59 protein-coding genes (1 of these 59 only partly in view) are annotated in these 55,395 nt (G+C 70.2%); 22 read left to right on the forward strand and 37 right to left on the reverse strand.

Annotated features, from left to right (window positions below; genetic code table 11):
• Window positions 1–199: 199 nt before the first annotated feature.
• The 8 genes from ACFSVL_RS40210 to ACFSVL_RS40245 all read right to left on the reverse strand — a co-directional run bounded on the left by ACFSVL_RS40210 (window position 200) and on the right by ACFSVL_RS40245 (window position 7,840).
• Window positions 200–805, reverse strand: a complete 606-nt coding sequence (locus tag ACFSVL_RS40210; RefSeq protein WP_378312351.1) for a response regulator — start codon at window positions 803–805, stop codon at window positions 200–202.
• The gene (locus ACFSVL_RS40215; protein ID WP_378312353.1) at window positions 802–2,022 is read right to left on the reverse strand and encodes a sensor histidine kinase; all 1,221 of its coding nucleotides are present in this window, start codon (window positions 2,020–2,022) and stop codon (window positions 802–804) included. The genes ACFSVL_RS40210 and ACFSVL_RS40215 overlap by 4 nt, the downstream gene beginning before the upstream one ends.
• Window positions 2,023–2,045: 23 nt before the next feature.
• On the reverse strand, window positions 2,046–2,786 hold the full coding sequence (locus tag ACFSVL_RS40220) for an ABC transporter permease (RefSeq protein ID WP_378312355.1): 741 nt from the start codon (window positions 2,784–2,786) through the stop codon (window positions 2,046–2,048).
• Window positions 2,783–3,712: an ABC transporter ATP-binding protein gene (locus ACFSVL_RS40225; RefSeq protein ID WP_378312356.1), complete on the reverse strand. Its 930-nt coding sequence runs from the start codon at window positions 3,710–3,712 to the stop codon at window positions 2,783–2,785. Before ACFSVL_RS40225 ends, ACFSVL_RS40220 begins: the two co-directional genes overlap by 4 nt.
• Before the next feature lie 152 nt (window positions 3,713–3,864).
• Window positions 3,865–5,253 carry a glycine--tRNA ligase gene (locus ACFSVL_RS40230; protein ID WP_378312453.1) on the reverse strand — a complete coding sequence of 463 codons (1,389 nt, stop codon included), beginning with the start codon at window positions 5,251–5,253 and terminating at the stop codon, window positions 3,865–3,867.
• A gap of 90 nt (window positions 5,254–5,343) precedes the next feature.
• Window positions 5,344–5,997, reverse strand: a complete 654-nt coding sequence (locus ACFSVL_RS40235; protein WP_378312358.1) for a class F sortase — start codon at window positions 5,995–5,997, stop codon at window positions 5,344–5,346.
• A gap of 95 nt (window positions 5,998–6,092) precedes the next feature.
• Window positions 6,093–6,731, reverse strand: a complete 639-nt coding sequence (locus tag ACFSVL_RS40240; RefSeq protein WP_378312360.1) for a class F sortase — start codon at window positions 6,729–6,731, stop codon at window positions 6,093–6,095.
• The gene (locus tag ACFSVL_RS40245) at window positions 6,731–7,840 is read right to left on the reverse strand and encodes a hypothetical protein (protein WP_378312362.1); all 1,110 of its coding nucleotides are present in this window, start codon (window positions 7,838–7,840) and stop codon (window positions 6,731–6,733) included. The genes ACFSVL_RS40240 and ACFSVL_RS40245 overlap by 1 nt, the downstream gene beginning before the upstream one ends.
• Window positions 7,841–8,670: 830 nt before the next feature.
• Between ACFSVL_RS40245 and ACFSVL_RS40250 the strand changes: the two genes are divergently transcribed.
• Window positions 8,671–9,033 (forward strand): ArsR/SmtB family transcription factor, encoded by a 363-nt coding sequence (locus ACFSVL_RS40250; protein ID WP_378312455.1) that lies wholly within the window; start codon window positions 8,671–8,673, stop codon window positions 9,031–9,033.
• A gap of 2 nt (window positions 9,034–9,035) precedes the next feature.
• On the forward strand, window positions 9,036–9,449 hold the full coding sequence (locus tag ACFSVL_RS40255; RefSeq protein ID WP_378312363.1) for a Fur family transcriptional regulator: 414 nt from the start codon (window positions 9,036–9,038) through the stop codon (window positions 9,447–9,449).
• Between the two features lie 718 nt (window positions 9,450–10,167).
• Here the strand turns inward: ACFSVL_RS40255 and ACFSVL_RS40260 are convergent.
• From ACFSVL_RS40260 to hrcA, 17 genes are all read right to left on the reverse strand, one after another.
• On the reverse strand, window positions 10,168–10,914 hold the full coding sequence (locus ACFSVL_RS40260; RefSeq protein WP_378312365.1) for a TIGR03943 family putative permease subunit: 747 nt from the start codon (window positions 10,912–10,914) through the stop codon (window positions 10,168–10,170).
• A complete protein-coding gene (locus ACFSVL_RS40265; RefSeq protein ID WP_378312367.1) occupies window positions 10,911–11,930 on the reverse strand; it encodes a permease in 1,020 nt (339 codons plus the stop codon). Before ACFSVL_RS40265 ends, ACFSVL_RS40260 begins: the two co-directional genes overlap by 4 nt.
• A gap of 650 nt (window positions 11,931–12,580) precedes the next feature.
• The gene (locus ACFSVL_RS40270; protein ID WP_378312368.1) at window positions 12,581–13,000 is read right to left on the reverse strand and encodes a YbjN domain-containing protein; all 420 of its coding nucleotides are present in this window, start codon (window positions 12,998–13,000) and stop codon (window positions 12,581–12,583) included.
• Window positions 12,997–13,815 (reverse strand): isoprenyl transferase, encoded by an 819-nt coding sequence (locus ACFSVL_RS40275; protein ID WP_378312370.1) that lies wholly within the window; start codon window positions 13,813–13,815, stop codon window positions 12,997–12,999. The genes ACFSVL_RS40270 and ACFSVL_RS40275 overlap by 4 nt, the downstream gene beginning before the upstream one ends.
• A gap of 26 nt (window positions 13,816–13,841) precedes the next feature.
• On the reverse strand, window positions 13,842–14,618 hold the full coding sequence (gene recO, locus ACFSVL_RS40280; RefSeq protein ID WP_043837421.1) for a DNA repair protein RecO: 777 nt from the start codon (window positions 14,616–14,618) through the stop codon (window positions 13,842–13,844).
• A gap of 49 nt (window positions 14,619–14,667) precedes the next feature.
• The gene (locus tag ACFSVL_RS40285; protein WP_378312372.1) at window positions 14,668–15,135 is read right to left on the reverse strand and encodes a CD225/dispanin family protein; all 468 of its coding nucleotides are present in this window, start codon (window positions 15,133–15,135) and stop codon (window positions 14,668–14,670) included.
• 309 nt (window positions 15,136–15,444) lie between these two features.
• Entirely contained in the window at window positions 15,445–15,900 is a 456-nt protein-coding gene (locus ACFSVL_RS40290) for a DUF2752 domain-containing protein (protein WP_378312374.1), read from the reverse strand.
• Window positions 15,891–16,220 carry a CD225/dispanin family protein gene (locus tag ACFSVL_RS40295; RefSeq protein WP_378312376.1) on the reverse strand — a complete coding sequence of 110 codons (330 nt, stop codon included), beginning with the start codon at window positions 16,218–16,220 and terminating at the stop codon, window positions 15,891–15,893. The genes ACFSVL_RS40290 and ACFSVL_RS40295 overlap by 10 nt, the downstream gene beginning before the upstream one ends.
• Window positions 16,221–16,296: 76 nt before the next feature.
• Window positions 16,297–17,196, reverse strand: coding sequence for a GTPase Era (gene era, locus ACFSVL_RS40300; protein WP_378312378.1), 900 nt, complete (start codon window positions 17,194–17,196; stop codon window positions 16,297–16,299).
• Window positions 17,193–17,531, reverse strand: a complete 339-nt coding sequence (locus tag ACFSVL_RS40305; RefSeq protein ID WP_378312379.1) for a cytidine deaminase — start codon at window positions 17,529–17,531, stop codon at window positions 17,193–17,195. Before ACFSVL_RS40305 ends, era begins: the two co-directional genes overlap by 4 nt.
• Window positions 17,524–18,849, reverse strand: coding sequence for a hemolysin family protein (locus ACFSVL_RS40310; RefSeq protein WP_378312381.1), 1,326 nt, complete (start codon window positions 18,847–18,849; stop codon window positions 17,524–17,526). Before ACFSVL_RS40310 ends, ACFSVL_RS40305 begins: the two co-directional genes overlap by 8 nt.
• Window positions 18,850–18,858: 9 nt before the next feature.
• Window positions 18,859–19,410, reverse strand: a complete 552-nt coding sequence (ybeY, locus tag ACFSVL_RS40315; RefSeq protein WP_378312383.1) for an rRNA maturation RNase YbeY — start codon at window positions 19,408–19,410, stop codon at window positions 18,859–18,861.
• Window positions 19,407–20,453 carry a PhoH family protein gene (locus ACFSVL_RS40320; protein WP_378312385.1) on the reverse strand — a complete coding sequence of 349 codons (1,047 nt, stop codon included), beginning with the start codon at window positions 20,451–20,453 and terminating at the stop codon, window positions 19,407–19,409. Before ACFSVL_RS40320 ends, ybeY begins: the two co-directional genes overlap by 4 nt.
• Window positions 20,454–20,546: 93 nt before the next feature.
• A complete protein-coding gene (locus tag ACFSVL_RS40325) occupies window positions 20,547–20,918 on the reverse strand; it encodes a histidine triad nucleotide-binding protein (protein WP_378312386.1) in 372 nt (123 codons plus the stop codon).
• A gap of 392 nt (window positions 20,919–21,310) precedes the next feature.
• Window positions 21,311–22,063, reverse strand: coding sequence for a 16S rRNA (uracil(1498)-N(3))-methyltransferase (locus tag ACFSVL_RS40330; RefSeq protein ID WP_378312387.1), 753 nt, complete (start codon window positions 22,061–22,063; stop codon window positions 21,311–21,313).
• Window positions 22,064–22,065: 2 nt separating this feature from the next.
• A complete protein-coding gene (dnaJ, locus tag ACFSVL_RS40335; RefSeq protein WP_378312389.1) occupies window positions 22,066–23,229 on the reverse strand; it encodes a molecular chaperone DnaJ in 1,164 nt (387 codons plus the stop codon).
• Between the two features lie 52 nt (window positions 23,230–23,281).
• Window positions 23,282–24,307, reverse strand: a complete 1,026-nt coding sequence (gene hrcA / locus ACFSVL_RS40340) for a heat-inducible transcriptional repressor HrcA (protein ID WP_378312390.1) — start codon at window positions 24,305–24,307, stop codon at window positions 23,282–23,284.
• Window positions 24,308–24,528: 221 nt separating this feature from the next.
• Here hrcA and ACFSVL_RS40345 point away from each other — a divergent pair, with 221 nt between their 5' ends.
• Genes ACFSVL_RS40345 through ACFSVL_RS40365 form a run of 5 tightly spaced genes read left to right on the forward strand, consistent with a single transcriptional unit; the run spans window position 24,529 to window position 27,608 of the window.
• Window positions 24,529–25,014 carry a YbaB/EbfC family nucleoid-associated protein gene (locus ACFSVL_RS40345; protein ID WP_378312392.1) on the forward strand — a complete coding sequence of 162 codons (486 nt, stop codon included), beginning with the start codon at window positions 24,529–24,531 and terminating at the stop codon, window positions 25,012–25,014.
• Window positions 25,014–25,337 carry a type VII secretion target gene (locus tag ACFSVL_RS40350; protein ID WP_378312394.1) on the forward strand — a complete coding sequence of 108 codons (324 nt, stop codon included), beginning with the start codon at window positions 25,014–25,016 and terminating at the stop codon, window positions 25,335–25,337. The genes ACFSVL_RS40345 and ACFSVL_RS40350 overlap by 1 nt, the downstream gene beginning before the upstream one ends.
• Window positions 25,334–26,539 (forward strand): PPE domain-containing protein, encoded by a 1,206-nt coding sequence (locus ACFSVL_RS40355; protein ID WP_378312395.1) that lies wholly within the window; start codon window positions 25,334–25,336, stop codon window positions 26,537–26,539. The genes ACFSVL_RS40350 and ACFSVL_RS40355 overlap by 4 nt, the downstream gene beginning before the upstream one ends.
• Window positions 26,536–27,114: a hypothetical protein gene (locus ACFSVL_RS40360; protein WP_378312397.1), complete on the forward strand. Its 579-nt coding sequence runs from the start codon at window positions 26,536–26,538 to the stop codon at window positions 27,112–27,114. The genes ACFSVL_RS40355 and ACFSVL_RS40360 overlap by 4 nt, the downstream gene beginning before the upstream one ends.
• Window positions 27,111–27,608, forward strand: coding sequence for a hypothetical protein (locus tag ACFSVL_RS40365; RefSeq protein WP_378312399.1), 498 nt, complete (start codon window positions 27,111–27,113; stop codon window positions 27,606–27,608). Before ACFSVL_RS40360 ends, ACFSVL_RS40365 begins: the two co-directional genes overlap by 4 nt.
• Window positions 27,609–27,614: 6 nt before the next feature.
• On the opposite strand, the gene ACFSVL_RS40370 is transcribed toward ACFSVL_RS40365, so the two are convergent.
• Window positions 27,615–29,108, reverse strand: coding sequence for a CoA-acylating methylmalonate-semialdehyde dehydrogenase (locus tag ACFSVL_RS40370; protein WP_378312401.1), 1,494 nt, complete (start codon window positions 29,106–29,108; stop codon window positions 27,615–27,617).
• A 130-nt stretch (window positions 29,109–29,238) separates the two neighbouring features.
• Between ACFSVL_RS40370 and ACFSVL_RS40375 the strand changes: the two genes are divergently transcribed.
• Together ACFSVL_RS40375 and ACFSVL_RS40380 are read left to right on the forward strand one after the other, a co-directional pair.
• Window positions 29,239–30,885, forward strand: a complete 1,647-nt coding sequence (locus ACFSVL_RS40375) for a PucR family transcriptional regulator (RefSeq protein WP_378312402.1) — start codon at window positions 29,239–29,241, stop codon at window positions 30,883–30,885.
• Between the two features lie 28 nt (window positions 30,886–30,913).
• On the forward strand, window positions 30,914–31,285 hold the full coding sequence (locus tag ACFSVL_RS40380; RefSeq protein WP_378312404.1) for an SSI family serine proteinase inhibitor: 372 nt from the start codon (window positions 30,914–30,916) through the stop codon (window positions 31,283–31,285).
• 4 nt (window positions 31,286–31,289) lie between these two features.
• Here the strand turns inward: ACFSVL_RS40380 and ACFSVL_RS40385 are convergent, their stop codons facing one another.
• The 3 genes from ACFSVL_RS40385 to ACFSVL_RS40395 form a co-directional block, all read right to left on the reverse strand.
• Window positions 31,290–32,756 (reverse strand): DUF4153 domain-containing protein, encoded by a 1,467-nt coding sequence (locus tag ACFSVL_RS40385; RefSeq protein ID WP_378312406.1) that lies wholly within the window; start codon window positions 32,754–32,756, stop codon window positions 31,290–31,292.
• A gap of 275 nt (window positions 32,757–33,031) precedes the next feature.
• The gene (locus ACFSVL_RS40390; protein WP_378312408.1) at window positions 33,032–34,087 is read right to left on the reverse strand and encodes a HAMP domain-containing sensor histidine kinase; all 1,056 of its coding nucleotides are present in this window, start codon (window positions 34,085–34,087) and stop codon (window positions 33,032–33,034) included.
• A complete protein-coding gene (locus tag ACFSVL_RS40395) occupies window positions 34,084–34,755 on the reverse strand; it encodes a response regulator (protein WP_378312457.1) in 672 nt (223 codons plus the stop codon). The genes ACFSVL_RS40390 and ACFSVL_RS40395 overlap by 4 nt, the downstream gene beginning before the upstream one ends.
• Window positions 34,756–34,995: 240 nt before the next feature.
• Here ACFSVL_RS40395 and ACFSVL_RS40400 point away from each other — a divergent pair, with 240 nt between their 5' ends.
• From ACFSVL_RS40400 to ACFSVL_RS40415, 4 genes are read left to right on the forward strand one after another with little or no spacing between them, the layout of a single operon-like run.
• Complete coding sequence (locus tag ACFSVL_RS40400; protein WP_378312409.1) at window positions 34,996–36,501, forward strand: NCS1 family nucleobase:cation symporter-1; 1,506 nt, start codon at window positions 34,996–34,998, stop codon at window positions 36,499–36,501.
• Window positions 36,494–37,336 (forward strand): nitrilase-related carbon-nitrogen hydrolase, encoded by an 843-nt coding sequence (locus tag ACFSVL_RS40405; protein ID WP_354736858.1) that lies wholly within the window; start codon window positions 36,494–36,496, stop codon window positions 37,334–37,336. Before ACFSVL_RS40400 ends, ACFSVL_RS40405 begins: the two co-directional genes overlap by 8 nt.
• The gene (gene hydA, locus ACFSVL_RS40410; RefSeq protein ID WP_378312411.1) at window positions 37,336–38,718 is read left to right on the forward strand and encodes a dihydropyrimidinase; all 1,383 of its coding nucleotides are present in this window, start codon (window positions 37,336–37,338) and stop codon (window positions 38,716–38,718) included. Before ACFSVL_RS40405 ends, hydA begins: the two co-directional genes overlap by 1 nt.
• A 10-nt stretch (window positions 38,719–38,728) precedes the next feature.
• Window positions 38,729–39,727 (forward strand): TIGR03842 family LLM class F420-dependent oxidoreductase, encoded by a 999-nt coding sequence (locus ACFSVL_RS40415; RefSeq protein ID WP_378312413.1) that lies wholly within the window; start codon window positions 38,729–38,731, stop codon window positions 39,725–39,727.
• 79 nt (window positions 39,728–39,806) lie between these two features.
• Here the strand turns inward: ACFSVL_RS40415 and ACFSVL_RS40420 are convergent, their stop codons facing one another.
• From ACFSVL_RS40420 to ACFSVL_RS40430, 3 genes are all read right to left on the reverse strand, one after another.
• Window positions 39,807–41,039: a serine hydrolase domain-containing protein gene (locus ACFSVL_RS40420; protein WP_378312414.1), complete on the reverse strand. Its 1,233-nt coding sequence runs from the start codon at window positions 41,037–41,039 to the stop codon at window positions 39,807–39,809.
• A gap of 10 nt (window positions 41,040–41,049) precedes the next feature.
• Entirely contained in the window at window positions 41,050–41,868 is an 819-nt protein-coding gene (locus tag ACFSVL_RS40425; protein ID WP_378312416.1) for a siderophore-interacting protein, read from the reverse strand.
• A gap of 141 nt (window positions 41,869–42,009) precedes the next feature.
• Window positions 42,010–42,417, reverse strand: coding sequence for an SgcJ/EcaC family oxidoreductase (locus tag ACFSVL_RS40430; RefSeq protein ID WP_378312418.1), 408 nt, complete (start codon window positions 42,415–42,417; stop codon window positions 42,010–42,012).
• Between the two features lie 95 nt (window positions 42,418–42,512).
• Between ACFSVL_RS40430 and ACFSVL_RS40435 the strand changes: the two genes are divergently transcribed.
• The gene (locus tag ACFSVL_RS40435; RefSeq protein ID WP_378312419.1) at window positions 42,513–43,220 is read left to right on the forward strand and encodes a TetR/AcrR family transcriptional regulator; all 708 of its coding nucleotides are present in this window, start codon (window positions 42,513–42,515) and stop codon (window positions 43,218–43,220) included.
• Here the strand turns inward: ACFSVL_RS40435 and ACFSVL_RS40440 are convergent.
• Window positions 43,210–44,130, reverse strand: coding sequence for an NADP-dependent oxidoreductase (locus ACFSVL_RS40440; RefSeq protein WP_378312420.1), 921 nt, complete (start codon window positions 44,128–44,130; stop codon window positions 43,210–43,212). The genes ACFSVL_RS40435 and ACFSVL_RS40440 overlap by 11 nt on opposite strands.
• Before the next feature lie 70 nt (window positions 44,131–44,200).
• Window positions 44,201–45,409: a radical SAM family heme chaperone HemW gene (gene hemW, locus ACFSVL_RS40445; RefSeq protein WP_378312422.1), complete on the reverse strand. Its 1,209-nt coding sequence runs from the start codon at window positions 45,407–45,409 to the stop codon at window positions 44,201–44,203.
• Between the two features lie 475 nt (window positions 45,410–45,884).
• Here hemW and ACFSVL_RS40450 point away from each other — a divergent pair, with 475 nt between their 5' ends.
• The 6 genes from ACFSVL_RS40450 (at window position 45,885) to ACFSVL_RS40475 (ending at window position 51,408) form a co-directional block, all read left to right on the forward strand.
• Window positions 45,885–45,971, forward strand: coding sequence for a putative leader peptide (locus ACFSVL_RS40450; RefSeq protein ID WP_350540000.1), 87 nt, complete (start codon window positions 45,885–45,887; stop codon window positions 45,969–45,971).
• A 117-nt stretch (window positions 45,972–46,088) separates the two neighbouring features.
• Complete coding sequence (locus tag ACFSVL_RS40455; protein ID WP_378312424.1) at window positions 46,089–47,789, forward strand: nitrite/sulfite reductase; 1,701 nt, start codon at window positions 46,089–46,091, stop codon at window positions 47,787–47,789.
• Window positions 47,786–48,481, forward strand: coding sequence for a phosphoadenylyl-sulfate reductase (locus tag ACFSVL_RS40460; protein WP_378312426.1), 696 nt, complete (start codon window positions 47,786–47,788; stop codon window positions 48,479–48,481). The genes ACFSVL_RS40455 and ACFSVL_RS40460 overlap by 4 nt, the downstream gene beginning before the upstream one ends.
• Window positions 48,482–48,491: 10 nt before the next feature.
• Window positions 48,492–49,412 carry a sulfate adenylyltransferase subunit CysD gene (cysD, locus tag ACFSVL_RS40465; RefSeq protein ID WP_378312428.1) on the forward strand — a complete coding sequence of 307 codons (921 nt, stop codon included), beginning with the start codon at window positions 48,492–48,494 and terminating at the stop codon, window positions 49,410–49,412.
• Window positions 49,412–50,674, forward strand: a complete 1,263-nt coding sequence (locus tag ACFSVL_RS40470; RefSeq protein WP_378312430.1) for a sulfate adenylyltransferase subunit 1 — start codon at window positions 49,412–49,414, stop codon at window positions 50,672–50,674. The genes cysD and ACFSVL_RS40470 overlap by 1 nt, the downstream gene beginning before the upstream one ends.
• Window positions 50,671–51,408 carry a sirohydrochlorin chelatase gene (locus ACFSVL_RS40475; RefSeq protein ID WP_378312432.1) on the forward strand — a complete coding sequence of 246 codons (738 nt, stop codon included), beginning with the start codon at window positions 50,671–50,673 and terminating at the stop codon, window positions 51,406–51,408. Before ACFSVL_RS40470 ends, ACFSVL_RS40475 begins: the two co-directional genes overlap by 4 nt.
• A gap of 3 nt (window positions 51,409–51,411) precedes the next feature.
• On the opposite strand, the gene ACFSVL_RS40480 is transcribed toward ACFSVL_RS40475, so the two are convergent.
• Complete coding sequence (locus ACFSVL_RS40480; protein ID WP_378312433.1) at window positions 51,412–52,269, reverse strand: oxidoreductase; 858 nt, start codon at window positions 52,267–52,269, stop codon at window positions 51,412–51,414.
• A 47-nt stretch (window positions 52,270–52,316) separates the two neighbouring features.
• Between ACFSVL_RS40480 and ACFSVL_RS40485 the strand changes: the two genes are divergently transcribed.
• Both ACFSVL_RS40485 and ACFSVL_RS40490 read left to right on the forward strand, forming a co-directional pair.
• A complete protein-coding gene (locus tag ACFSVL_RS40485) occupies window positions 52,317–52,865 on the forward strand; it encodes a TetR/AcrR family transcriptional regulator (RefSeq protein WP_378312435.1) in 549 nt (182 codons plus the stop codon).
• A gap of 180 nt (window positions 52,866–53,045) precedes the next feature.
• Window positions 53,046–53,675, forward strand: coding sequence for a cyclase (locus tag ACFSVL_RS40490; RefSeq protein WP_378312437.1), 630 nt, complete (start codon window positions 53,046–53,048; stop codon window positions 53,673–53,675).
• Window positions 53,676–53,719: 44 nt separating this feature from the next.
• Here the strand turns inward: ACFSVL_RS40490 and ACFSVL_RS40495 are convergent, their stop codons facing one another.
• A complete protein-coding gene (locus tag ACFSVL_RS40495; protein ID WP_378312439.1) occupies window positions 53,720–55,042 on the reverse strand; it encodes an alpha/beta hydrolase family protein in 1,323 nt (440 codons plus the stop codon).
• Between the two features lie 90 nt (window positions 55,043–55,132).
• Window positions 55,133–55,395 carry the end of an ArsR/SmtB family transcription factor gene (locus ACFSVL_RS40500; protein WP_378312440.1) on the reverse strand. Its footprint extends 313 nt past the window's final position, so 263 of the gene's 576 nt are visible here — the last part of the coding sequence; its start codon lies off the right edge, out of view; its stop codon occupies window positions 55,133–55,135.

Below are 55,395 nucleotides of genomic sequence, written 5' to 3' on the forward strand. Positions count from 1 at the left end.
CCCTCAGGGCGGCCCTCACAGACGGCAAACCCGGCCCTGACGGGAGCCGCGCTGACCTCGTCGGCCCAGGCCACCACGCCTCGGCCGTGCCCAGGAAACCGCGTTAGGTCCCCAGGCAGGGGTCCCTCAAAGACCCTTCACTGACCTCTGCCGGAGCGAGGCCAGCATCCGGCTGGTGCTCCGCACCGCGCTGGCGAGGCTAGAGCCAGCCGCGTTCCTCGGACAGCCGCACCGCCTCCGCGCGGGTGCGCGCGCCGGTTTTGCCGATCGCCGACGACAGGTGGTTGCGCACCGTCCCGTCGGACAAGAACAGCGACCGCGCGATGTCCGCGACCGTGCTGCCGTCCTTGGCCGCGCTCAACACGTCGCGTTCCCGGGCGGTGAGCGGGCTGGCGCCGGTGGCCAGCGATTCCGCGGCCAGCGCCGGGTCGACCACGCGCAGTCCACTGTGGACTCGGCGGACCGCCTCGACGAGCTGTTCCGGCGGCGCGTCCTTCACCACGAACCCGGCCGCCCCCGCGGCCATCGCCCGGGCGAGGTAGCCGGGGCGGCCGAAGGTGGTGCAGATGATCACCCGGCACGCCGGCAGCGCGGTCTTCAGCCCGGCCGCCGCGGTGAGCCCGTCCATGCCGGGCATCTGTACGTCGAGCAGGGCGACGTCGGGCGCCGACTCCTTCGCCGCGGCCACCACCTCGTCGCCCGTGCCGACCTGGGCCACCACCTCGATGTCGGCCTCCAGGCCGAGCACGGTGGCCAGCGCGCCGCGCACCATCGCCTGGTCGTCGGCCAGCAGCACCCGGATCACGCCAGTCCTCCAGCGGGTTCGGCCCGCACCGCGACGGCGGATCCGTCCGGGCGCGGCTCCGGGACCTCCGCCCGGACCACCCATCCTCCCCCGGGCCGCGGCCGCGTCGCCAAGGTGCCCCCGACCGCGGCCAGGCGTTCGGACAATCCGCGCAAGCCGTTGCCCCGCGCCACATCCCCCGCGCCGCGGCCGTTGTCTTCGACCTCCAGCCAGTCCCGACCCAGCCGCACCTTCACCGCCTTCGCGCCGGAATGCCGCAGCACGTTGGTGATCGCCTCGCGCAGCACGTAGCCGAACGTGCTCTGCAGTTCCCCGCGCACGTTGTCCACCGCGTGCGGCAGGTCCGCGTCGATCTCCGCCGCGCGCAACGCCGCCCGCGCCCCCGCGATCTCCGCGGACAGCGACACCTCCCGGTACTCCGACACCGTCGCCCGCACATCCGACAGCGCCGAGCGCGTGAGCCCCTCGACCTCGCGGATCTCCCGCACTGCCTGGTCGATGTCGCCGGAGCTTTCCAGCACCCGCCGCGCCAGCCCGGACTTGACCGTGATCGTGGTGAGGCTGTGCCCGAGCAGATCGTGCAGATCGCGGGCGACCCGCTCGCGCTCGCCGGCCACCGCCAGCGTCGCGATCTCCTGGTTCGCCAGCTCCAGCCTGCGGATCACCCGGACCAGATTGGCCATGAAGAACATCGCCGACGTGACCGAGGCGACCGTGATCAGGTCGCCGATGCGCTCCGTCAGATCCCCGCGCAGGTGCAGGACCAGCACCAGCAGGCCGAGCGCCGCCACGTTGAAGATCACCGCCCACGCCGCCGGGAGCAGGAAAGCGAGCGTCGCGGTCGCGTAGAGCACGACGTACGGGCTGGCGCCGGTCGTCAGCGCGGACAACAGGCCCAGCACCAGCATGCCCCCGCCGAACCAGAGCTTCACCTGCCGGGGCTTGCCGAAGACCAGCGGGAAGACGGCGTAGCAGGCGCAGTACGCGTAGACCAGCACGCCGAGCAGGATCCGGATCCACAGCGGCCCGGGGTCCTCGATCAGGCCCCGGGTCGCCGGGATCACGAGCGGCAGCAGGAACGCCACCGAGACGATCGGCCAGCCGGCCTTCTTCGGGCCGCTGCCGGGGCGCGCCGGCGGATCGTCCCACCAGGACGCCCGGTCGTTGAGCCCGAACCGGTGCTCGCCGGTCGCCGCCCGATGGCCTTGTGGCCGCACGTCGTTCTTCCCTCCCCGCCCGGTCAAACCCGGGCGCTGTCCTTACGGTAACGCCTGACCACGACAATCCCGAGAATCAGCGTCCACGCCCCGAGCACCCCGATCGCGGCGGGCAAGCTCACCAGCAGCTGGTTCGTCACGGCCGGGCGGACCAGCCCGATGACCCAGTAGGTGGGCATGATCTGCGCGACGTCGTGCATCCAGGACGGCATGCCCTCCAGCGGAATCCAGAGCCCGCCGAGGAAACCCATGCCGAGCGTGACGATCATGCTGATCGGCTGCATCGACTCCGGCGTGCCGAACTGGCCCAGCAGCAGTCCGAGCAGCACGAGCGGGATGGTGCCGAGGAAAACGCCGAGGAAGACGCGCAGCCAGCCCGCAGGGTCGAGGTGCACGCCCTGGGAGAAGGCCGCGATGACCGGGACCAGGATCAGCGCGGGCAGCCCGGCGAGCATCCCGGACAGCGCTTTGCCGCCGAGGTAGCCCGCGCCGGACAGCGGGGTCAGCCGCAGCTGCCGCTGCCAGCCGCCCGCTCGCTCGATCGCGAGCCGGGCGCCGTTCGTGGTGGCCGCGGCGAAGGTGCCGAACGTCATCATGTTGACCATCAGCACGGCTGAGACCGCGACGTGGTCCGGCGCGGATTTGTCGGTGAACACGGTGGCCTGCAACAGGAACATGACCACCGGGAAGGCCACGACGAAGACCAGGAACCGCGGCGAGCGGAACAGCCTGCGGGTTTCGACGAGCAGATAGGCGGGATTCATCGGACTGCTTCTTCCGTTTCGTCGGAGGTCAGGGAAAGGAACGCGCCTTCGAGGCCGACCGCGCCGATCTCGATGTCGCGCACGGCCGGGACCGCGGCGAGCAGCGCGCGCAGGGTGGTGTCGGAGTCCGAACTGGACAGTGCGACGCGTTCGCCGCGCAGTTCGCAGGAAGTGACCGCGGGCAGCGCCGAGACCAGCCGGTCGCTGACCCCGGCGGGCAGTACCGCGCGGATAGTACGGCCGCCCGCCAGCGCGCGGACCTGCGCGACGGACCCGTCGGCGACGATCTCCCCGGCCCGCATCAGCACGACCCGGTCGGCGAATTCCTCGGCCTCTTCGAGGTAGTGGGTCGCGAACAGCACGGTGCGGCCGGTGTCGGTGAACGAGTACATCGACTTCCAGAACTCCCGCCTGCTGCCGACGTCCATCGCCGCGGTCGGCTCGTCCAGCACGAGCAGATCGGGGTCGGACACCAGCGCGACCGCGAACCGCACGCGCTGCTTCTGCCCGCCGGAAAGCTTGTTGGCGCGCCGGTCGGCGATGTCCTCGACGCCGGCGCTGCGCAGCGCGTCCCGCACCGGCATCGGACGGCGGTGCAGCTTCGCGACGAGACCGACGGTCTCGCGCACGGTCAGGTCGTCCAGCAGCGTGCCGCCCTGCAGCATCGCGCCGATCATCCCGGCGCGGACCGCGTCGGCGGGCGTCCGGCCGAACACCGAAACGGTGCCCTCGTCCGGCGTGGTGAGCCCCAGAATCATGTCGACGGTGGTCGATTTGCCCGCCCCGTTGGGCCCGAGCAGCGCCACCACTTCCCCCGGCGCGATGGTCAGGTCGACCTGCTTGACCGCCCGCACGTCCCCGTACCGCTTGGCGATCCCGCCCAGCCGGATCGCCGCCCCCGCCGCGATTTCCTGTGTGTTGTCCATGCGGTGAAGCCTGCCGCGCCGAGGCGGCCGGTACGCAGGCCGAGCGTCACGACCCGGCCGTGACAGGTGTCAGGGGTGCGCGGAGGCGGAAACGCCGGACGGCCCTCCCCCGCAGTGCGGGAAAGGGCCGTCCGGAAAGGGTTTCGCGCCGGTCAGCAGCCGATCAGGCGGCCGGCCAGGTACGACTCGACCTGGTCGATCGAGATGCGCTCCTGCTTCATGCTGTCGCGCTCGCGGATGGTCACGGCGTTGTCCTCGAGGGTGTCGAAGTCGACCGTGACGCAGTACGGCGTGCCGATCTCGTCCTGGCGGCGGTAGCGGCGGCCGATCGCCTGGGCGTCGTCGAAGTCGACGTTCCAGTGCTTGCGCAGCCGCGCGGCCAGGTCGCGCGCCTTCGGCGACAGGTCGGCGTTGCGCGACAGCGGCAGCACCGCGGCCTTGAACGGCGCGAGCCGCGGGTCGAGGTGCAGCACGGTGCGCTTGTCGGTGCCGCCCTTGGCGTTCGGCACCTCTTCCTCGTCGTACGCGTCGACCAGGAACGCCATCATCGACCGGCCGACGCCCGCGGCCGGCTCGATCACGAACGGCCGGTAGCGCTGGCCCGAGGCCTGGTCGAAGAACGACAGGTCCACGCCCGAGTGGTTCGAGTGCGTGGTCAGGTCGAAGTCGGTGCGGTTGGCGATGCCTTCCAGCTCGCCCCACTCCTGGCCGGCGTTGAACGCGAACCGGTACTCGATGTCGACGGTGCGCTTCGCGTAGTGCGAGAGCTTTTCCTTCGGGTGCTCGAAGTGGCGCAGGTTCTCGGCCTTGATGCCGAGGTCCTTGTACCACTCGGTGCGCGCGTCGATCCAGTACTGGTGCCACTGCTCGTCGTCGCCCGGCTCGACGAAGAACTCCATCTCCATCTGCTCGAACTCGCGCGTGCGGAAGATGAAGTTGCCCGGCGTGATCTCGTTGCGGAAGGACTTGCCGATCTGGCCGATGCCGAACGGCGGCTTCTTGCGCGAGGCCTTCTGCACGTTGAGGAAGTTCACGAAGATGCCCTGCGCGGTCTCCGGACGGAGGTAGGCCAGGCCTTCCTCCGTCTCGACCGGGCCGAGGTGCGTCTTCAGCATCATGTTGAAGTCGCGCGGCTCGGTGTACTTGCCGCGGGTGCCGCAGTTCGGGCACGGCACCTCGGACAGGTCGTCCTCGGTGGTCGCCTTGCCGGTGCGGGCCTCGAAGTCCTCGGCGAGCTGGTCGGCGCGGAACCGCTTGTGGCACGACAGGCACTCGATCAGCGGGTCGGTGAACACGTTCACGTGGCCCGAGGCGACCCAGACCTGGCGCGGCAGGATCACCGACGAGTCGATGCCGACCACGTCCTCGCGGCTCTGCACGACGGTCTTCCACCACTGGCGCTTGATGTTGTCCTTCAGCTCAACGCCGAGCGGCCCGTAGTCCCACGCCGACCTGGTGCCGCCGTAGATGTCTCCCGAGGGGAAGACGAAGCCACGGTGTTTGCACAGACTGACGACGGTTTCGATTTTGTTGGCGGGCACTCCACGCTCCGGACGCATGCGGGGACGGTTATCGGACTAGAAGACCCAGCGTATCCGGCCGGTCCCGGGCACCTCCGCGCAGGTCGGAGGTCACGAACGGGTGACCGGCGAGGCCGTCACGACCCGGTTGTCGTCGTAGCCCTCCTGTCCGCCCACGTAGTCGCCGCCGCACGTGACGAGCACCAGCCGGTGCGGCCCCTCGGGGTCGAAGAGCTTCGCGGATTCGGCGGCCAGGTCCGATTTGTGGATCGTGCGCACCTCGTCGATCTTGTACTCCCACTTCTTGCCCGCGGCGTCGGCGACGGTCACGATCTGGCCGGTTTTCATCCGCCAGAGTTCCTGGAACGGCCCCGTCTTGCCCGCCCAGTTGACGTGCCCGGACAGCAGCGTGACGCCCTGTGCGGCCCCGACGCCGGATCCCCACCAGGCCGCCTCGGAGAGGCTCTTGGGGATCGGCAGCGCGCCGTCCTCGCCGACCTCCTCGGCGATCAGCTTCGCCTGCCCGCCGCCCGGCAGCTGGACGGAGCCCGGGGTCTGGCCGGGATCCGGCTGGCTGTTCCCGGCTTGGCTGCTTCCTTGCTCAGTGCCCTGGCTGGTGCCGGTCTGCTGCTGCGGCTGCGCCGAGCCGGCGCTGTCGTCGCCGGTGAAGATCAGCACCGCGGCGATGATCGCTGCCACCACTACGGCGGCGGCGACGATCAACGCGCCGAGCTTGCGTGCCGGTCGGGCTTCTGTCCCCTGCATCGTGCTCCCCTGGTCCGGAGGTTTCTCCGGGGAGACATGCCGCGGGGACGCGCCGGGGTTGCACGGTTTTTCGCCGGGATGCCCGGCGGGGCCGCTCAGTCCGGCCGGGAGACCAGGTCCGCGGTGACGATCCGGTTCTCGTCGTAGCCCTCGGTGCCGCCGACGTAGTCGCCGCCGCAGGTGACCAGGACCAGGCGGTGCGGGCCGGTCTGGGCGAACCAGCCGGGAGCCTGCGCGGGCAGCTGCTCCTTCGGGATCGTGGCCGCGCCGGTGACGCGGTACAGCCAGCGGCCGCCGGACGCGTCGACGATGCTGACGTTGTCGCCGTCGTGGACGCGCCACAGGTCGTCGAACGGACCCTTCGTGCCGGCCCAGTTGACGTGCCCGGACAGCACCGCCGCGCCCTGCGCCGCGCCGAGGCGAGCGCCCCACCACGCCGCGTCGCCGAGGCCGCGCGGGATCGGCAGGATGCCTTTCTGGGTGATCTCGACGCGTTTCAGCCGGGCCTCGGATCCGTCCGGCAACCGGATGCTGCCGGGGCGCTGCAGGCCGATCGCCTGGCCGTCGGACGGCAGCTCGGCGGGCGCGCCGTCCTCGCCCGGCAGCGAACCGGGCGGCGGATCGGCCACGACGGCGGGCGTCGACGCGGGCACCCAGGTCAGGACGATCACGCCAGCCGCGATCGCGAGAACGGCGATCACCGCTGACGCGACCGTCAGCACGGTGCGCGGCACTATTCGCCGCGGGAGCGGACGACCCGCGCCGCGCGGCGCCGGCCGAGCACGATCGCGACCGCGCCGAAGAGCAGACCGCCGCCGAGCAGGCCGAAGCCGAGCGGCAGGCGCAGGTCGCTGGACGGAGCGGCGGCCCCGGCGTAGCCCGCCGGGACCTCGGTGGGCACCGACGGCTGCTGCACGGTGTTCGCGGAGCCCGTGCCGGAGCCGTTGCCCGCCGCGGCGACGAAGTTCTTCGGGATCGAGCAGCTGACGCCGCCGAGCACCATGCTGGTCTGCACGTCGCTCAGCTTGGTGTTCTTGTCGTCGCGCGCGTGCGTGGTGATCTGGACGCGCCAGCCCGCCTGCGCGGTGACATCGCCGGAACGCCAGCCGTCCTGCTTGATCAGCTGGTCGAACGCCGAAACGCGGGACACGACGAGGTCCGAGGTGGTCTTGCCGGGGTCGCTCTGCGGCACGTCCGTGGGCGAGCCCATCTGGAGGCCGGTGACGTTGAGCGTCCCGCTGGCCGGCATCGCGATCTGCTTCAGCGCGTCGTCCGCGCCGCGCACCCAGACGCGGGCGGCCGTGGTGGCGCTGGTGACCTTGCCGGGGCCGGAGCAGTCGACCGAGCTGCGCGCGCCTTCCAGGACCAGCATCGTGTTGTCGAGCGCCTTGGGCTTCTTGCGGCCGTTGTCGCGCAGCGCGTAATTGGTCTCCGCGACGGCGGTGGGCACGTGCGTGGTCTGCAGCGCGGCGATGACCTGGTGGTCCCGGCTGGCGATGCCCGCCGGGTACGGGCTGGCCGCGCTGTCCCCGTACTTGCCGAGGTCGATCTGGTAATTCGGGCCGAACGTGGTGCGCTCGCCGTCGTTCTTCGGCACCGCCACGCGGTCGGTGCCGAGCTGCGACTGCCCGGGCGTGAGCGGGGACCGCTGGGTCTCGGTGATCAGCGCGCCGCCGTGCTGCGGGTCGCCGCCGAGCCGGACGGACGCCACGTTCGCGAACGACACCGGCCCCGTCTTCTCGTCGACGGCCTGCCCGGCCGGGGTCTGCGCCGCCGCGGCCGGAGCCAGCGCCGGCAGTGCCACCAGGGCCGCCACCGCGGCCTTCGTCACGAAACGAGTCATGTCTCCCCACTGCCCTCCGGCAACCCCGAGCGGTCCGCCACTGTACGAGACGCGACGAAACGCCCCCGCGACCACCTTGCACCGTCCGCCACCACTTGCGAAGCCGACAAGCCACATCTTCACGAACTCACCCGATCGGGTCAATCCGGAACGCGGCTCCCCCGGGCCCCGGCGATCACCGCGCCCGGGGAAGGGAACACTACGATGGCGGCGAAGGTTATCGGCAATGACATCCGGCTTCGGAAACGCCGCCCCGGTCCCGCCACGGTTCCCGCCGTCGGCCCCGGAAGCAGCGGCCGGATGCGGCGGCGGGACGCGAGTGGGAGGCAGCGATGACATCGGCACCTTCGAGCGCCCTGTCCGACGGCCTGGGGGCTGCGGCTTCGGCTTCGGCGGCCGGGAACGCTGCGGAGCCCGGGGGGAACGACGACGTCCGGGCCGGGGCGACTCCGGCGGCGTCGGCCGGCACGGATGCGGCTGGCTCGGGCGGGCGGGTTGCGGATTCCGCTGGTTCGGGCGGGGCTGTCGGCGATGCGCGGGCGGAGTTGTCGGCAGACTCGCCGCATTCCGCCGACGGGCCAGCCAGCCGATCTGGTGGTGCCCGCGCCGCGGACGAGACCGCCAGCAGCACGCAAGCAGAGCCGCCCGCGGGCCCACCGCATCCCGCCGACGCCGACGGATCAGCCAGGCGACCCGACGGTGCCCGCACCACGGACCAGGCCGCCAGCAGCACGCAAGCAGAGCCACCGCATCCTGCCGACGCCGACGGGCCGGCTGGCCAGTCCGCTCGTTCCAGCGCCACGGACGAGACCGGCGGCACGCAAGCAGAGCTGCCTGCGGATCCGCCGCATCCGGTCGACAGGCGCGGGTCGGCCGGGCGGTCCGCGGGCGCCGGACCGGCGGCCGTGCCTGCGGGCGCGCTCGCCGACGCGGGCGAACTGCTCCGGGCGCTCGCCGCTCCGGTGCGGATCGCTATCGTGCTGCAGTTGCGGGAGGCGGACCGGTGCGTGCACGAACTCGTGGACGAACTCGACGTCGCCCAGCCGTTGATCAGCCAGCACCTGCGGGTCCTCAAGACCGCGGGCGTGGTGCAGGGTGAGCGGCGCGGCCGCGAGGTCGTCTACCGGCTGGTGGACGACCACCTGGCGCACATCGTCGTCGACGCGGTCACCCACGTGCAGGAAGGGAAGTGACGATGTCCTCGGTCCCCAAACCGGTCCCGGTGCCAGGCCGGCGTTCCACGAAGCAGCGCGCGGCGGTGGTCGACCTGCTCAGCACCGTGGACGACTTCCGCTCCGCCCAGGAGCTGCACGACGAACTCCGCAAGCGCGGCGACGGCATCGGCCTGACCACCGTCTACCGGACGCTGCAGTCGCTCTCCGAGGCGGGCGAGATCGACGTGCTGCGCACCGACTCCGGCGAAGCGATCTACCGCCGGTGCTCGTCGCACCACCACCATCACCTCGTGTGCCGCGTGTGCGGGCGCACCGTGGAGGTCGAGGGTCCCGCGGTGGAACGCTGGGCGGAGAAGATCGCGGCGGACCACGGGTTCACCGACATCAGCCACACCGTGGAGATCACCGGGACCTGCGCCGAGCACTCGAGCTGACCGCTCCGGGCTGCGCCGGAGCAGGTCGGTTCGCCGAGCACGGGGCCGAGCCGAGCACGGGAGCTGCCGAGCACGGGAGCTGAGGCGGCCAGGACGGCGACCTGTTCCGCGCCTGGCCGGGGGCACTGCCTGCGCTGGCCGGGCACTACCTGCTCGTCTAGGACGTTCGCTGCCGATCCTCGCGCCCGAGCTGTTGCCAGTTTGGCCGGCCGTCCGGGCCGATCCAGCACCTGGGCCAAGGAGGTTGGGGGCCTGCACGGGGTTGGCCGGAGACGCGGGTCCTCGACCACCGTCCTCGACCGCCAAGGCCGCCCCTTCCGACGACGGACCTGCTCCGTGGCTGGCCGAACCGCTCCCGCTCGTTGATCGGCTGGCGGTGCCGATCGTATGGAGCAGGGGCCGCTGCGCCGTGAGCTGCCCGTTCGGCGGCGGGACCGTCCTGGGGCTGGCCGGAGACGTGGGTCTCGAAGCTCGCGTCAGGCGAGCGGGGCCGCTGCGAGGCCGTCAGGCCGCAGGGTTTCGCAGCTCTGAGCAACTCGTGCCGATCGCGGTCAGGGTTCCGTCCACGGGGCTGTCTCAAGCGGCGGCCTTGAGACGAGCGCGCGAGGCGGAACTTGCTCCGGGATCAGCCGAAGTAACTCAGGTGCACCGGGCGCGTGGCTGCGGCGGCCCGCGTTCCGAGACGGTCGCCGCCGGGGAGTCGGGGGCGTTGCTCCTTTCAGTACTCATACGGGTCCTTCGGCGCGGTGATTCGCTCGACTGTCGCCGGGACCAGGTCCGGCGTGTAGCTGTTCGCCTCGGTCGCCGTGCCCGGGACGATCTGGCCGGTGACTCGCAGCCAGGTGTCGCTCGGGAAGCGGTCGGCGTCGCCGCCCTTCAGGTGCACCGTCACTGGCGCCGCGTCGGCCGCGCAGCAGCTGATGACCAGGCGGGCCAGCAGGGTTTGGCCTCCGGTGTGGACGACGAATCCGGAGATCTCGACGGTGCGCCCGTTCATGGTGCCGTTGGCGTCCCAGCCCGCGCGCGTGACGACCTCGTTCATCGCCATCGGCACCACCGCGCCGGCGGGCAGCGGGGGGAACGCGGCTGCGGACGTGGTCGCGGCGCTGGCGGGCAGGCGGGCTTCGGTGCGGGTGACGGAATCCGCGCCGAGGGCAGGCGGGGCGACGAGGAACACCGCTAGCACCGGGACTACCAGCAGCCAGGCCGATCGCGCCGGGTGGTGGTGGCCGTGGCTGTGGTCGGTGTCCGCTTCGGACTCGTGGGCTGCTTTCGCCGCGGCGCGCGCGGTGGCGATGTCGCGGACGATGGCCGCCGCACCCAGCAGCAGCATCACGGCACCGCCAGCGATGATCCATAGTTGCTGGGCTGGTTTCACGTAGCGCAGGTAGTCGCCGTTGAGGGCGATCTTCACTAGCGCGCCGCCGAGCAGAATCAGCAGCACGTTCTGGGTTTCGCGCCTCATCGGACGCCGCCAAGGAAAATCACGCCGGCCACGGTGCCGCAGGCGATCGCCACCACGAAGGTGACCGGGGCGAACCTCGCCGCGAACGAGCGGCCGAAAGTGCCGGTCTGCAAGGCGAACAGCTTCACGTCGACGGCCGGGCCGACCACCAGGAACACCAGCTTCGGCAGCAGCGGCACGGCGGTGAGAGAGGCGGCGACGAACGCGTCCGCTTCGCTGCACAGCGCGAGGACCACGGCGAGGACCGCCATCACGACTACGCCGACGATTATCTGTCCGGACAACACTTCGAACCACTTCGCGGGCACGAGAACGTTGAGGGACGCGGAAATCAACGCGCCGAGCACGAGAAACCCGCCTGCCTCAACGAGATCGGTGCGGGCGGTTTCGGCGAATACCCGCCATCGCTGTCCCGGCGCGACGTCGGGCAGCCGACGCAGCGCGCGTTCGGTGATCCACGAGAGTTTGCCCCAGCGGGCCCAGATCCAGCCCATCGCCATCGCGGTGGCGAGCGAACCGGCGAACCGCGCGAACACCATCTCCGGACGGCCGGGGAAGGCGACCGCGGTGGCCACCAGCACCACCGGGTTCACCGCGGGCGCGGCGAGCAGGAAGGTAAGCGCGGCGGCGGGCGCGACGCCTTGCCCGATCAACCGCCGCGCGACGGGGACCGAAGCGCATTCGCAGCCGGGCAACGCGACACCCGCCAGCCCGGCAACGCCGACCGCGGCCGACGCTTTCTTCGGCAGCACCCGTTCCAGCACCCGGGCGGGCACGAAGGCCGCGATCGCGCCGCTGATCAGCACGCCGAGCACGAGGAACGGCAGGGCTTGCACGCACACCGCGACGAACACGGTGGATCCGGTGCGCAGCGCGGGCACGTCGAAGAGATCCTGGAGCTTGCTCTGCGCGAGGACAGCCACGAGCAGCACGGCGCACAGGATCTCGATGGAGCTGATTCGGAACCGCCGCGTGCGGGGGCGCTCCTCGGCGGCGTTGTTGGAAAGGGTTTCCACGAAGGCGATGATGCCAGCCGGGTACGACAGAACCCCAGCCGCCGGTGCGGCGAGGGGACCCCTCGCGCCGGTTTTGCGTGAATGTCACCCGATTGGGAGGGAGGAAGGGGCGGAATCGGGCAGGTTGCTGAGGCGGCGCGACGGGGGACGGGCAGAGGAGCTTGAGCAGAGGGAGTTGGCGGCAGGACGGGCAGACGCGGGGCGACAAGGGGGCCGCAGGCGGGAAGGAACTCCGAAGCGGATAGAGAGAACAGCCAACGATGCGCGGCAAAGCAGCACTTCGGGTGCGCACAAAGCAACGGCTGCGGGCGCGGGACGGAACACCGACCGAACCAGCCAACGAAAAGGCTCCGACAAAGCAGCAAGCAGGCAAGGCCGCGGAGGCAGGTCACAGGCGGAAGCCAGGACGATCCCGAATCCGGGAGCCAGCGGTGAAACCAAGCAAACGAAGCGAAGTTCAGCCCGACCGGAGCGATGCGAACGGGCATCGGCTACGCCGCGCGCGGGCAAGGCGGGCCAAGAAATTCACCCCGGCGACGAAGCACGCGGCGAAGCCCAAGGCAAGCTCAGCCGCGACCACCCAGCCACCACAAAGCAAACCCAACCGCGAAAACCCAGACAGCGAAAGAAAAACCCAGCCGAACCCCGGCTCAGGCCTCCACGCCGGGCAGCTCCGTCCGCAGCTGCGAAGCCGTAGACACCACCAGCATCAGCAACGTCCCCAGCGGCGACGGGTCCATCCCCTCCGCCGGGAAGGCGTACCGCAGCGTCACGTCCATCCCGCGTTCCGTGTGGCCGACCCCCAAAGTCCCGAACAGCCCCTGCCCGGCCCGTTCGGCGACGGCGACCGCGAGGGCCGGGTCGTCGGGCAGGTCCCAGGCCACGACGCAGGTCAGGCTGAGCACCGTCAGGCCGTCGGCGAGGCGGGTCGCCTGGATGACGCACGGGACGTCCGCGTGGGAGAACGTGATGGCGCCGTCGTCGTCGACGTGGACTTCCAGGTAGCGTTCCAGTGCTTCGCGCGCCCGGGTGAGCAGTGCGCCGGTCTCGGCGGCTTCCGCGGTGCTCATTTCGTGCTCCCTGCCTGGTCCACCGCGCCGCCGAACCGGCGGTCGCGTTTCGCGAAGTCGAGGCACGCCTGCCACAGGTGCGTCCGGTCGAAGTCCGGGAACAGCGTGTCCTGGTAGACCATCTCCGCGTACGCCGACTGCCACACCAGGAAGTTCGACGTCCGCTGCTCGCCGGACGGCCGGAGGAACAGGTCCACGTCCGGCATGTCCGGCTGGTACAGGTACTTCGCGACGGTGCGCTCGTCGATCTTGTCCGGGTTGATCTTGCCCGCCGCGACGTCCTGGCCGATCCGGCGCATCGCGTCGCCCAGTTCGGCGCGGCCGCCGTAGTTGACGCACATGGTCATGTTGAGCTTGGTGTTGTTCTTGGTCTTCTCTTCGGCGATCTGCAGTTCCTTGATCACGCTGGCCCACAGCTTCGGCCGCCGCCCCGCCCAGCGGATGCGCACGCCGATCGAGCCGAGGTAGTCGACCTGGCGGCGGATGGTGTCGCGGTTGAAGCCCATCAGGAACCGGACTTCCTCGGGGCTGCGCTTCCAGTTCTCCGTCGAGAACGCGTACACCGACAGCCATTTCACGCCGATCTCGACCGCGCCGCTCGCGACGTCGATCATCACGGCCTCGCCGCGTTTGTGGCCTTCGATCCGCGGCAGGCCGCGCTGGTTGGCCCAGCGGCCGTTGCCGTCCATGACGAGGGCGACGTGCTTCGGCACCAGCTCCGCCGGGATCTCCGGCGGTTTCGCGCCGGATGCGTGCGGCTCCGGCGCCCGCTGCTCGTACCCCGCCGAGCGGGTCTCCCGTCCCCTGCGCAGCACTTACGGCCTCCTGAAGAATGGATTTCCTACCCGGCCGACCCTACTGGGCCCGGCCCGGCGGCCTCCCGGGCACGCCGCTCCACGAGCGGGAGGGACCGCAGCTGCCGTTCCAGATGCCACTGCAGATGCGCCGCGACCAGGCCGGAGGCGTCCCGGCGGGTGATCCCGGGCGACGATTCGGCGACCGCCCACTCGCCCTGCAGCAGCGCGTCGAGCAGGGTCAGCACCTCGGGCGCGGGATGCACCGAGCCGGCGATGCGGCAGTCCGGGCACATCGAGCCGCCCGCGGCGACGTTGAACGCGGCGTGCGGGCCGGGCAGGCCGCAGCGGGCGCATTCGGTGATCGCCGGGGCCCAGCCCGCGTAGGCCATGGCCCGGAGGAAGAACGCGTCGAGCACCAGCGACGCGTCCCGCTGTCCGCCGGCCAGTGCGCGCAACGCGCCCACGACCAGCAGGTACAGCTTCAGGACCGGCTCGCCCTCCTCAGCCGACAGCCGGTCCGCGGTCTCCGCGATCGCGGACGCCGCGGTGTAGCGCTGGTAGTCGGCCACCAGCGGCAGGGCGAACGCGTCGACAGTCTCGACCTGGGTGATGACGTCGAGCGAGCGGCCGGGATAGAACTGCACGTCCACGTGCCCGAACGGCTCCAGCCGCGCCCCGAACCGCGACGAGGTGCGCCGCACGCCCTTCGCGACGGCCCGGACCTTGCCGTGCCGCCTCGTGAGCAGGGTGACGATCCGGTCGGCCTCGCCCAGCTTGTGCGTGCGCAGCACCACCCCGGTGTCGCGGTAGAGGTTCACCACCCCGACATCGTCCCACTTCGGGGGCGACGCCGGGGCGGGACACCCTGGTTCAGCAGTAGCTGCCGGTGCAGTAGTAGCTGTGCACCTCGGACGCGGCCACCAGGCTGATGATGAGCACGATGATCCCGATGACCCAGCCCAGCGCCCCGAGGATGGTGGCGATGAGGCACAGCGTCTTCGTCGTCTGCGACGCCTGCTGGGCCATCGCGTAGTTGCCCTGCATCTTGTACGTCTGGACCTCGTTCGACTTCATGATCGCGAAGATCGCGAGGATCCACATCAGGAAGATGCAGCCGATCGCCCAGCCCTTGTAGTCCTTGATGCCGCTCATGTCGCCGCCGGGCGCGCCGCCGAAAGCGGGCTGGCCGTAGGGCGCCTGCTGGCCGTAGGGCTGCTGCGGGTACGGCTGCGCCGGGGTGGCGCCGGACTGCGGATACGGCTGCTGGCCGTACGGCTGCTGAGGCTGGCCGCCGTAGGGCTGCTGCGGCTGCTGCGGCTGGCCGTAAGGATTGGTCATCTGGGTTCTCCCCCGGTTTTCTCGTTCTTACAGTGAATCGCACGGATCAGGACTGGGAGGGCCGGACCGCGGTGTTCGGGAGCCCGGCGAGGCAGGCACCGGCGAACCGGGGACAGGGATGGGTCATCGAGTCGTCCCCCTCGTCGTGGTCTCGGCTGGCGAGCGCTGGCAGCGGCCCTTGTGGACACGTCAGTGCGCGGGAGCGTACCTCGTCCGGCGGGGCCGGGCCGCGCAGGTGTCCGCATCGGGCGACGGGTTGGACGCGACGGCGGCCGGACCGGTTCCAGTCCCGGCGAAAACGGGGCCAACTCAGACGAACAGGCTGGTGAACGGCGCGAACGGAATGTTGCGCGCGACGAACCACAGCACGAACACGACCGCGACGACGTGCGGCGTCCAGCGCCAGTGCAGCCAGGACCGCATCGTCCGGCCGCGCAGCCGTCCCAGTGTCCAAGCCAGACCGCTCCACGCGAACAGCGCGACGAACAGCAGCGCCACCGCGTTGTAGTGCACTGCGGCGGAAAAATCGCCGTGCAGCACGCTGTACGCCATCCGCAGCCCGCCGCAGCCGGGGCAGTCGATCCCGAAAAGCAGCTTCGTCGGGCACACCGGGAGCGGGCCGCCGGGGGTGGTCGGGTCGGCGAACCACACCACGGCGCACGCGATGCCGATTCCGCCGGCGACGGCGGCGGGAGCGGCGAGAGCCCTTGCCACCGCACGGGTTCCGCGCGCCGGCAGTCCGGTGTAGACAGTGCTCAGTGCCACCAGAGCACGTTTCCGGCGATCAGCAGCACGACGAGCGCGACGAGCACGTACAGCCCGATCAGGATGGCGATGCTGAGCGCCGACCACATCGCCCACTTGCGCGCCTCGTCCGCGGCGCGGTGCGCTTCGGCCGGATATCCCTGGTACCACAAGGTGTTCACCTGGCTGGCCTTGACGATCGCGACGATCCCCAGCGGCAGGCAGCAGAACACGGTCGCCAGGATCGCCCACACCAGGTTGCTGTCCGGCGGCGGCGGATACTGCGGCGGGTAACCGTACGACGGCGGGTACGGGCCCTGCGGCGGATTCGGGCCGGTCATGCGGTCCCCCTGGACAAATCGGGTGCGGTTCGGCCTGACGCTACCTGCCCGCGCGGGCGGACACGATCGCGACCGGTCAGAAACCCAGCCTGCGCAGCTGCTTCGGGTCCCGCTGCCAGTCCTTGGCCACCTTGATGTGCAGGTCGAGATAGACCTTCGTGCCCAGCAGCCGTTCGATGTGCTTGCGCGCGGTCGCGCCGACCTCGCGCAGCCGTTCGCCCTTGTGCCCGAGGATGATCCCCTTCTGGCTGGGGCGTTCCACGTACAGCAGCGCGTGGATGTCGATGAGGTCGTCGCGGTCCTCGCGCGGGATCATTTCCTCGACGGTCACCGCGATGGAGTGCGGCAGTTCGTCGCGGACGCCTTCGAGCGCGGCTTCGCGGATCAGCTCGGCGACGAGCGTCTGCTCGGGCTCGTCGGTGAGTTCGCCGCCCGGGTACAGCTGCGGTCCTTCGGGCAGCCGCTGCACCAGCAGGTCGGCGACCGTCTGCACCTGGAAACCGTCCACAGCGGACACTGGCACGAGGTCGGCGAACTCCATCACCTCTTGCAGCGCGACCAGCTGCTCGGCGATCTGCTCCGGCTTCACCAGGTCGGTCTTGGTGACGACGCCGATCACCGGCGTGCGCCGGGCGATCTTCTTCAGCTCGGCGGCGATGAACCGGTCGCCGGGGCCGATTTTCTCGTTGGCGGGCACGCAGAACCCGACGACGTCCACTTCGGACCAGGTCTCGTGCACGACGTCGTTGAGCCGCTGGCCGAGCAGCGTGCGCGGACGGTGCAGGCCGGGGGTGTCGATGATCACCAGCTGCGCGTCCTCGCGGTGCACGATGCCGCGGATGGCGTGCCGGGTGGTCTGCGGTTTGCTGGAGGTGATCGCGACCTTCGTGCCGACGAGCGCGTTGGTGAGCGTCGATTTGCCCGCGTTGGGACGGCCGACGAAGCAGGCGAAACCGGAACGGTGCGGCTCGGTCACGGCTGGAGCACCTCGACCACGGCCCCGGACGGATCGGCGAAGACGATCGGCGCGGCGCCGGACACGTCGCGGACCGCGTGCACGGACGCCTCGGCGACCAGCGCGTCCGCGGTGACGACGGCGGCTGCTTCGAGCCCTTCCGCGCCGCTGGACAGCGCGGCGGCGACGGCGGCCTGCACGGCGGTGAGCTTGAACGACGGCTGGTCGACGGTGGCGGCGGCGTAGGTGCGGCCGTCGCTGTCGCGGACCGCGGCGCCTTCCGCGGCTCCGGTGCGGGCGCGGGCCGACCGGGCCAGGGTGACCAGCTTCTGGTCCTCGGCGTCGAGGTCAGGCATGTTCGACTCTCCTGTCGTGCTCTTCGGGCTGGGGCGGGCGGGTGCGCGGGCGCGCCGACGACGGCCGGACGACCACGGACGTGATGCGCATCCGGCCGCGGCGGTCCTTGCCCCCTTCGGCGAACAGCCGAAGACCGGCGACCTCGGCTTCGGCCCCCGGCAGCGGGACCCTACCCAGTCGCTCGGCGAGCAGCCCGCCCACGGTCTCCACGTCGTGGTCTTCGAGGTCGATGCCGAACAGTTCGCCGAGGTCGTCGACGCCGAGCCGGGACGACACCCGGACCGAACCGTCCTCGAGTTCCTCGACGTCGGGGCGTTCGTCGGCGTCGGATTCGTCGGTGATCTCGCCGACGATCTCCTCCAGGATGTCCTCGATGGTGAGCAGGCCGGCGGTGCCGCCGTACTCGTCCACCGCGATCGCCATGTGGTTGTGCGTGCGCTGCATTTCCTTGAGCAGCTCGTCGAGCCGCTTGGAGTCGGGCACGAAGCTCGCCGGGTTCATCACGGCGTCGACCACGGTGCTCGGCCCGTCCGGGCCCATGTACTCGGGCATGAGGTCTTTGATGTTGACCACGCCGACGATGTCGTCCACCGAATCGTCGATGACCGGGACCCGGGTGAAGCCGGTGCGCAGCGCGAGCGCGAGGGCCTGGCGGACGGTCTTGGTGCGCTCGATCCACACGATTTCCGTGCGCGGCACCATGACCTCGCGGGCGACGGTGTCGCCGAGTTCGAACACCGAGTGGATCATCTCGCGTTCGGAGTCCTCCACGACGCCGCGTTCCTGCGCGAGGTCGACCAGCTCGCGCAGTTCGACTTCGGAGGTGAACGGGCCTTCGCGGAAGCCGCGGCCGGGGGTGATCGCGTTGCCGAGCACGATCAGCAGCCGCGACAGCGGGCCGAGGACCGTGCCGAGCACGCGGACCGGCGCGGCGACGATCGTGCCGACGCGGTACGGATGCTGACGGCCGATGGTGCGCGGGCCGACGCCGATGATGACGTAGCTGACCACCACCATGACGACCGCGGACACCAGGATGGCGAGCCACAGCCGGTCGAACCACGCGACGAAGGACACGGTGACCAGCACGGTCGCGGTGATTTCGCAGGCGAGCCGCAGCAGGAGCAGCAGGTTGATGTGCCTGCGGCGTTCGGCGACGACCGCGGCGAGCTGGCGGGCGCCGACGCGGCCGGTGCGGACGAGGCCGTCGACCCTGGCCTGCGACACCGTGCCGACCGCGGCGTCGGCGGCGGCGAACACTCCGGCGAGCAGCACCAGCGCCACCGCGATGACGACCTGTGCCGAGGGGTTTCCCATGGTCGGAGCCTAGGGCGTTTCCCCGGGCTGCGGCGTGTCGAGCCCGGCGATGCCGAGCACGCGGTCGTCGACGTCGCGCTGCGCGTCGCGGGCCTCGTGCGCCGCGACCGCGGCCTGGAATTCGCCGAGGATCCGCTTCTGCAGCCCGAACATCTCGCGTTCCTCGGCGGGTTCGGCGTGGTCGTAGCCGAGCAGGTGGAGGCAGCCGTGGACGGTGAGCAGGTGCAGTTCGTCGATCAGCCGGTGGCCCGCGGTTTTCGCCTGGTCCTTCGCGAAGGCCGGGCAGAGCACGATGTCGCCGAGCAGCGCCGGGGACGAGTCGGGCGCGTCCGGGCGGCGGGAGGAGTCGAGCTCGTCCATCGGGAAGGCCATGACGTCGGTGGGCCCGGGCAGGTCCATCCAGCGTTCGTGCAGGTCTTCCATCACCTCGAGGGTGACGCACAGGATGGACAGCTCGGCGAGCGGGCTGACCTCCATTTTGTCCAGCGCGTAGCGCGCGGCGGAGACGATGGACGCCTCGTCGACGTCGACGCCGGATTCGTTGGCGATCTCGATGCTCATCGGCGGGTGCCCTTCCAGCCGCCGGTCTGCTGCTCCTGCGCGTCCTGCACGGCCTGCCACTTCTCGTACGCGTCGACGATGTCGCCGACCAGTTTGTGCCGGACGACGTCCTGGCTGGTGAGTTCGGCGAAGTGCACGTCCTCGACGCCGCCGAGGATGTCGCGCACGACGCGGAGCCCGCTGCGCTGCCCGCCGGGCAGGTCGATCTGGGTGACGTCGCCGGTGACGACGATCTTGGCCCCGAACCCGAGCCGGGTGAGGAACATCTTCATCTGCTCGGGCGTGGTGTTCTGCGCCTCGTCGAGGATGATGAACGCGTCATTGAGCGTCCTTCCCCGCATATAGGCCAGCGGTGCGATTTCGATAGTCCCCGCCTGCATCAACCGCGGAATCGACTCCGGCTCGACCATGTCGTGCAGCGCATCGTAAAGCGGCCGCAGATACGGGTCGATCTTCTCGTTCAGCGTGCCCGGCAGGTACCCGAGCCGCTCGCCCGCTTCGACCGCCGGCCGGGTCAGCACGATCCGCGTGACCTGCTTGGCCTGCAACGCCTGTACGGCCTTCGCCATCGCGAGATACGTCTTGCCCGTACCGGCGGGGCCGATGCCGAAAACGATCGTGTGCTTGTCGATCGCGTCGACATACTTCTTCTGGTTCAGCGTCTTGGGCCGGATGGTCTTCCCGCGGCGCGACACGATGTTGAGGCTCAGCACCTCCGCGGGCGACGCGTCGCCGCTGGACAGCATCCCCACCGTCCGCCGCACCGTGTCCGGCCCGACCTGCTGCCCGCCCCCAGCAAGCTGCACCAACTCGGTGAAGACCCGCTCCGCGAACGCCACATCGGCTGCCGACCCGGTCAACGTGACCTCGTTGCCGCGTACATGCACGTCCGCGGCCAGCAGTTCCTCCGCCACCCGCAAATTCTCGTCGCGCGACCCCAGCAGGCTCAGCTGAGCCCCCTCCGGGATCGGAAATCGAACCTGTGCCTCGGCCGATACCCGATTGTCAGGTCGGGCGGCTCCACCCGTCTCAGTTCCGGCCACGTGGCCTCGGTCCTGCTTTCTGCGCACTTCGCAAGTCGACGTACAGGGACCCTTGAATGCTACTTGCCCTGCTCCCCGCCCCGCAGCCCGGTTTCAGTGCACTCCGGCCTGCGGCCGCCCAAACAACCCCAACTGCTCCCCACCAAGGACATGCGCATGCACATGAAACACCGTCTGCCCAGCGTCAGCATCGGTATTGAACACAACCCGATACCCACTCTCGGCAACCCCCTCCAGCTCCGCCACCTTCCGAGCCGTCAACAACACGTCGCTCAGCAACCGAGGATCAGCCTCGGCTAGCTCCCCCACGTTCCGATACCTCTTCCGAGGCACCACAAGCACATGCACCCGCGCCTGCGGATTGATGTCGCGAAACGCAAACGTCGTGTCGTCCTCGTACACCACGTCCGCCGGAATCTCCCCAGCAATAATCCGCTCAAACAACGTCTCCGCCGCATCGCTCATAGGAACACCCTACAAACAACAGCCGCACCCACCCCCGCACCCGACGCAACCGCCGCACGGCACGCAACCACCGCACCGTGGGGGTCCGGGGGGCTCGGCCCCCCGGGAGTAATGGCGGAACCAGAGGCGGCGAAGTATCGCGCCAGCGATACGAAGACGCCGCGGCGCGGTGGAGCCTGGGGGTCGCTCCACCGCCGCCGCGGCTCCGCCGGACCGAGGGGGGAGGTGCCCGGCGGGGTTCGGGTTCGCGTACTCAAGAGTAATGCCCGTCCGCAAGCAGGCTGAAACCCTCGTGTTCGCACGTTCCGAAGCAGAGTAGCCGCCGGGGGTGCGGCGCGCCATCACCTGGTGCCGATGTTTAGGGGTTCTGCCGGGTTTTCCGGGCTCGCGGCTCAGTGCCAGCGGCCGGTGAGGACGCCGAGTGCGCCCAGTGCGACGGCGGCCGCGGTGGAGGTGCGCAGGACGGTCGGGCCGAGGCGGACAGTGGTGGCTCCGGCGGTTTCGAGGGCAACGAGTTCTTCGTCGGTGATGCCGCCTTCGGGGCCGACGACGAGGAGGACGTCGCCTCCGTCGGGCAGGTCGAGGTCGGTGAGTTTGCTGGTGACGCCGGATTCCAGGACCAGCGTCGCGGACATCGTGGCGGCGAGCTGCGCGAGTTCGCGCGTGCCGACCGGTTCGGCGACGGCGGGCACGTGAGCGCGGCGGGCTTGTTTCGCGGCGGAGCGGGCGGTTGAGCGCCAGCGGGCCAGTGCTTTTTCGCCGCGGGGCCCGTCGTCCCAGCGGGCGACGCTGCGGGCGGCGCGCCACGGCACGATCGCGTCCGCGCCGGCTTCGGTGGCCAGTTCGACGGCCAGTTCCCCGCGGTCGCCTTTGGCGAGCGCCTGGGCGACGTGGACGCGCAGCGCGGGCGGTTCCTCCTGCCAGCGCTCCAGAACCGTGAGGGTGACCGTCGCATCGCGGCCGGCTTCGACGGCGTCCACGGCGCAGCGGGCCATCGCGCCGGCGCCGTCGGAGAGCACGAGCTGCTCCCCCACGCGCAGCCGGCGGACGGTGGCCGCGTGCCGGGCTTCCTCGCCGTCGAGCAGCGCCCGTCCTTCGGCGGGCACGGCCGGGGCGAGGAAGACCGGCAGTGTGGTGTCCGGCACAGCTAGCGGTTCTTCGCGCGCAGCTTGGAGAACAGGCCGCCGTGCTTGCTGCCGTTGGCGGCGAGCGTCGGCACTTCCTCGCCGCGCTGCTGGGCCAGTTCGACCAGCAGGTCGCGCTGGGACTCGTCGAGCTTGGTGGGCACCACGACGTCGATGTGCACGTGCAGGTCGCCGCGGCCGTCGACGCGGCCGGACGAGCGCAGCCGCGGCATGCCCTTGCCGGTGAGCACCAGTTCGGTGTTCGGCTGGGTGCCGGGTTCGACGTCGAGTTCGTAGTCGCCGTCGACCAGCGTGGCGATCGGGACCGTCGCGCCGAGCGCCGCGGTGGTCATCGGGATGCGGAAGTTGCAGTGCAGGTCGTTGCCCTCGCGGACGAACACCTCGTGCGGGGCCTCGTCGATCTCGACGTAGAGGTCGCCGGCCGGGCCGCCGCCGGGGCCGACCTCGCCCTGGCCGGACAGCCGGATCCGCATGCCGTCGCCGACGCCCGGCGGGATCTTCGCGGTGACGTTGCGCCGCGACCGGATCCGGCCGTCGCCGCCGCACTGGCGGCACGGGTCGGGGATGACCTCGCCGAAGCCGCGGCACACCGGGCACGGGCGGGCGGTGACGACCTGGCCGAGGAACGACCGCTGCACGGACTGGACCTCGCCCGCTCCTCCGCAGGTGTCGCAGGTTTTGGTGCTCGTGCCCTCGGCGGTGCCCGCGCCGCGGCACAGGTCGCAGACGATCGCGGTGTCGACGGTGATCTCGCGGTCGACGCCGGTCGCGCACTCCTCGAGGGTGAGGCCGAGCCGGATGAGCGCGTCGGAGCCGGGCTGCACGCGGCTGCGCGGCCCTCGTCCCCGTCCGCCGCCTCCGCCGGCGGCGCCGAAGAAGGCGTCCATGATGTCGCCGAGGCCGCCGAAGCCGGCGAACGGGTCGCCGCCCCCGCCGCCGCGGCCGCCCGCGTCCATCGGGTCGCCGCCGAGGTCGACGATCTTGCGCTTCTGCGGGTCGGAGAGCACCTCGTACGCGGTGGTCACCTCGCCGAAGCGGTGCTGGGCGTCCTCCGACGGGTTCACGTCGGGGTGCAGCTCACGGGCCAGCTTGCGGTACGCGCGCTTGATCTCCTGATCGCTCGCGTTCTTGGCCACCCCGAGGATCCCGTAGTAGTCCCTCGCCACGTTGCTCTGCCTTCTCCTTCGTGTTCCGCCGCTTTCCCGCCCTTGGCGCCGGTCAGCGGCCGGACAGGATCTGCCCGACGTAGTTGGCGACCGCCCGGACCGCCGCGATCGTGCCGGGGTAGTCCATCCTGGTCGGCCCGACGATGCCCATCCCCCCGAGCAGCATGTCGTCCCGGCCGTAGCCGATGGACACGACCGAGGTGCTGCGCATCTGCTCGTCCTCATTTTCCTCACCGATGAGCACGGTGACCGCACCGGGGTTGCGGGCCGCGGCGAGCAGCTTCAGCACCACCACCTGTTCCTCGAGCGCCTCGAGCACCTGGCGCAGCGAGCCGGGGAAGTCCGCGACGTTGCGGGTGAGGTTGCCGGTGCCGCCGAGCACGATCCGCTCTTCCGGGTGCTCGACCAGCGATTCGACCAGTGTGGTGCAGATCCGGGTGAGGTGGTCGCGAAGGTCCGCGGGGGCGGCTTCGGGCAGCTCGGCCACGTTCGCCGCGGCGTCGGCCAGCCGCCGTCCGGACAGCGCGCCGTTGAGCACCGTGCGCAGCCGCAGCACGGTCTCCTCGGTGACCACGTCGCCGAGGTCGACGGTGCGCTGGTCGACCCGGCCGGAGTCGGTGATCAGCACCAGCATGAGCCGCGCGGGCGTGAGCGGGACCACTTCGAGGTGGCGCGCGACGGTGTTGGTGAGCATCGGGTACTGCACCACCGCGACCTGCCGGGTGAGCTGCGCGAGCAGCCGCACCGACCGGCGCAGCACGTCGTCGAGGTCGGTGCCGGAGTCGAGGAAGCTGGTGATCGCGCGGCGCTCGGCGCTCGACAGCGGCTTGATCTCCGCGAGCCGGTCGACGAACAGCCGGTAGCCCTTGTCGGTGGGGATCCGCCCGGCGCTGGTGTGCGGCTGGGCGATGTACCCCTCTTCCTCGAGGGCGGCCATGTCGTTGCGCACGGTGGCACTGGAAACGCCGAGGTTGTGCCGCTCGACGATCGTCTTCGACCCGACGGGCTCCTGGTTGGAGACGTAGTCGGCGACGATCGCGCGCAGCACCTCGAAGCGACGCTCGTCCGTGTTCGCCACCGGCACCTCCTTCGCGGTCCTCCTGCTACTCACAACGAGTTTACGGACCCGGGAGTGCCCGGCACGCCCACCGGTCCGGCCAGGGCCGGGTAAAACGCGGGCAAACAATTTTTAATAGCGACGAACCGGGCAACTCGGAAGTTCGCTTGCACCGGGAACCGGAACCGGGTTTTCTGCCTCGGAACGACTGTGAACCACTCGATCCGAAAGCAGTGGCCGACATGAACGCACTTTCTCCCGAAATCGCCGAAATCCGGCAGCGGGCCGCCGAGGCACAAGAACGGCTGAAGCACGTGTCGGCGACCGCGACGAGCCAGGACGGCGCGGTCACCGCGACCGTCAACACCGCCGGTGCGCTGCAGGAACTCACCTTCGGCCAGCGCGCCGACGAGATGCCGCGCGCCGCGCTCGCCGCCGCCGTGCTGGCCACCGCGAGGCGCGCGCAAGCGCAGGCGGCACAGCAGCTGACCGCGATCATGGCCCCGGTGATCGGCGAGCACAGCGACGCGATGAAATTCCTCGAAGAACAAATTCCGGAACCGGAAATTCCGGAGGAAACGGCCCCTCCGGCGACCCCGCAACCGCAATTCTTCGACGCGCAGGACGATTCCGCGCCGCCCGCCCGGCCCGCGCGGCCCGCCCGCCGTCCGGCGGACCCGACGGACGATGACGACTACTACGGCGGCCCGGTCTTGGGGAGGAACTGATGGCAGACGGTTCGAAGGTCGACCTCCCGGCGCTGCGCGCGCACAAGGGCGAGGTCGAGGACATCGCGGCGGGCGTGCACACCGCCGCGCAGGCCACCGAGTCCGGCCAGTCGCTCGGCGACGACGCGTTCGGCCTGGTCGGCCAGGTGTTCGCGGCGCCGCTGCAGATCTGGATGTCGGTGGCGACGTCGTTCGTCGAGGACGTGGCGGGCGCGGCCGACGACATCGCGGACCGCCTGAAACAGGCGCACGACCACTACGACAACCACGAGAAGCAGACCGTCGGCCACATCAACGGTCTCGGCAAGGAGCTGCCGGAATGACCGAGACGCAGGAAAACCCGCTGGTCGCGAAGGCGGAGTCGCCGAGCGGCCTGACCACGAACATGGGGTCGTCCCCGAACGAGCTGGACAACCTCAACGCACAGACGTCCGGCTCCGGCATGCTCAACGACGTCGCCGCGACGCTCACCGACGCCCGCAAGGGCGACTGGGGCAACCTCGCGGTCGACGGCCTGACCGACGGCCTCGACCTGCTCGGCGCGGCGATGGACCCGCTCGGCACGCTGGCCAGCGCGGGCGTCGGCTGGCTGATCGAGCACATCAGCTTCCTCAAGGAAGGCCTCGACCAGCTCGCGGGCAACCCGGAGGCGGTCACGGCCAAGGCGGTGACCTGGTCGAACATCTCCAAGCAGCTGACCGAGAGCGCGGAGCAGTACGAGCAGGCCGCGAGCAAGGTCGCGCCGAACTTCCAGGGCCAGGGCGGTCAGGCGTACCAGGAAGCCGCGAAGGGTTACGCGGACACGCTCCGGGGCGCGGCCGGGCACGCGAGCAGCGCGTCCACCGGGATGAACGTCGCAGCCGCGCTGGTCGGCACCGAACGCGGGCTGATCCGCGACATGATCTCGTCGTTCGTCGGCGAGCTGATCATCAAGGGCCTGGCCGCGCTCGCGTCGTCGTGGTGCACCTTCGGCGGCACGGTCGCCGCGTTCATCGCCGACACCGTCGTCGAGGGCGGGATCCTGGCGGAGAAGATCGGCACCCGGATCGCGAAGGTCGTGGAGAAGCTGGACAAGCTCGCGGAGAGCGCGGGCAAGTCGAAGGCCGCGATCGAGCAGGCCGCGAACGCGTTGCGCAAGGTCGGCAAGGCGGCGGGCAAGGTCACCGACAAGAGCGTCGACATCGCCGCGGGCCTGGAGAAGAAGGCCGGCGACCTCAAGGAAGCTGGCCGGGCCGAAAGCGCCGTGGAGAAGGCCGAGCGCTGGACTAACTCGGCCAAGGAGAAGGTGCCGGGTCGCGAGCACTTCGAGCACGCCGGAGAGACCTACTCGGAGGACGGGCGCAAGTTCTTCAAGCTCCAGGAGTGGGAGAAGGAGGGCGGTCGGCCGCCGTTCACCACGGCTGACGGAGTGGGGCTCGGCACCGAAGCCCGGCGGCAGGAGAACGAGCAGTACGACCGGTACGCAGAGGGCTCCGAGGCGTACGAAAAGGAGCACGAGAAGGCAGAGGGCGGCGCTGGGGAGTGAGCAGCGAAACCGTGCAGGCGGCCGCTGACCAGGCCAACCGGGAAGGTCGCCTGCATCCGTCTCAGCGGACAATGGTCCTGAACGCGGGCTTCGCGATGGCTGTCGTGTGGATCATCCTGTTCATCGCCGCCGCGGTTCTGGCGCCGATCGGAATCGGCGTGAGCGGCGACGAACTGCGGAGCCTGAACGCGGTGCACGCCAGCATCGGCACGCCGCCGGTGTCGTACTGGTCGATGAACTGGCCGGTCTACCTGCTGACGGTGCTCTTCCTCGCGCTCGCCGTGCTCCCCGCCCGGGTCATCTGGCGGCGGCTGGCGGAGGTGCGCAGCGGCAAACTCGATGTGGTCCCCGGTTGGACGTACGACTACGGCCATGTGCTCAAGGCGCCGTCCGGCGGGCAGCACGCGATGTACATGTACGAAGTCACCGAGCGGATGACGTTCACCTATTTCGTCGTACGGGGGAAGACCCACCGGCTCGACCACGAGATGAAAGGCCGGGTGCTCGGCGGGCGCACGAACGCCGCGATCCTCACCCCGCGCAGCAAGATCCTGGTCAACGTGGTCGCGGCGTGACCGCTGATCCGGGAGAGGTGGCGGCGGCTAATCTCGCCGGACGGTTGCACCGCAGCCAGCGCGGGGTGGTCCTCGACGGGCTGTTCTGGGCGGTCTGGGTGCTGGCCGCGGCGATAGTCGCGGTCGGGGTCGTCGCGGTGGTCAAGTCCGGGTTCACCGCGTCCGCGCTGGCGGCGGTGGCGGTCGCGGTGGTGACGGCCGCGGGCGCGATCCGGTTCAGCGTGCGCCGGTGTGCCGAGTTCCGTGAGCCGCTGACCGTGGTCGCCGGGCCCGCGCACGATTTCGGCGCGGGCCCGATCACCGACGACTACCCGATCGGCGTCAAGCACACCCCGCGCGGCCCCGGCGAGATCGAGCGGTGGCAGCTGCGCGCGGGCGGGCGCACCTACCCTGTCCCACGCGCGCTGTGGGATCGCATGGTCGCGGAGCGGATCACCGCCGTCTGCGTTCTGGAGAACCGGCGGCGGCTGGTGAACATCATCGGTGCCCGATGAACGGGTTTACGAGTTCTTCGGGAACCCCAAGTTCACCCCCGCGTGCGAGGTGTCCGGCCAACGCGAAGTGACCACCTTCGTCCGCGTGAAGAAGTGGAACCCTTCCGGCCCGTACGCGTGCGTGTCGCCGAACAGGGAGTCCTTCCAGCCGCCGAAGGAGTAGTACCCGACCGGCACCGGGATCGGCACGTTGACGCCCACCATGCCCACTTCCACCTCGTTCTGGAAGCGGCGCGCGGCCCGTCCGTCGCCGGTGAAGATGGCGGTTCCGTTGCCGTACGGGTTGGCGTTGATCAGCGCGAGCGCGTCGTCGAAGCTCGTGGTCCGCGCGACGGACAGCACCGAGCCGAAGATTTCGTCGGTGTACACCGCCATACTGGGCGTGACGCGGTCGAAAAGCGTGGGGCCAAGCCAGAATCCGTCGTTCGCGCCGTCCGCTTCCACGCCCCGGCCGTCCATCACCAGCTCCGCGCCTTCGGCCACTCCGGTGTCCACATAGGACGAGACGCGCTCGTGGTGTGCCCTGGTGACCAGCGGGCCCATTTCCGACGACGGCTTGCGTCCGTCGCCGACGCGCAGTTTCCGCATCCGGTCGACGATCTTGGCCACCAGCTCGTCCGCGATCGGTTCGACGGCGACCACCACCGACACCGCCATGCACCGCTCCCCCGCCGACCCGAAACCGGCCGAGACCGCGGCGTCCGCGGCCAGGTCGAGGTCGGCGTCCGGCAGCACGATCATGTGGTTCTTCGCCCCGCCGAGCGCCTGCACGCGCTTGCCGTGGCTGGTGCCGGTTTCGTAGACGTAGCGGGCGATCGGGGTGGAGCCGACGAACGAGATCGCCTTGACCTCCGGGTGCGCGAGCAGGCCGTCGACCGCGACTTTGTCGCCCTGCAGCACGTTGAACGCGCCGGACGGCAGGCCCGCCTCGGCGAGCAACTCGGCGATGAACAGCGCCGCGGACGGGTCCTTTTCGCTCGGCTTGAGCACGACGGTGTTGCCGCACGCCAGCGCGTTCGGCACGAACCAGAGCGGCACCATCGCAGGGAAGTTGAACGGCGAGATCACGCCGACCACGCCGAGCGGCTGCCTGATCGAGTAGACGTCGACGCCGGTGGAGGCGTTCTCGCTGAAGCCGCCCTTGAGCATTTGCGCCGCGCCGCACGCGTACTCGACGTTCTCGATCGCGCGCGCGACTTCGCCCGCCGCGTCCGACTCGACCTTGCCGTGCTCGCTCGTCACGATCTTCGCCAGCTCGTGCTTGCGCGCCTGAAGCAGTTCCCGGAAGGCGAACAGCACGCGCGTACGGCCGGCGAGCGACGTGCCCTGCCAGCCCGGCAACGCGGCGGCCGCGGCGGCTACCGCCTGCTCGACCTCGGCCGGTCCGGCGAAGTCCACCTGTGCGCTGACCTGGCCGGTCGCCGGGTCGTACACGTCGCCGGTGCGTCCGGTGCCGGCGACCGGCTTGCCGTCGATCCAATGGCTGATGCGGTCGGTCACGACGTCCGCTCCTTCCGGTCGGGTGCTCACGAGTCTCCGGGCGAGGCGCCCGCGTCCGCCATCGACAACGTGTACGGACTACCCCTCTCCGCCGTACAGTCTGTGCCCTGCCGGCCAGCAAGGGGGACCGATGTACCCGACCGTCGCCGAGGCGCTCGCGTTGCCGGTGCTGCGCCAAGGCTGTCCGCGCGTGGTCGCGGGCAGCACCGGGCTCGAACGGCGGGTGCGCTGGGCGCACGCGGCCGAGGTCGCCGACATCGCGCATCTGCTGCGCGGCGGGGAACTCGTGCTCACCACGGGGGTCGCGCTCCCGGACGACGACGCGACGCTGACCCGGTATGTCGCCGACCTCGCCGACGTAGGCGTCGCGGGCCTGGTGGTCGAGCTGGTGCGGCATTGGAACGACCGGCTGCCGCGCGCCCTCATCGCGGCGGCTGAGCAGCGCGGAATGCCGCTGGTGACGCTGTCGCGCGAGACCCGCTATGTCGCGGTGACCGAGGCAGTGAACGGGATGATCGTGGACGCGCAGCTAGCCGAGCTTCGGGCCGCGGAACGGGTGCACGAAACGTTCACGTCGCTGACCGTCGCCGGAGCCGAGCCCGCCGCGGTGCTGGCCGAGGTGGCGCGGCTGACCGAACAGCCGGTCGTGCTGGAAACGCTGGAACACGAAGTCCTCGCCTACGACACCGCGGGCACGGACCCGGGCGAGCTGCTCATCGGCTGGCCAGCGCGGTCGCGCGTGGTGCAGGTCGGCGAGCGCACCGGGTACCACTCGGTGGCGGGCTGGCTGGTCACCGTGGTCGGCGCGCGCGGGCATGACTGGGGACGGCTGGTGCTGGTGTGCGCCGAACCGCCGCCGCATCGGTACCAGGTGGTCGCCGAACGGGCGGCGTCGGCGCTCGCGGTGCACCGTCTCGTCGCGCGCGATTCCGACACGCTCGAACGGCTAGCGCACCGCGCGGTGTTGACCGAACTGCTGAATTCGCCCGCGCCGACCGCGGAAATCCTCGCCCGCTCTTCTGCCCTTGCGGTGCCGCTGACGGGACGGCAGCTGGTCGGCCTAGCGGTACGGCCGCGCATCACCAGCACTACGCGACCGACGCTGTCGACGCCGCCGCTGTTGCGCGAATTGGCCGAAGCCACCGCGCTGGCGGCGCGGCGGGCGAAGGTGTCCGCGCTGGTGTCGACCGACGAGACTGCCGTACGCGCCCTTCTCGCGCTCTCGCCGGAAGCCAACGCCGACGCGGTCCTTCAGCGCCTAGCCGCCGACATCCACGACGCGCGCGCTTCCGCCCCGGCCGCGCTCGGCGTAGGCACGACAGTCACCGGACCCGCTGAAGCGCAACGCACTTTGGTCGAAGCCGCACACGTCGCTGCCGCTGCGCTCGACGAGGACGACGGCCAGCCCTTGCACCGTCTCAAAGATGTTCGGCTACGCGGCCTGCTGCACCTTCTCGCCGACGACGAGCGCGTACACGCCTTCGCGGCGCGAGAGTTAGGCCCGCTCTTGGAACGCGACGCAGCGTCCGGCAGCCGGCTCGTTCCGGCGCTGCGGCACTACTGCGCGCACGGCGGCAACAAGTCCGCCGCAGCCGTGGCCGCCCACACCTCGCGGACCGCGTACTACCAGCAACTCGCCCGCATCGAACAGGTGCTGGGAGTGCGACTGGAAGATCCGGAGTCGATGCTGTCGCTGTACGTGGCATTACTCGCGCACGACCTCGGCACCGCCACCCGTCCGAGCGAGGAAAACCCACCCGGACGAGGAGCACAGTGATCGGGTTCGGGGCGCCGATATCCCTCGTATGGTGTTCTCTTCCTTCGCTCCGGTCGCAGCCGCGCTGATCGGGTTCGGCGGCCTGGCCGCGCCGCACGTTCCGGAGTCCGCGATGCAGGTGACCGTGCACGAAACGTCGGGCCGCGTCACGAGCGCGTCCCTGACCTGCGACCCCACCGGCGGCACCCACCGCCACCGCGACGCCGCCTGCGCGACGCTCGACGCGGCCGGCGGCGATTTCGCCCGCATCACACCGCATCGGCAGAAGTGCACGATGATCTACTCGCCGGTGGACGTCACCGCGCTGGGCAGCTGGCGGGGCACGCGGGTGACGTACCGGGCCACCTACCCGAACAAGTGCGTCGCGGACAGCCAGTCGAACGGGGTCTTCGCGATCTAGGCGCTCAGTCGCAGCGCGATCCCGCGAGAACGGCTTCGCGGGCTCGCGCGCGGCTGAGATTCCAGTCCGGCCAAGCGTCGTCGGGCAGCCTGGTGAGCACCGGCCGCAGGATGCAGGCCGCGTCCGGACGGCGTTCGGCCACCACCGGGACGACGTCCGCGGAAAACCGGGACAGGTAACGGACGTCCAGGGGTTTGCCGTGCGCCGCGCGGTCCAGGTTGGCGTCGGCGATCAGGGCCTCCGGGTTCGCCGCGGCCAGGCCCAGCAGCGCCAGCGCCCCGGTCGCGACCGCGGCGCGGGGCAGCCAGCTCGCGCGGAGCGTGCCCAGCGTCGCCGCCGTCAGGAGGAAGACCACGCCCAGCCAGATCTCGCAGACCTCCACCACCACGCGCAGCACGGTGAACCCGTAGGCCTGCTGGTAAGTCCACATGCGACTCAACGCCGACAGCACCAGCACCAGGCTCAGCACCGCCAAGGCGCCGAGCAGCGCGCGCAGCAGGATCCGGTCGGTGCGGCTGGTTTTCGGGGCCCAGCGCAGTGCCGCGGTCACGATGCCGAGCGTCAGGACCGTGCACGCGCAGAGCTGCCAGAACCCGCTGCGGGCGTAGTCGGCCGAGGTGAGACCGTCGGTGCGGAGGACGTAATCCGTGCCGCCGAAGAGGGCCACCGCTTGTACCAGGACGTAAGCGGTGAACAGGACCGTCAGGGTCGCGAGCGCGGCCGTCCACAGTAGACGGTCACCGGCGGTGGTCGTCCGGTTTTCCCGTTCCGGCAAGGGATCCGCGGAGATCAGCAAGGCACCGGCCGTACCCCCGAAGGCCACCACGAACACCAGCGCCCACTGAAAAGCCGAATCGGGTCGCACTGACGGGACGAGACCGTCGACGAAATGCGCGAAGTTCGCGTCCGCGCTGATCAGCAGCGGCAGAAACACGGCCACCACCAGCGCGGACACCAGCACCGCCGCGAAGACCCGCGCTTGGCTCCGCCCGGGACGCCGCTCGCGGCGAAGCACCCACGGCACCGCGCGGAACGCTTCGAGGGGAATCGCGAGGGCGTCGTAGGTGGTGCCGAGAACGGTCCGCCGCCCGACAACCGCGAGCGACGCCGCGACGCCCGCCGCCAGCACACACAGCACGAACAGCCAATCCGCCGCGCGCACCGCGCCGACGCTCAGCAACGCGACCGCCAGCACACCCCACCCCGCGCGACGCCACCGCAGTCCCTTTCGCACGACCACCACCGCGATGCCCGCGAGCGCCGCCACCAGCACCCAGCCGATCCCGGGCCGGTCCACGGGCACGAACGTCGCGGCGGCCACCGCGACCGCCACCGCCGCCACCCTCGCCCCGGCGGGCACCGCCGCCCCGGCCCGGGCGAACAACGGCCGCGGTCCCGGACGCCGCTGGTCGATCACCACAATCCCGGGCGGAACCGCGTGCGCGGGCCGGACTTCGACGTGCTCGGACATGAAACCTCTCTTCGCAATCGCAAACTTCGGAGGGAACTTCGCTTCCTCGGCCAGGACGGGAACCGGGGGAAGGCGGGCGGCGGGCCGAGGTGTTTCAGCCAGGCAGGCATCCGCCGGGCAACGCGGGCGGCCCGCCACCGCGACCGGTCGCTGGCCTCACCGGGCTGGCGACGGCCAGGTGGTTATGGCTCAGCAGCCACCGCGACCGCTCGCCCAGCGACGATCCGCTCCACCAGACCGTCAAAACCAGCCAGCCGCCGCCCCACACTCCCGGCTCAAGCAGGCAACGTCACCCGGATCCGGCACCCCGGCCCGCCAGCGCTCCCGGCCCCCGCCCGGTCCGGCTCCGCGTCCACCACCGCGACCGTCCCGCCGTGCAGTTCCACCACCCATCGCACGATCGCCAGCCCCAGCCCGGTCCCGCCGCCCCCGGCGCGTTCTCCCCGGGTGAACCGTTCGAACACCCGGTCCCGGTCCGGTTCCGGGATTCCCGGGCCCTGGTCGTGCACCTCGATCCGAGCTTCCCCGGCCTCGACCCGCGCCAGCACCGCCACCTCTCCCCCGGCGGGACCGTGCCGGGCGGCGTTTTCCAGCAGGTTCACCACCACCTGGTACAGCCGTTCCCGGTCGGCGGGCACGGTCGCGCCCGGCGGGGTCACCGAGACCGTGAACCGGACTCCCCTGCCCGCCGCCGCGGCCATCGCCTCCGCTTCGGCGGCGACCTCGGCCAGCAAGTCCGCCAGGTCGACCGGCGACCGGTCCAGCGGCAGGGTTCCGGCGTCGATCTGCGACAGGTCCAGCAGCTCGGTGACCAGCCTGCCCAGGCGTTCGGTCTGGTTCAGCGCGGTGCGCAACGTCGCCGGATCCGGCGAGGCGACCCCGTCCACCAGGTTCTCCAGCACAGCGTTTAACGCGGTGATCGGCGTCCGCAGTTCGTGCGAGACGTTCGCGATCAGTTCCCGGCGCTGCTGGTCCGCGGTGGACAGGTCGGCGGCCATCCGGTTGAACGCCTCGGCCAGCGAGCCGACCTCGTCGCGGGCCGTCGCGCGGACCCGGCGGGTGTAGTCGCCCTTGGCCATCGCGCCCGCGGCGGCGGTCATCTCGCGCAGCGGGCGGGTCATGCCGTGCGCCAGGATCTGCGACGTCACCAGCGCGATCACCATCGCCATGATCGTCGTCTGCGGCGGCAGCCAGCCGATCTGGTAGCGGAAGAACCCGAACGCGATCCCGCCGGACGCCACCATCAGGATCGCCAGCTTCAGCTTCACCGACCGGATCGGATCGAGCGGCCGGGGCAGCAGGTCGACGGCCTTCGCGAGCAGCACCCTCACGCCGGCACCTCCAGCGCGTACCCGACCCCGTGCACCGTCCGGATCAAGTCCGCCCCCAGCTTCCGCCGCAACGCTTTGATGTGACTGTCCACCGCCCGGGTGCCGGCTCCGGTCGCGTGCACGTCCCAGTCCCACACCTCGCTCAGCAGCCGTTCCCTCGGCTGCACCGCCCGCGGCCGGCGCGCGAAATGCACCAGAAGGTCGAACTCGATCGGGGTCAGCTGGGCGGGTTCGCCCCCTCGGCGAACCCGCCGCTCCGCGATGTCGATCTCCAAGTCCCCCAGCACGATCCGCTCCCCGGCCGCCGCCGAGGACCGCTCCACCCGCCGCAGCAGCGCCTGGATCCGCGCGGACAGCACACGCATCGAGAACGGTTTGGTGAGGTAGTCGTCCGCGCCGACGCCGAGGCCCACCAGCAGGTCGGTCTCGTCGGCGCGCGCGGTGAGCATCAGCACCGGCACCGGCCGTCGTGCCTGGATCCGGCGGCACACCTCCAGCCCGTCGAAGCCGGGCAGCATCACATCGAGGACCACCAGGTCCGGGCTGGTCGCCGCCTCCGCCTCGACCGCGGCGGGGCCGTCGTGCGCGACCTCGACCGAGAATCCCTCGGCGCGCAACCGGGCGTCGATCGACGCGGCGATGGTGAGGTCGTCTTCCACGACCAGCACCCGTCTTCCCCCATTGTCCATGCCGCTGACTTTAAGCAATCGCCGTGGAGGCCATCCGGGTGAGATGTGGAGATCCGGTGGAGATGTTTCCGCCGTTTGCCCGCGCGTGACGAGCAGGGTGTGACGCAGGTCATGCACTCCGGCGCGGCCCGGCGCAATCGACAGACTGCGCCAAGGGCGTCCGAACAGTGAACAGTCTGTCTCTGCCCCCGGCCCCCGCCCGGCGCGCAGGATTCCGCAATGGAGCCGACGACACGTGAGCACAGCCGGGTGGACCTCGGCGACGTGCGGGCGCTGCGAGGCAGCCGGTTCTTCAACGACGAACTGGCCCCGGTCCCGGTCGAGAAGCGGACCTGGACGACCTACAACTATTTCGCGCTGTGGATGGGCATGGCGCACAACATCCCGTCCTACGCACTCGCCGCGTCGCTCATCGCGCTCGGCATGAACTGGCTGCAGGCGCTGATCACCATCACGATCGGCAACCTGGTCGTGCTCGCACCGATGCTGCTCAACAGCCACGCGGGCACGAAATACGGCATCCCGTTCCCGGTGTTCGCCCGCGCGTTCTACGGCCTGCGCGGCGCGAACCTGGCCGCGCTGCTGCGCGCGTTCATCGCGTGCGGCTGGTTCGGCATCCAGACCTGGGTGGGCGGCGAGGCGATCTACGTGATCGTCGGGCGCCTCGCCGGATCCGGCTGGCGCGATTCGGCGGTGATCGCCGGGCAGCACTGGACGCTGTGGCTGTCGTTCGCGGTGTTCTGGCTCGTGCAGATGCTGATCATCTGGCGCGGCATGGAGGCGGTCCGCAAGTTCGAGAACTGGACCGCGCCGCTGGTGTCGGTCGGGTTCCTGATCCTGCTCGGCTACGTGCTGGTGAAGGCGGGCGGGCTCGGCCCGATCCTGCACGACAACGGAAAACTGGGCTGGGGGCCGGAGTTCTGGAAGGTGTTCGCGCCGTCGCTGATGGCGATGATCGCGTTCTGGTCGACGCTTTCGCTGAACATGCCGGACTTCACCCGCTTCGGCGGCAGCCAGCGCAAGCAGATGCGCGGGCAGATCTTCGGGCTGCCGACGACGATGACGTTCATCGCGATCGTCGCGATCCTCACCACGTCCGGCGGGCACGTGCTCTACGGGCAGGACATCTGGGACCCGGCGCAGCTGGCGGACAAGTTCTCCAGCCCGGTCGTGGTGGTCGTCGCGCTGATCGCGCTGGTGCTGGCGACGATCTCGGCCAACCTGGCGGCGAACGTCGTCAGCCCGTCCTACGATTTCTCCAACGCCTTCCCCAAGCGGATCACCTTCGCGCTCGGCGGGCTGATCACCGGCGTGATCGGCATCCTGATCCAGCCGTGGCGGCTGTACTCCGACCCGGACATCTACATTTTCGCCTGGCTCGGCTTCTACGGCGGGCTGCTCGGCTCGGTCGCAGGCGTGCTCGTCGCCGGGTACTGGGTGGTGAAGCGGACCCGGCTGAAGCTGGCCGACCTGTACCTGCCCAGCGGGCAGTACTGGTTCACCGCGGGCTGGCACTGGCGCGCGCTCGTCGCGACCTTGCTCGGCGCGGTGCTCGCGGTCGGCGGCGCCTACGGCGGGCCGTTCCCGGCGGACGGATTGATCCCTTTCCTGAAACCTCTGTACGACTATAACTGGGCAATGGGCTTCGTCGGCGCTTTCGTCGCGTACGTCCTGCTCAGCCTTCCTTTGAACGCGCACCGGAACGAGGAGGAAACCAGTGTCTGACACGGTCCGAGCCGGCTTGATCCAGCAGCGGTGGACGGGTGACAAGGAGTCGATGATCGCGAACGCGGTCGACGCCATCGGCAAGGCGGCTTCGCAAGGCGCGCAAGTGGTGTGCCTGCAGGAACTGTTCTACGGCCCGTATTTTTGCCAGGTGCAGGACGCGGATTTCTACTCCTACACCGAGGCGATCCCGGACGGCCCCACCACGAAGCTGATGCAGGAGGTCGCCGAACGGCACGGCGTCGTGCTCGTGGTGCCGATGTACGAACAGGAACAGCCGGGTGTTTACTACAACACCGCGGCGGTGATCGACGCCGACGGGAAATACCTCGGAATGCACCGCAAGAACCACATTCCGCAGGTGAAGGGATTCTGGGAGAAGTTCTACTTCAAGCCCGGCAACCTCGGCTACCCGGTATTCGACACCGCCGTCGGCCGGATCGGCGTGTACATCTGCTACGAACGGCACTTCCCCGAAGGCTGGCGCGCGCTCGGGCTCGCCGGGGCACAAATCGTGTTCAACCCGTCGGCGACGAGTCGCGGGCTGTCGGAGTACCTGTGGCGGCTGGAGCAGCCCGCCGCCGCCGTAGCGAACGAGTACTACGTGGGCACGATCAACCGGGTAGGCGTGGAACCGCTGGGCGACAACGACTTCTACGGCCAATCGTACTTTGCGGACCCGCGCGGCCAGCTCGTCGGCGAGGCCGCGTCGGACACCGAGGAAGAGATCGTGGTCCGCGATCTCGACATGGGCAGGCTCGCCGAGGTCCGCGATCTGTGGCAGTTCTACCGCGACCGCCGCCCGGACAGCTACGGCCCGCTCGCGGAGGCCTGATGACTACCCTTATCCAAGGCGGGCAAGTAGTTTCGCCGTCCGGCGCGATCACCGCCGACGTGCTGGTGGACGGCGAAACCATCGCGGCGGTAGGCACACCCGGCACGCTGACCGGCGACGAAACTCTTGATGCGACCGGAAAGTACGTGCTGCCGGGCGGAATCGACGCGCACACGCACATGGAGATGCCCTTCGGCGGCACGCATTCGGTCGATTCCTTCGAGACCGGCACCATCGCCGCCGCCTGGGGCGGAACGACGACGATCATCGACTTCGCCGTGCAGGCCAAGGGAACCTCCCTGCTGTCCACACTGGACAAGTGGCATGCCAAAGCGGACGGCAACTGCGCGATCGACTACGGGTTCCACATGATCGTGTCGGACGTCAACGACTCCACGCTGAAGGAAATGCGGGCGTGCGTCGACGGCGGCGTCGGCAGTTTCAAGATGTTCATGGCCTACCCCGGCGTTTTCTATTCGACGGACGGGGAGATCCTGCGCGCCATGCAGCAGGCGCGCGAGATCGGCGCGACGATCATGATGCATGCGGAAAACGGCATCGCGATCGACGAACTCGCCGCGCAAGCGGTCGCCGCCGGGAACACCGACCCAGTGCAGCACGGCCTGACCCGCCCGCCCGAACTCGAAGGCGAGGCGACCTCACGAGCGATCCGGCTCGCCCAGGTGACCGGATCCCCGCTGTACATCGTGCATCTGTCAGCTTCACAGGCGCTCGCCGCGGTCGCGGAAGCACGGGACAACGGGCAGAACGTCTTCGCCGAAACCTGTCCGCAGTACCTCTATCTGTCCATTGAGGACCTGGCCAAGCCCGACTTCGAGGGTGCCAAGTTCGTCGCCTCCCCGCCGCTGCGGGAGAAAAAGCACCAGGCGGATCTGTGGCGCGGGCTGCGCACCAACGACCTGTCCGTGGTGTCGACCGACCATTGCCCGTTCTGTTTCAAGGACCAGAAGGAGCTGGGACGCGGCGACTTCCGGGCGATCCCGAACGGGATGCCAGGCGTCGAGCACCGGATGGACCTGCTGCACCAGGGAGTAGTCGCGGGCGAGATCTCGCTGGGCCGCTGGGTCGAGACGTGCTCGGCGACCCCCGCGCGGATGTTCGGCCTGTACCCGCGCAAGGGCGTAATCGCGGCGGGCTCGGACGCGGACATCGTGGTGTACGACCCGTCAGCGCAGCAGACCCTTTCCGCGGAAACGCACCACATGAACGTGGACTACTCGGCGTACGAAGGGTTTTCGCTCTCCGGGAAGGTCCACACTGTACTGTCGCGCGGTCGGGTCGTGGTCTCGCCGGACGGGTTCCACGGCAGCCCTGGACACGGCAAATTCCTTTCCCGCGAACTCAATCAATACTTGAATTGAGGGCCGCCTGATGGATTTCGGGATCGTGCTGCAGACCGACCCGCCCGCGGCGGAGGTCGTGCGGATGATGCAGGCCGCCGAGGACGCCGGGTTCCGGTACGGCTGGACGTTCGACTCGTGCGTGCTGTGGCAGGAACCGTTCGTGATCTACTCGCGGATCCTCGCGGCGACGTCGTCGCTGGTGGTGGGGCCGATGGTGACCAGCCCCGGCACCAGGGACTGGTCGGTGATGGCGTCGACCTTCGCCACGCTCAACGACATGTACGGCAACCGCACCGTGTGCGGCATCGGCCGCGGCGACTCCGCGCACCGGGTCGTCGGCCGTCCACCGTCCACTTTGGCCACGGTGCGGGAATGCATGCGGATGGTGAAAGACCTCGCCGAGGGCCGCGAGGTCACGATGAACGACACCGCCGTCCGCATCCCGTGGATCCGCGGCGGGCGGCTGGAAATGTGGATGGCCGGGTACGGGCCGAAGGCGCTGCAAACGGTCGGCGAACACGCGGACGGCTTCATCCTGCAATGCGCCGACCCGGCGATCGCCCGCTGGACCATCGGCGCGGTCCGGGACGCCGCACGAGCCGCCGGCCGCGATCCAGGCGGGATCACAATCTGCGTCGCGGCCCCGGCGTACGTCGGCGAAGACCTGGCGCACCAACGGGAACAGCTGCGCTGGTTCGGCGGAATGGTGGGCAATCACGTCGCGGATCTAGTCGCGCGATACGGCTCGTCGGGCACCGTGCCGCGCGAGCTGACGGACTACATCCGCGAGCGCGAAGGCTACGACTACTCCCACCACGGCCGCGCCGGCAACCCGTCGACCGCGTTCGTCCCGGACGAGATCGTCGACCGGTTCTGCCTGCTCGGTCCGGCGTCGGCGCACGTCGCGCGGCTGGAGGAACTGGCGGAGCTGGGGGTGGACCAGTTCGCGCTGTACCTGATGCACGACGAGCGGGAGAAGACGATGGCCGAGTACGGGGCGCAGGTGATTCCGAAGCTGACCGCGTGAAGTCCGTGAGGGGAACCCTGAGGGAATCTGATTCCCTCAGGGTTCCCCTCACGGACGCCCGCAGCGAGTGCCGTAAAGCTCAGTCCAGCATCGCCTGGTAAACCAGCTGCCGCAGCTGCTGCCGGATCGGGTGGGTCGACGACGGCAGCAGCTGCGTGTAGAACGCCACCGTCAGATCCTCGTCCGGATCCACCCAGAACGCCGTCGAAGCCGCCCCGCCCCACGCGTACTCCCCCGGTGTGGCAAGGGTTTTCGCCTTCACCGAGTCGATCAGGACCGAGAACCCCAGCCCGAATCCGTACCCGTCGAAAGGCATCTCCGCGAACAGCGGACGGCCGTACGCCTCCAGGTCCACGTGCCCCGGCAGGTGGTTCGCCGTCATCAGGTCCACCGTCCGCGGGCTCAGCACCCGCACGCCGTCGAGTTCGCCGCGGCGCAACAGCATCTGGGTGAACCGGTGGTAGTCCGCAGCCGTCGACACCAGGCCGCCGCCGCCCGAAAGGCAAGCCGGGCGCGACGTGCCCACTGCCCCGAAGGCGTCGTTGCGCACCAGCTGTTTCGTCTTAGGCGCGGGCAGGTACAGGGCCGCGAGACGGTCGGTGTCGGAGGTCCAGAACCCGGTGTCCGTCATGCCCAGCGGCCCGAAGATCCGCTCGGCGAACACTTCGTCGAGCGGCTTCCCCGCCAGCACCTCGATCAGCCTGCCGAGGACGTCGGTGGCCACCGAGTAGTTCCATTCCGCACCCGGCTGGAACACGAGCGGGAACTGCGCCCACGCCTTGGTGCACGCCGCCAGGTCCAGCCCCGGCGGCGTCCCCCATTCGTACCCGCCCGCCCGGTAGACCGCGTCGACCGGATGCGTGTGGTGGAAGCCGTAGGTGAGACCCGAGGTGTGCGAAAGCAGGTGCCACAACCGGATCGGCTCGGTCGCCGGTTCGGTGACCGGGGCCAGCGCCGAGCCCTTCGCGTACACCCGCGGCTCGGCGAATTCCGGCAGCCACCGCGAGATCGGGTCGGTGAGGTCGATCAGGCCTTCCTCGACGAACGTCATCGCCGCCACCGAGGTGACCGGCTTCGTCATCGAGAAGATCCGCCAGATCGTGTCGGTCTCGACCGGGGCGCCGGCCTCGACGTCCCGCGCGCCGTGCGACGCCACGTGCACGATCCGGCCGTGCCTGCTCACCACCGCGAGGAATCCCGGCAGCAAACCGTCGTCGACGTACCGGGCGAAACGCCGGTCGATCCGCCGCAGCCGTGCCCCGTCGAAACCCGCGTCGGCCGGATCGGCCTCCACCTTCACCTCGGTCGCCATGCCGGCGACCTTACGCCGAGTCGGCCGCTTTCCGCTCCGCTGCCTTTTCCTCGCGCCAGGCCTCGTCGTTCTTGCCCTCGCGCCAGTATCCGGACAGCGACACGGAATCCCGGTCGACACCGCGCTCGGTGAACAGGTACCGTCGCAGCTCCCGCACGAAGCCGGCCTCGCCGTGGACGAACGCGTGCACGTCCTCGTCCGGCCACGGCAGCGCCTTCACCGCCGCCACCAGATCGTCGGCCGCCGAACGGTGCAGCCACGTGACCTGCGCGTCGGCCTTCGTCGCGAGCGCCTGGTGCTCCGACTGGTCCGACACGAGCAGGAACACGTGCGCCAGCGCCCCAGCCGGCAGCGCTTCCAGCGCAGCGGCGATGGCGGGCAACGCCGATTCGTCGCCGACCAGCAGGTGCCAGCCAGCGTCGGCGCGCGGCGCGTACGCCCCGCCCGGACCGGCCAGCAGCAGCTCGTCACCGGGTTGCGCACCCTGCGCCCACGGACCGGCGAGGCCCTCGTCGCCGTGCACCACGAAGTCGAGCACCAGCTCGCCGGCCGCCTGGTCGTACGAACGGACGGTGTACGTGCGCAGCCGCGGCGCGTGCTCGCGCGGCAGCTCCTCGCGGATCCGGTTCAGGTCGAACGGCTCCGGATACTCCACCCCCGGCACCTTGAAGATCACCTTCACGTACGCGTCGGTGAACTCGTTCGCCCGGAAGTCGCGCAGCCCGTCGCCGCCGGCCACGATCCGGATCATGTGCGGAGTGAGGTGCTCCTTGCGCAGCACCTCCAGCCGCACCGCGGTCCTCCCCTTGCGCGCCGGACCTTCGGCCATCGAACACCCCTGTTTCAGTAAGGTTTACCTAAGTCGCGTCATCCACGGTACGCGCCTTCCCCCGCTCCGCCCAGCGCCGGTTGCCCCGAGTTCGGCCAGCGTTGCCTGAAAGCCCTCCCGGACCCGGTCCCGGAACCGTCCTCATGCTTCCCACGGCTTCGAAACCCGGGTGTTCTGGAACGCGGTGATCCGCCAGCCCTCGTCGCCCCGCACCAGCACGTAGGTCAACGTGCTCTCGCGGCCTTCCGCCGCCGGGTCGTCGCCGCCGGTCAGCGACGAGCCGCCGCCGGTCACGATGACCGCGACGTCGTCCCGCAGGAACCGCACCCGCGGGTCGCCGAAGCCGGTGAGCTTCGAGCCTTTCAGCGGCCCCTGGAACAGCTCCCGGTGCGAGTCCGCGATCGCCTGGCGGCCGACGGACCGGTACCCGAAAAAGGTGACGTAGTCAGCATCCTCGGTGAACAGAGCGCCGTAAGCGTCAGCGTCGCCGCTGTTCCAGGCATCGGCGAGGCGGGAGAGAACGGACAGGACTTCTTCGTGCTGCGACATGCTGATTCTCCTTAACGAACGTCGTTCGCGTACGAGTCCAGTTGTACTCACGAACACCGTTCGCGTCAAGGGCCGGGTTCGTCTAGGCTTCGGGGATGAACGCACCGCCCCCGCCGTGGCGCCGGACGCCGAGCCCGCGCCGGCGCGCCGCCAAGCAGATGCTGTCGCAGGACCTGATCGTGAAGACCGCGCTCGAAATCCTGGCCGCCGAGGGCATCGACGCCGTTTCGATGCGGCGGGTCGCGCAGCAGCTGGAGACCGGCCCGGCGTCGCTTTACGCGTACGTGGCCAACAAAGAGGAACTGGACGAGCTGATGCTCGACGCGGCGCTCAGCGAGGTGCCGTGCCCGGAACCGGATCCGCGGCGGTGGACCGAACAGGTCAAAGAGCAAGTACGGCACCAGATCCGGGCGATGATGGCGTATCCGGGCATCGCGAAAGTCGCGTGGCAGACCCCGATTCCGGTTACGCCGAACTCACTGCGGCAGGGCGAAGTAATGCTTCAGCTGCTGCGCGCGGGCGGCCTGGATCTGCAGCAGGCAGTGTTCGCCGGAGACGCGTTGAGCACGTACACCAAGGCCTTCGCGTACGAGGCCAGCGGCTGGACGTTCGGCGATTACGACCCGGCGGAGATGAGCGAGCGCGAGCGGCAGATGGCCGACTACATGCAGTCGCTGCCCGCGAGCGCGTTCCCGAACCTGTTGCAGGCCGGGGAGTTCTTCAACGCGGACACCAGCCAGGCCCGGCTCGAATTCGCCTTGGAGGCGTTCGTGGCCGGGCTGGCGGCGATGGTCAGAAAGTAAGCACGATCTTGCCGCGCGTGTGACCCTGTTCCAGCTCGCGGTAGGCGGCCTGCACCTCGGCCAGCGGATACGTCGCGGCGATCGGGACGTCGAGCAATCCCTTGTCCGCCAAGGCAACCAGGTCGCGCATGACCTCGGCGGTCGCTCCGGCCAGGTTGCCCTCGGTCTTCACGCGGTACGTCTCGGCGGCGGCGAAATCGACCACCGTGTCGATCCGGCCCGGGTAGACGCCGAGCCGCAAACCGAGCTCGACGTAGCCCTCGCCGTAGGTGTCGATGAACGCGTGCACCTGGTCGCCGGTCAGCTCCCGGAGCCGCTCTTCGAGCCCTTCGCCGTACGCGATCGGCACGATGTCGTGCTCGCGCAACCACTCGTGGTTGGCTTCGCCGGCAATGCCGATCACGGTCGCGCCGGTCAGCTTCGCCAGCTGCACGGCCAGCGAACCGACCCCGCCGGCCGCCCCGGACACGACGATCGTCTCGCCCTCGCGCGGGCACACCGCCCGGACCGCGGCGTACGCGGTCGTTCCGGCGACGAACAAGCCGCCCGCGACCTCCCACGACAGCCCGTCCGGCTTCGGGACGAGATGCTCCGCCGGGACGAGCACGTACTCGGCGTGGCTGGAACGGGTGTGCACGAAGCCGACGACCTCGTCCCCCGCCTGGATTTCTTCGACGTCCGCACCCAGCTCGACCACCACGCCGGCCAGGTCGCTGCCCTGCCCGGACGGGAAGGTGGACGGCCAGCGGTCCGCGAGCGCGCCCACCCGGATCTTCGCTTCCCCCGGATTGATGCCCGCGGCCCGGACCCGTACGAGCACCTGCCCGGATTCCGGTGCCGGCCGGGGCACTTCGGCCAGCTCCAGCACTTCGACCCCGCCGTGTTCGCCGTATCTGACCGCTTGCGGCATACGCGTCTCCCTCGCTCGTATGCTTAGCCCAACAAACGATCGAACGGATTTATGCCCGGCGGGCGAAAATTCAGCCGGCCAGCCGCCGGACCACGGCATCCGCGAGCAACCGGCCGCGATCGGTGAGCACCGCGCGGCCTCGACTGTCCAAATCGGACACTTCGAGCAACCCCTCCGCGGCCGCCGCCCGCGCTTCCTTCACTCCGGCGTCGTCGAGCGCGGACAACGCCAGCCCGTCGGAGATCCGCAGCTCCAGCATGATCCGCTCCAGGTGCCGGTCTTCCTCGGCGAGCACCTCGCGGTCGGCCTCCGGGCTCTGCCCTTCCGCGAGCAGGCTGGAGTACTTGGCCGGATGCTTGACGTTCCACCACCGCACGCCGCCGACGTGGCTGTGCGCGCCCGGACCGGCGCCCCACCAGTCGCCGCCCTGCCAGTAGCCGAGGTTGTGCCGGCACCGCGCGGCCTCGTCGGTCGCCCAGTTCGACACCTCGTACCAGGTCAGGCCCGCACCGGCGAGGACAGAGTCGATCAACTCGTAGTAGCTGGCGAGCGTGTCGTCATCGGGAGCGGGCAGCTCGCCGCGCCGGACGCGACGGGCCAGCGCGGTGCCGTCCTCCACGATCAGCGCGTACGCCGACACGTGATCGACGCCCGCGGAAAGAACCGCGTCGAGCGACGCGCGCAGATCTTCGACCCGCTCCCCCGGCGTGCCGTAAATAAGGTCGAGGTTGACGTGCTCGAACCCAGCGGCACGGGCTTCGCGCGCGGCGTCGACCGGACGGCCGGGGGTGTGCACGCGGTCGAGCACCTTCAGCACGTGCCGGGCCGCGGACTGCATGCCCAGCGACACCCGGGTGTAACCCGCGTCACGGATGCCCGCGAAGAACTCGGGCGAGGTGGACTCCGGGTTCGATTCGGTCGTCACCTCGGCGCCCGGCGCAAGCCCGAACACCGACCGGACGCCGTCGAGCACCTCGGCCAGCCCGTCCGCGCCGAGCATGGACGGCGTCCCGCCGCCGACGAACACCGTCTCCGCCGGGGGCGCGCCGCCGAGGATTTCCGCGCCCAGCTCCAGCTCCCGGCGCAACGCGTCCAGCCACGACCGCGGCGAGGCGGCGGAGCCGAGTTCGCCCGCGGTGTAGGTGTTGAAGTCGCAGTAGCCGCAGCGGGTCGCGCAAAACGGCACGTGGACGTACACGCCGAACGGGCGGGTGCCGAGGCCCGCGAGCGCGGTCTCGGGAAGTCCGGCGGGCGGACGGGCAGTGTCGGGAACAGGCACGACACCCATTCTCCCCTGCCGCACCGACGGCAGTAACTTAGGCTGCGCGGCAGGCGCGGCGCCCAGTCCACGGACCCGGAATGGGCGGCGGGGAGCGAGGTCCTGAAGTCCGTGAAGGGAACCCTGAGGGAATCAGAGTCCGTGAAGGTTCCCCTCACGGACCATCAAAAAGTCCTGACATCGGAATCAGGTTCCCTCAAGGTGCCCCGCACGGACGCGAAGGTCCTTGCCCCGCCGCGCCGGAACCCCCTGCGCCATCCGGCGGAAAGTTCGGCCGCCGAACGATGCGGCACCCGTCGAGCACCGGGCTGCCCAGCAGCCACAGCTGTCCCACGAAGCGTCCGAAAGCCGGGAAAGACCTGGCAGATCGCCCGGCCAATGCACATCCGCGGCGGTTTCGCACCGCCGGAGTGAGCCTTCTCCCACGATCCGGACGCCCTTGGACGACGTTCGGCCCTCGTGGCAATCTGAGCCGGTGAGTCCTGCCGGTGTCCTTCTCGTGGCGCGCCGCCACGTCGACCTTCTCCGGGTCGCGAGCGCGCTCTGCCGGCCTGTTCGCTGACTCCCGCGCAAAGCCTGCCCAGCCCACCACCTGGACCGTCCGGCCCCGCTCCCGCCCCGCATCGACGCCGCGGCGGGCCGCCGGAGCCGCCTCGACAACCCCGCCCGGAGGATCTCCATGTCCGCACCCACGCGTGAAACGCCCGCGAAGGGCCGCGCGGCCCGGCCGCGCCAGAAGCGCGGCGAGGGTCAGTGGGCGCTCGGTTACCGGGAGCCGCTGAACCCGAACGAGCGCTCGAAGAAGGACGACAGCCCGCTCAACGTCCGGGCCCGGATCGAGAACATCTACGCGCACCGGGGTTTCGACTCGATCGACCCGGGCGACCTGCGCGGCCGGTTCCGCTGGTTCGGCCTCTACACCCAGCGCAAGCCGGGCATCGACGGCGGCCGCACCGCGCTGCTGGAGCCCGAAGAGCTGGACGACCGCTACTTCATGATGCGCGTCCGCATCGACGGCGGCGCGCTCACCACCGAGCAGCTGCGGGTGATCGGCGAGATCTCGAAGGAGCACGCGCGCGACACCGCCGACATCAGCGACCGGCAGAACGTCCAGTACCACTGGATCCAGATCGAGGACGTGCCCTCGATCTGGTCCCGGCTCGAGGCCGTCGGCCTGAGCACCACCGAGGCGTGCGGCGACTGCCCGCGCGTCGTGCTCGGCTCCCCGGTCGCCGGCATCGCCGAGAACGAGGTGCTCGACGCCACCCCCGCGATCGACGAGATCCTCGAGCGCTACATCGGCGACCCGCGCTTCGCCAACCTGCCGCGCAAGTTCAAGACCGCGATCTCCGGGCTGCCGGACATCGTGCACGAGATCAACGACATCGCCTTCGTCGGCGTCAACCACCCCGAGCACGGCCCCGGCCTCGACCTGTGGGTCGGCGGCGGGCTGTCCACGAACCCGATGCTCGCGCAGCGGGTCGGCGCGTGGATCCCGCTGGACGAGGTGCCCCAGGTGTGGGAAGGCGTCGTCTCGATCTTCCGCGACTACGGCTACCGGCGGCTCCGTTCGCGGGCGCGGCTGAAGTTCCTGGTCAAGGACTGGGGCATCGAAAAGTTCCGCGAAGTCCTCGAAACCCAGTACCTCAAGCGGAAGCTGATCGACGGCCCGCCGCCGGAGAACCCCGCGACGCCGGTCGACCACGTCGGCGTGCACCGGCAGAAGGACGGCAACTACTACGTCGGGGCCGCGCCGATCGCCGGACGGGTGTCGGGCAGCACGCTGGTCGCGGTCGCCGGGGCGGCCGAGCGGGCCGGATCGCAGCGGGTCCGGCTGACCCCGCACCAGAAGCTGGTCGTGCTCGACGTGCCCGAGGACAAGGTCCCCGCGCTGCAGACGGAACTGGCCGAACTGGGCCTGCAGACCAAGCCGTCGCCGTGGCGGCGCAGCGTGATGGCGTGCACCGGGCTGGAGTTCTGCAAGCTCGCGATCGTCGAGACGAAGGTGCGCGCGCAGCAGCTGGTCGCGGACCTGGAGAAGTCGCTCGCCGACATCAACGCCCAGCTGGAAACGCCGGTCTCGGTGCACCTCAACGGCTGCCCCAACTCCTGCGCCCGCGTGCAGACCGCGGACATCGGGCTCAAGGGCCAGATCGTCACCGACGCCGACGGCAACCAGGTCGAGGGCTTCCAGGTGCACCTCGGCGGCGGTCTCGGCCTCGACGCCGGATTCGGCCGCAAGCTGCGCGGCCACAAGGTCACCGCCGGCGAACTGGTCGAGTACGTGGAACGCGTGGTGCGCGCGTACGTCGCGGGCCGCGAGCCGGGCGAACGGTTCCCGCAGTGGGCGCTGCGGGCGGACGAAGGGGTGCTGCAGTGACCTCGGTGACGGACTACCGGGCGCTGGCCGAACGCGCCGAGAAGGAACTGGCCGAGGCGACCGCCGAGGAGGCGCTGCGCTGGACGGCCGAGACCTTCGGCGACGACTTCATCGTGGCGTCGAACATGCAGGACGCCGTGCTGATCGACCTCGCCACGAAGGTCAAGCCCGCGGTGGACGTGCTGTTCCTGGAAACCGGCTACCACTTCGCCGAAACCCTCGGGGTGCGCGACGCGGTGCAGACGGTGTACCCGGAGGTGCGGATCGTCAACGCGCAGGCCGAGCAGAGCGTCGCCGAGCAGGACGCGGAGTACGGGCCGAAGCTGCACGAACGCGACCCCGGCCAGTGCTGCTTCCTGCGCAAGGTGGTGCCGCTGCGGCAGACGCTCGGCAAGTACTCGGCGTGGGTCACCGGCGTGCGCCGGGTGGACGCGCCGACCCGCGCGAACACGCCGATCGTCACCTGGGACGACCGCAACGGCCTGGTGAAGATCAACCCGATCGCGGCGTGGACCGACGAAGAGTTCAACGGCTATCTGCATACGAACGGGATTCTGGAGAACCCGCTGGTGTCGATCGGGTACCTCTCGATCGGCTGCGCGCCCTGCACCGCGAAGGTCGAGGCGGGCCAAGATCCGCGCAGCGGCCGGTGGGCCGGGCAGTCCAAAACCGAGTGCGGACTGCATGGCTGAGGAAGGAAGCATGACGACTTTGGAACCGGCGGCCGACGCGGCTGTCGACAACCTCGCCGCTCTTGAGTCCGAGGCCATCCACATCTTCCGCGAGGTCGCGGGCGAGTTCGACCGGCCGGTGATCCTGTTCTCCGGCGGCAAGGACTCGACGCTGATGCTGCACCTGGCGATCAAGGCGTTCTGGCCAGCGCCGGTGCCGTTCCCGCTGCTGCACGTGGACACCGGGCACAACTTCGACGAGGTCCTCGAGTTCCGCGACCAGGTCGTCGAAAAGCACGGCCTGCGCCTGGTCGTCGCGAAGGTGCAGGACTGGATCGACGACGGCAGGCTCGAAGAGCGCGCCGACGGCCTGCGCAACCCGCTGCAGACCACCCCGCTGCTGGAGACGATCGCCGAGAACAAGTTCGACGCGGTCTTCGGCGGCGGTCGCCGCGATGAGGAACGAGCGCGGGCGAAGGAGCGGATCTTCAGCCTGCGCAACGCTTTCGGCCAGTGGGAGCCGCGGCGGCAGCGCCCGGAGCTGTGGAATCTGTACAACGGACGGCACCGTCCGGGCGAGCAGGTCCGCGTGTTCCCGCTGTCCAACTGGACCGAAGCGGACGTGTGGAACTACATCGCCCGCGAGAAGGTCGAACTGCCTTCCATCTACTACGCCCACCAGCGCGCGGTTTACCAGCGCGACGGCATGTGGCTCAGCGAGGGACCGTGGGGCGGTCCGCGTCCCGGCGAGGACGTCCGCGAGCTGAGCGTGCGCTACCGGACCGTCGGCGACGGTTCGTGCACCGGCGCGATCGAGTCCACGGCGTCCACTGTGGACGAAGTGATCGCCGAGGTCCAGGCTTCGCGGCTCACCGAACGCGGGGCCACCCGCGCCGACGACCGGATGTCCGAGGCGGCCATGGAAGACCGCAAACGGGAGGGCTACTTCTGATGTCGAGCCTGCTGAGGCTGGCCACCGCGGGCAGCGTGGACGACGGGAAGTCCACGCTGGTCGGGCGGCTGCTGTACGACACCAAGTCCGTCCTCGCCGACCAGCTCGACGCGGTCACCCGCGCGTCTGTCGACAAAGGACTGTCCACTCCGGACCTTTCGCTGCTCGTCGACGGCCTGCGCTCGGAGCGCGAGCAGGGCATCACGATCGACGTCGCGTACCGGTATTTCGCGACGCCGAAGAGGTCGTTCGTGCTCGCCGACACGCCCGGGCACGTGCAGTACACCCGTAACACGGTCACCGGCGCGTCCACCGCGCAGCTCGGGGTGCTGCTGGTCGACGCGCGCAACGGCGTGGTCGAGCAGACCCGGCGGCACGCGGCCGTGCTCGCGCTGCTCGGCGTGCCGCAGCTGGTGCTGGCGGTGAACAAGATCGACCTCGTCGACTACGACGAGAACACCTTCGGCGTCATCGCCAAGGAGTTCACCGCGCACGCGGAATCGCTCGGCTACGACCCGGCGTCCGTCGTCACCATCCCGGTTTCCGCGCTGGTCGGCGACAACGTCGCCACCCGGTCGGAGAAAACCCCGTGGTACGACGGCCCGTCGCTGCTGGAGCACCTCGAAAACGTGCCGGTGGCCCCGGATCCGCACGATTCCGCGCTGCGCTTCCCGGTGCAGTACGTGATCCGCCCGCGCACGCCGGAGTACCCGGACTACCGCGGCTACGCCGGCCAGATCGCGGCCGGCACGGTGCGTCCCGGCGACGAGATCGTCGTGCAGCCGCAGGGCATCCGCAGCCGGGTCGAGCGGATCGACACCGCCGACGGACCGCTCGACGAAGCCGGTGCCGGAACGTCGGTGACGCTGCTGCTCGCCGACGACATCGACATCAGCCGCGGCGACCTGATCGCGGCCGCCGACGCGCCGCCGCAGGTCACCGACGAGATCACCGGCACGCTGTGCTGGCTGTCCTCGAAGCCGCTCAAGGCAGGCGCGCGCGTGCTGATCAAGCACGGCGCCCGGACCGTGCAGGGCCTGACCAGCGAGTTGCACGCCCGGTTCGACGAGCAGACACTGTCCAGTGTGGACTCCCCGGAAAGCCTGGAGCTGAACGACATCGGCAGCGTCACCTTGCAGCTGGCCGAGCCGCTGCCGGTGGACGACTACGGCGTCAGCCCGCGCACCGGCGCGTTCCTGGTGATCGACCCGAAGGACGGCGACACCCTCGCCGCCGGTCTCGTCGGAGAGCGGTTCTCGTGACGCCTCCCCTGGTCGCCGTGGCGCACGGCAGTCGTGATCCCCGCTCCGCCGCGACGGTGCGGGCGCTGGTCGACGTCGTCCGTGCGCAGGCACCGGGGCTGGAGGTCCACGAGTCGTTCCTCGACCTGTCGGAGCCGCGCGTCACCGACGTGCTCCGCGGTCTTTACGCGCAGGGGCACCGCTCCGCGGTCGTCGTGCCGTTGCTGCTGGGCAGCGCTTTTCACGCCCGGGTCGACCTGCCCGCGCTGGTCGGCGAGGTGGCCGCGGAGTGCCCCGGCTTCCGGATCCAGGTGTCGGACGTCCTCGGCGCCGACCCGGCGCTCCAAGCCGTCGCCCTCGACCGGATCGCCGGAGCGCGCCGCCGCAACGGGACCGGGGTGCTGCTGAGCGCGGTCGGCTCGTCCAATCCCGAGGCCAACGCGGTCGTCGCCGGTTTGGCCGCACGCTGGGAAAAGCAGCTCGGGCTTCCGGTGAGCGAGGCGTTCGCCAGCGCCACCCAGCCGGACATCCCGGCCGCGGCCGCCCGGCTGCGCGCCCGCGGCGTCCGGCGTCTCGTGGTCGCGTCGTGGTTTCTGGCCCCCGGCCTGCTGCCGGACCGGATCGCGGCGCTGGCCCGCGACGCCGACCCGAACGCCTTCATCGCCGAGCCGCTCGCGGACGACCCGCGCGTCGCGGACGTCGTGATCGGCCGGTACGCCGCCGCGATCTCCGGGCTGCTGCGGACCGCCGCCTGACCGTCACACCGGACAGCCCACCCCGGTCGCCTCCAGCGATGCCTCCCACAACTGCTTTTGCAGGCTCTCGTCGTGTGAGCGCGCACTGGACTTGACCAGCTCCGGATAGCCGCCGATCTCGAAAAGCCCGCCGGGACCGTAGTACTCGCCGTTGCTCGCACTGGGATCCGTCGCCGCTCTCAGCGTCGGCAGCGCGCCCATCTCAGGCGTGCGCCCGAACAGCCGGGCCACCGCCAGGTTCACGCCCCGGAACACCGGCGACGAGTACCGGAAGATGTCGGTGGTCGCGCCGCCGGGATGGGCGGCGAGCGAGACGGTTTCCTTGCCCCGCAAGCGTTTCGCCAGTTCGTAGGCGAACAGCAGGTTGGCCAGTTTCGACGCCGGGTACCCGCTGGCCGCCCGCAGGTCCGCCGGGTCGATCCGGCCGAACCGGTGCCCGATGCTGCTGACCGTCACCACCCGGGAGCCCGGCACGTCCAGCAGCCGGTCGAGCAGCAGCGCCGTCCACGCGAAGTGGCCGAGGTGGTTCACCCCGAACTGCATCTCGAACCCGTCCTCGGTCCGGCCGGACACGCCGGTCACCCCAGCGTTGTTGATCAGGAGGTCGATCCGGTCGTGCCGGGCGCGCAGCTCGCCCGCCGCCTCCCGCACGGAATCCAGCGACGCCAAATCCACCCGGATCACCTCCGTGCCGGGACCGATCCGGCGAGCCGCGTCCTGCGCTTTCTTCGGATCCCGACAAGCCAGCACGACGTGCGCGCCGCGGTCGGCCAGCGCACGGGCGGTCTCGAAGCCGATGCCGGTGTTCGCTCCGGTGACCACCGCGACGCAGCCCCTTTCTAACCTGAACCACTCGTTCATGTTTTATAGTGAACCATCAGTTCACCTTCAACGGCAAGGAGCGAGCAGTGCGAGCGGACGCGGCACGAAACCGGACGGCGATCCTCACCTCCGCGCGAACCCTGCTGATCGCGCGCGGACCCGAGGCCGGGATGGACGAGATCGCCGCCGAAGCCGGGGTCGCCGTCGGCACCCTCTACCGGCATTTCCCGACCAAACAGGACCTCGTGCGCGAGATCGCGGAAGACCTCGGCGCCGCGATCGCCGAGGTCCTCGACAGCGCCGCCGCCCGCGTCGCCGCCGGTCAGACGACTGCGGCCGACGAGCTCCTCAGCCTGATCCGCCGGGTCGTCGTCGACCTCGGCGAGGAACGCCTGCTCCGCGCCGCGCTCTCGAACCTCTCGCCCGAGCCGCTCCACGCCATGCGCGCGCACGCCGTCGAGGCCATCGAATCCCTGATCGCCACCGCACACCGGGACCGCGCCCTGCGTCCGGGAATCTCCGCCGAGGACGTCGGACTGCTGCTGGCCGCCTCGCCCGGCCCGGACGTTCCCGAGCCCGCCCGGAGCCGCTGGACCGAACTGGCCTGGCTCGCCCTGTCGGACCACTGTCGGTAGGCCCGAACGGCCGATCAGACCACCCCTACCGCCACGAGGTGAGCACTATTCACATTTTTCGTCACCGTGCGCGCCTGTGAACGGTCAATCCTTGACGCGCTACTTAACTTGCCGGTAACTCTCTAAACGCTGCGCAGCTTTCTCTCTCCCCCCGTGAAACCCGCAGGTAGGAGCACACAGATGAAAGCACCTCACTTTTTCCGGCTGGCTGCCTTCACCGCGGTCGCGGCCCTCCCGATCGCGCTCGCGGCCCCGGCGTCCGCCGCGACCGCGATCAACTTCGACTGTCAGGCCGACGCACCAGTAGTCGGTCCCCAGCAGGTGTCGCTGACCCAGAACGCCGATGTCACCGCGCCCGCGACGGTCGCGCCCGGCGGAGCGTTCGACGTCGTCATCGACCCGGCGCCCAACACCGTCCCGAGCGACGTGGGCGGCAACAAGGTCAAGAACATCAACACCTTCGCGCTGAAGTTCCCGATCCCGGCGAACTCGACCTACGTCAGCGCGGACCTCGCCGGCGGCTCCGGCCTCGGCGACACCCCGCCGACGGTCAACGTCGCCGACGGCGTCGCGACGCTCAGCTTCCCCGGCCCGATCGCCGGCGGTTCGACCTTCGAACTGCCGACCATCACCGCCCACCTCAAGGCAGGCGATTCCGGCAAGATCGAGACCAAACTGTCCGGCACCAGCTACAGCGACCCCGGCCTGACCTTCAAGGCCGTGGCGAGCAGCATCATCGGCGACGTGACCGCGCCGACGGCGTGCTTCCCCAACCCAAGCCCGGTTTTCACCACCACGACGATCGGCTGACCCGGACCGCGGCCACCCGCTGCGCCCGGGTGGCCGCGCCCGGTTCACGGCACGAGCAGTCCCCAGTAGACCGCCCACGGCACGAACACCAGCCCGGCGACGAGCGGCGCGATCGTCCCGCGCTGACGGTCCGGTTTCCGCAGCCCTACCACGGTGACCGCCAGCGCCACCACTGTCGCGACGGCCAGCGCTTGCACCGCCAGCCACGGCAACGGCCGGCCAGCGATGACCGGTCCAAGGTCCTTCATCCCGGACACCTGTGCCCAGCCCAGCAACGCGACGAACCCGGCGACCGTCGCCGTTCCCAGCCCGGCCAGCCACCGCGCCGACCTCGTCCCTCGGCGGCGCACCAGCGAAACCACCCCGCCGACCACGAACCCGCCGAGGAGCAGCACGAGCGCGATCCCTTGCGCCCACACCGATTCCCACCACGCCAACGGCCGGAGCGCTTCCGTCGGACGCTGCGTGAACGCCGCAGTCTCCACGTGCACACCGCGGCGATCTGCCAGCCACTGCTCGACCGCCGCCGAATAGCCGGGCACGACCCGGGGCAGCCGGTCGAACCCGGCGTCGCTGGTCGCGTACAGGTCAGGCCCGCCGCCCGCGACGAACCGAATCGTGTGGTCCGGATGGCTCGTGAGCGCTTCCGCGAAAATCCGGGAACTATCGACCGGCGCATGATTGATGTCGAGGTCGCCCCACAACGCCAGCAACGGCTGTTTCAGCCGCCTCAGCACCGGCACCGGGTCGTAGTCCGCCTCGGGAAACAGCCCCGCCCCGATCGCGAACCGCGTGCCTTCCACCGGCAGCGTCGTCAGCAGCGAGCCGGAAATCCCTTGGTGGCGAAGGACATTCCCCCAATACCACGAGGTCTGCCGAGCCCCGCCCAACCCGGAGCCGCCGACCGTGATCACATACGAGATGTCCGCCGCCCGCGTCGCCGCGAGCGGCGCGACCCACGCGCCCTCGCTGACTCCCCAGACGCCGACTTCCTTGGTCCCCGACTGAGCCCGCAACGCGCGCACTGCCGAGACCAGATCGTCCGCCAGCACGCCGTAATCGCGCTGGGTCTTGGAATAACCGCTGGTACGGCGGTCGTACACGAGCGTCGTGACGCCAAGCCGCGTGAACATCTCGGCCTGCACCCGCAGGTTGTCCCGGGTCCGCCAGTCCGACCCGCCTTGCAGGACGATCGCGGACCTCGCCGGTCCGTCCGGCCGGAATACCGTGCCGTGCAACGTAATTCCGCCAGCGCCAGTGAACGTGACGTTCGCGGACGGTGATGCTTGTGCCGGCTGGGCGGTCGGCAAGACCGAGCCCAGCACGAGAATCGCGGCCGCGAGCCGCGATTTGCCCCAGGGCAGCATGAAGTGTTCTCCTTGCTTCGGGAGATCGTGCGCGTTTTCCCTTTTCCTGGGTGCCGAGTGGCCGCTCGGCACCCAGGGCCTTCCTTCAGTTCAGTCCTGAACCGCCTCCTCCCCGCCCGGTGCCGGGAACGCGAGCATCCGCGTCTCGACCCGGCGCGCCCCCTCCGGTGTCTCGTCGGCCGGCCGCTGATACCGGCGCAGCAACGCGAGATACGCCTCGAAGAAATCGCCGAGTTCGTCCAGCGTCACGGTGATCGCACCGCGCGAGTACGGGATCGCGTCCGCCCATTCCCCCAACTGCGGCCGCTCGCGCTCGAACCGCTCGTACAGGTCGGTGTCGCCCGCGAGCCACA

Origin of the sequence: Amycolatopsis silviterrae (assembly GCF_042684085.1) — a bacterium.
Taxonomy (GTDB): domain Bacteria; phylum Actinomycetota; class Actinomycetes; order Mycobacteriales; family Pseudonocardiaceae; genus Amycolatopsis; species Amycolatopsis silviterrae.

What these genes read in the sequence shown, in the direction of transcription:
- ACFSVL_RS40220 (WP_378312355.1), bottom strand. Translation starts at nt 2,786, where the DNA reads ATGAATCCCGCCTATCTGCTCGTCGAAACCCGCAGGCTGTTCCGCTCG.
- ACFSVL_RS40225 (WP_378312356.1), bottom strand. Translation starts at nt 3,712, where the DNA reads ATGGACAACACACAGGAAATCGCGGCGGGGGCGGCGATCCGGCTGGGC.
- ACFSVL_RS40235 (WP_378312358.1), bottom strand. Translation starts at nt 5,997, where the DNA reads ATGCAGGGGACAGAAGCCCGACCGGCACGCAAGCTCGGCGCGTTGATC.
- ACFSVL_RS40245 (WP_378312362.1), bottom strand. Translation starts at nt 7,840, where the DNA reads ATGACTCGTTTCGTGACGAAGGCCGCGGTGGCGGCCCTGGTGGCACTG.
- ACFSVL_RS40255 (WP_378312363.1), top strand. Translation starts at nt 9,036, where the DNA reads ATGTCCTCGGTCCCCAAACCGGTCCCGGTGCCAGGCCGGCGTTCCACG.
- ACFSVL_RS40260 (WP_378312365.1), bottom strand. Translation starts at nt 10,914, where the DNA reads ATGAGGCGCGAAACCCAGAACGTGCTGCTGATTCTGCTCGGCGGCGCG.
- ACFSVL_RS40270 (WP_378312368.1), bottom strand. Translation starts at nt 13,000, where the DNA reads ATGAGCACCGCGGAAGCCGCCGAGACCGGCGCACTGCTCACCCGGGCG.
- ACFSVL_RS40285 (WP_378312372.1), bottom strand. Translation starts at nt 15,135, where the DNA reads ATGACCAATCCTTACGGCCAGCCGCAGCAGCCGCAGCAGCCCTACGGC.
- ACFSVL_RS40295 (WP_378312376.1), bottom strand. Translation starts at nt 16,220, where the DNA reads ATGACCGGCCCGAATCCGCCGCAGGGCCCGTACCCGCCGTCGTACGGT.
- ACFSVL_RS40305 (WP_378312379.1), bottom strand. Translation starts at nt 17,531, where the DNA reads ATGCCTGACCTCGACGCCGAGGACCAGAAGCTGGTCACCCTGGCCCGG.
- ACFSVL_RS40310 (WP_378312381.1), bottom strand. Translation starts at nt 18,849, where the DNA reads ATGGGAAACCCCTCGGCACAGGTCGTCATCGCGGTGGCGCTGGTGCTG.
- ybeY (WP_378312383.1), bottom strand. Translation starts at nt 19,410, where the DNA reads ATGAGCATCGAGATCGCCAACGAATCCGGCGTCGACGTCGACGAGGCG.
- ACFSVL_RS40325 (WP_378312386.1), bottom strand. Translation starts at nt 20,918, where the DNA reads ATGAGCGATGCGGCGGAGACGTTGTTTGAGCGGATTATTGCTGGGGAG.
- ACFSVL_RS40345 (WP_378312392.1), top strand. Translation starts at nt 24,529, where the DNA reads ATGAACGCACTTTCTCCCGAAATCGCCGAAATCCGGCAGCGGGCCGCC.
- ACFSVL_RS40350 (WP_378312394.1), top strand. Translation starts at nt 25,014, where the DNA reads ATGGCAGACGGTTCGAAGGTCGACCTCCCGGCGCTGCGCGCGCACAAG.
- ACFSVL_RS40355 (WP_378312395.1), top strand. Translation starts at nt 25,334, where the DNA reads ATGACCGAGACGCAGGAAAACCCGCTGGTCGCGAAGGCGGAGTCGCCG.
- ACFSVL_RS40375 (WP_378312402.1), top strand. Translation starts at nt 29,239, where the DNA reads ATGTACCCGACCGTCGCCGAGGCGCTCGCGTTGCCGGTGCTGCGCCAA.
- ACFSVL_RS40380 (WP_378312404.1), top strand. Translation starts at nt 30,914, where the DNA reads ATGGTGTTCTCTTCCTTCGCTCCGGTCGCAGCCGCGCTGATCGGGTTC.
- ACFSVL_RS40385 (WP_378312406.1), bottom strand. Translation starts at nt 32,756, where the DNA reads ATGTCCGAGCACGTCGAAGTCCGGCCCGCGCACGCGGTTCCGCCCGGG.
- ACFSVL_RS40400 (WP_378312409.1), top strand. Translation starts at nt 34,996, where the DNA reads ATGGAGCCGACGACACGTGAGCACAGCCGGGTGGACCTCGGCGACGTG.
- hydA (WP_378312411.1), top strand. Translation starts at nt 37,336, where the DNA reads ATGACTACCCTTATCCAAGGCGGGCAAGTAGTTTCGCCGTCCGGCGCG.
- ACFSVL_RS40415 (WP_378312413.1), top strand. Translation starts at nt 38,729, where the DNA reads ATGGATTTCGGGATCGTGCTGCAGACCGACCCGCCCGCGGCGGAGGTC.
- ACFSVL_RS40420 (WP_378312414.1), bottom strand. Translation starts at nt 41,039, where the DNA reads ATGGCGACCGAGGTGAAGGTGGAGGCCGATCCGGCCGACGCGGGTTTC.
- ACFSVL_RS40425 (WP_378312416.1), bottom strand. Translation starts at nt 41,868, where the DNA reads ATGGCCGAAGGTCCGGCGCGCAAGGGGAGGACCGCGGTGCGGCTGGAG.
- ACFSVL_RS40430 (WP_378312418.1), bottom strand. Translation starts at nt 42,417, where the DNA reads ATGTCGCAGCACGAAGAAGTCCTGTCCGTTCTCTCCCGCCTCGCCGAT.
- ACFSVL_RS40435 (WP_378312419.1), top strand. Translation starts at nt 42,513, where the DNA reads ATGAACGCACCGCCCCCGCCGTGGCGCCGGACGCCGAGCCCGCGCCGG.
- ACFSVL_RS40440 (WP_378312420.1), bottom strand. Translation starts at nt 44,130, where the DNA reads ATGCCGCAAGCGGTCAGATACGGCGAACACGGCGGGGTCGAAGTGCTG.
- ACFSVL_RS40455 (WP_378312424.1), top strand. Translation starts at nt 46,089, where the DNA reads ATGTCCGCACCCACGCGTGAAACGCCCGCGAAGGGCCGCGCGGCCCGG.
- cysD (WP_378312428.1), top strand. Translation starts at nt 48,492, where the DNA reads ATGACGACTTTGGAACCGGCGGCCGACGCGGCTGTCGACAACCTCGCC.
- ACFSVL_RS40470 (WP_378312430.1), top strand. Translation starts at nt 49,412, where the DNA reads ATGTCGAGCCTGCTGAGGCTGGCCACCGCGGGCAGCGTGGACGACGGG.
- ACFSVL_RS40480 (WP_378312433.1), bottom strand. Translation starts at nt 52,269, where the DNA reads ATGAACGAGTGGTTCAGGTTAGAAAGGGGCTGCGTCGCGGTGGTCACC.
- ACFSVL_RS40490 (WP_378312437.1), top strand. Translation starts at nt 53,046, where the DNA reads ATGAAAGCACCTCACTTTTTCCGGCTGGCTGCCTTCACCGCGGTCGCG.
- ACFSVL_RS40495 (WP_378312439.1), bottom strand. Translation starts at nt 55,042, where the DNA reads ATGCTGCCCTGGGGCAAATCGCGGCTCGCGGCCGCGATTCTCGTGCTG.